Source organism: Solemya velesiana gill symbiont (assembly GCF_002020805.1).
Lineage (GTDB): Bacteria > Pseudomonadota > Gammaproteobacteria > Chromatiales > Chromatiaceae > Sedimenticola_A.
Map to the genome: position 1 here is coordinate 1 of NZ_MPRJ01000012.1, position 43781 is coordinate 43781.

Sequence of the window (43781 nt, forward strand, 5' to 3'; positions counted from 1 at the left end):
AACTGGAAAAAGAAAGTAATCTCAGGCCATAATCCGGCTATCTAGGCGGGTCAATATTAGATGCAAAACCTGGGTCAGTTTTAACTGCAAATCAACACGCCATGACAGGAAAATCTGGGAAATACAAATACTACCGATGTGCAACTAAAACGAGCAGCGGTGTAAAGCTGTGTGGATGCCCGACTATCCCGAAGGAGCAACTAGAAGAGGCTATTTTGGAGAAAGTCCGGGAGAAAGTTCTTACTAGTGACAGAATTCTTTCTGAACTAAGTAAATTGAGAGAACAATTGACAAAGAGTACCGAATCAGAGGCTAAGAGAATTCGGGCTTTACAGAGTGACGTTGCGAGATCAAAAGAGCGCATAAGTATTCTTTATGAGCAGGTAGGGTCAGGCAAGATAGACTTGGATAGTACCCTTAGTGATCACATTAAATCTGAACAATCTAGAATCTCATCATTGACCAGTGAGATAAATGTTCTGAAAAAACGTCAAAGCCTCCCTATTAAAAATTTTGGAGAGCGACATGTTAACGCCTTCGTAAAAGCGGCACAGGAAGGCATATTCAGCCCAAGTGCGTCGCATGCAAGGGCATATTTGCGAGCGATTGTTAGTGAAATTAGAGTAACAAGAACGGATGTTACTGTACGAGGTAATGACTTCGACTTGGTTTCAACGGTATCTAGGTGGAAGCTGGGCACCCCTATTTCAGGAGTGCCCAGACACTTCATAGAATGGCGCGCCCGAAGGGATTCGAACCCCTGGCCTCTGCCTCCGGAGGGCAGCGCTCTATCCAGCTGAGCTACGGGCGCAATAAATCGATTGTTTACAGCAGCTTATGGGGTCTCGGCCGCAAAACGAATTTGCTCGTGGCCCCGCTGTGTTGAAGACCGCGTAGTTTAACGTGGCCGCCGGGTGGCGTCTACGCAGGGATTCGATTTTTTTGGGGAATATCTGTATACTTCGCGCAGTTTTTTAGAGAATTCTGATATACGGAGGGTTTTCAGGGTGAGCCTCAAGCTTGTTTCCTATATTCGTACTATCGCGGTAGCCGGTGCGGCTGCTTTGGTTGTTTCTGCTCAGGCACTGGCTGAGGTGCGCCCCGAAGTGGTTGAGCGCATCAAGCCGGTCGGCACGGTTGTGGTTGAAGGTGAAGAGAAGGCTGCTGCGCCGGCACCGGCTGCTGAAGCGCCCGCTGCACCTGCTCCGGCTGCAGCTCCCGCGGGTGGTGATGCCCAGGCGATCGCCCAGGCCAAGGGTTGCCTGGCCTGCCACCAGGTTGCAGTGAAGGTTGTGGGCCCTTCCTACACGGACGTTGCTGCCAAGTACAAGAGCGATGCCAATGCCGTGGATACCCTGGTTGCCAAGGTGAAGGCCGGTGGTGTTGGTACCTGGGGCCAGATCCCCATGCCTCCCCAGGCACACGTGCCCGAGGCTGATATCCGCACTGTCGTAGAGTGGATCATGACGATGTAAGCGAAGCTTCAGCTAAGCTAGAAAACGCCCGGCGGGAAACCACCGGGCGTTTTTTTGGCCAGGACGGCCTTATGTCGCGAAGGGCATGGATGCCCGAGAGCGACTTATGTACAGGATGTACGGACAGGAAATTGCTCCTGTATTTACTGCACTTCCGCCATCCATGGCGGTCGTATGCCGCGGGTGTAGGGATGCACACGACTGCATGGATGCAGGAGTTAGAGCGAAGCAGGATGCCCGAGCCGAGGAACGGCTGGCCAGCTGCCTATTCCGGTTCCTTCTGTTTCTCCTTCATAAGACGGTAGGCATCCCTCAGGGCCTGGTCGCGTTGTTCGAGCGCGGTTCTGATTTCTGGCTGGTCATCTAGAAGATCTTCGAGTTGGGCTCTCTCCAGGATGAAGAGCCTGCAGGGTGTCGTGGTGATAACCCCTGTATCAGTCGTACCGTGGCCCATGAGTGCCCGTTCACCGAAGAATTCACCGGCCATCAGGGTACCCAGGTTATGGGTTACGCCTTCTGTTTCGCGGGTGAACTGGATGACGCCACGGCTGATGAGGTACAGGGCATCACTCACCTTGCCCTGGCGAATCAGGTATTTGTTCTCACTGAGGGTGATGGGTCGCGTGAGTGCTACGATCAGTTTCAGGTTTGCCTCCTCCATCTCGGCAAACAGCGGAACCTTTTTAAGCAGCACAAGCGGGTCGTCCTGAAGTTGCTGAACTGGTTGTCCCCTGAGCGCGGCGATCTGTCTCGATACGTCAGCCGCCATGGATTCGGCGATACCCTTGGGTAGCATTCCACGCTCGGCCTGCTCTTCCGTGGCTTCCAATTCAGCCAGCAGGATCAGCCGCTTGCCGAACCGCTCCTGCATAAGGGTGGCGAATTCCGGAAATTGTTCGCTGACCTGCTGCAACTGCTTGGCCGATAGCTTGTTCCAGTTCCTGTACTTTTCGCGTACCTCGTCGACTACGCTGGCCGGTATGGATTGCAGCTTGGCCACTTCATCCAGGGAGGCGAGTACATGGCCGCTGCCCTGGTAGTGTCCCCACACCTGTTCATAGTCCTTGACGATACGCGACAAGCGCATGTGCTCGGCTATCGGGCCAAGCCACTGTGCGTATTCGGTCAGGCGGTAGAAGCCCTGCTCCAGCATGCGGCGGAAGCGGTGGGAGTGGACATGCTGAAAGGCGCCAGTATAGCGCAGGGCGTCGATCTGCATATTGAGTACCAGCAGCAGTTCGCGAAAGGATCCTTCACTCAGGTGCCCCTTCTCGTACATTTCGGTGTAGACCGCCTTCTCTTCGATGAGGGCGCGCAGGTAGCGCAGGCTGGTCTCCTGGGCCTGGGACATCTCGCTGTCCCTGAGTTCCTGGATGGAGCGGCGCGCCTCTTCGATGGCCCGCTCGCATTCGAGAGCCAGGCGGTGGGCGATGCGGCTGGAGAAGATGCCACCTTTCTGCAATTCGGGCAGGCGCTCGATTGCGCGCTGCTTCGATATCAGGTCCCGCTCCAGGAATGAAACCTGGTCGGCCAGTGGTGGGGTGTCCAGTCCCAATCTGTGCATCAGCGGTTCGATGCTCAGTCCCTGGACAAGCAGGGTGAACAGTACGGCACCCATGACCAGGGCGACGAAAAGTTCAGACTGTTCGAATGCCGGCAGGCTGAGCACGATGGCCAGGGCGATGGCGCCACGCAGGCCGCCCCAGAACATGACGAATTTGTAAGTGTTGCTGATGGGGTGTGAGCCGGGCAGTCGCCCGACCAGGGGGATCAGGCTGAACATGATGGCGGCGCGGGCCAGTATCATTCCCAGCAGTACCCAGATCAGCAGGTCCCAGGACCCCAGCAGGGCAGAGAGGTCCACCTTCAAGCCCACCAGCAGGAACAGCAGGGCGTTGGCGATAAACGCCATCAGCTCCCAGAAGTGTTCCAGGTAGACCCGTACCGAGGTGGAGATGCGGATGCGGCCCCAGGTGCCCAGTGTCAGTCCGGCGGCCACTGTCGCCATTACGCCGCTCACATGCAGAACCTCTTCGGCGAGCAGGAAGGAGAGATAGGCGAGGGCCGTTGTCAGACCGATCTCCACGAATGGCTCCGATTCTACCCAGCCGATAATTTTACTGGCCATGTAACCGAGGGCGGTGCCGACGAGGATGCCGCCCACGAACAGGATGAAGAAATCCGCCACTCCCTGGGTCAGCGCCTCGCCACTGACCATGCCGGTGGCCAGAATGCCCACCAGGATCTTGGCGATCACGATGGAGGTGGCATCGTTGAGCAGGCTCTCACCCTCAACCAGGATGGTCAGGCGCTGGGGGGCGCCGATCTGCCGGAACAGGGCGACCACGGCTACCGGGTCAGTGGCGCTGAGAATGGCTCCCAGCAGCAAGGCGGCTGTGAACGGGATGCCGGTTGCCAGCCACACGAGGCCTCCAATCAGCCCGGTGGAGATCAGCAGCCCCGGTACGGCCAGGGTGAGCACGGGTGCCAGGTTATGGCGCAGCTGGCGTGCATCCAGGTTGTAGCTCGATTCGAAGATCAGGGTGGGCAGGAAGACGAAGAGGATAAGATCCGGCGAGATGGTCAGCTGATCGAGAATCTCCAGTTGATCCGGGTAGTAATTGTGCAGTTCCGCCAGCCCAATACCCACCAGAACCAATACCACGGTGAACGGCAGACGGGTCCGCTTGGCGAAGACCAGAATGGCAAGGGCGACCAGCAAAAGGGAGAAAACCGCCCAGATCACTTCGGCAACTTGAGAGGTGTGTTCCATCCAGCCCCTCCAGGTTATCTGTTGTTATAACCCTAGTATAGAAGTGATGGCCCACTCGGGTGGATCAGCTCCCAAGCAGGGCGCGCATGTTGGCCAGGTGGGCGTTGCCGCGCTCCTGCTTCTCCTCTTTGGAGAGGTCGCTGTTGCGTCCCTCCCATTGCAGGTCCTCTTCGGGCAGTTCTTCCAGGAAGCGGCTGGGTTCGCAGGCGGTGATCTCGCCGAATTTGCGGCGTTTCTGGGTGTAACTGATGGTGAGGGTGCGCTGGGCCCGGGTGATGCCAACGTAGGCAAGTCGGCGCTCCTCCTCGATATTCTCCTCCTCGATGCTCACCTTGTGGGGCAGCAGCTCTTCCTCCATGCCTACCAGGAAGACATGGGGGAACTCGAGCCCCTTGGAGGCGTGCAGGGTCATCAGGTGGACCTCGTCCTTGCCGCTCTCTTCGTCCTGCCGTTCGAGGATATCCTGCAGGGTGAGGTGGGTGACGATCTCCGCCAGGCTCTCTCCCACGTGATCCCCCTTGTGCAGTCGGTCCAGCCACTCAACGAGTTCCAAGACGTTCTCCCAGCGTCGTTCCGCCACCTTGTCGCTCGAGGCCTTCTCGTAGAGCCAGTCTTCGTAATTCAGTTCCTTGAGCATGCCCCGTACGGTCTCTACCGGCTGGTCCTGCTCGGCCCGGCGATGGAAGTGTTCAACCCAGTGGGCGAATTCCCGAACACGCTCTAAACCACGCCCGGAGAGGGTCTGCTCCAGGCCCAGCTCACTGCAGGCCGCGAGCATGCCGATGTGGCGCTCGGTGGCGTAGGTGCCCAGTTTTTCCAGGGTGGTCGGGCCGATCTCCCGGCGCGGGACGTTGCAGATGCGCAGAAAGGCGGCGTCGTCATCCGGATTGGCCAGCAGCCGCAGGTAGGCCATCACGTCCTTTACCTCGGAGCGGCTGAAAAATGAAGTACCGCCGCTGAGGAAGTAGGGGATGTTGTTCTGGCGCAGGGCGGTCTCGAACAGTTTGGCCTGGTGGTTTCCCCGGTAGAGAATGGCGTAGTCGCCGTGAGTGGTGCTCTTTGTGAACTTGTGGTGGATGATCTCCGAGATCACCTTCTCCGCTTCGTGCTGCTCGTTCTTGCAGCTCATGATGCGTATGGGATCTCCGGGTCCCAATTCGCTCCAGAGCCGTTTCTCGAGCACGTGGGGATTGTTGTCGATCAGCTGGTTGGCTGCCTTCAGGATACGGCCGGTAGAACGGTAGTTTTGCTCAAGCTTGATGATATGCAGGCGGGGGAAGTCCTCTTTCAGGCGCGCCAGGTTTTCCGGGCGGGCACCCCGCCAGGCGTAGATGGATTGGTCATCGTCACCCACTACGGTGAGGGCCTGTCGTATGCCCACCAACTGCTTTACCAGTTCGTACTGACTGAGATTTGTGTCCTGGTACTCGTCTACCAGAAGGTACCGGATACGGTTTTGCCAGCGCTCCAATGCCTCTAGCGACTGCTGAAAGAGCTGTACCGGTAGCAGGATCAGGTCGTCGAAATCCACTGCATTGTAAGCTTTCAACGAGCGCTGGTAGTTGGCGTAGACCAGTGCCGCACGCTGTTCCAGGTCGTCCTCTGCCCGGGCGAGTGCCTGCTCCGGAGTGAGCATGTCGTTCTTCCAGTCAGAGATGCGCCAGCGGTAGCTGGAAACTGCAGCATCGTCACCTGCACCCTTGTGCAGCAGATCCTTGAGCAGGCTCTCGGTGTCCTGGTCGTCGAAAATGCTGAAGCCCGGCTTGAAGCCCAGGGTCTTGTGCTCCCGGCGCATGATGTTGAGGCCCAGGGTGTGGAAGGTGGAGATGCTCAACCCCTTGGTGCCCTGTCCCTTGAGCAGGCTGCCCACGCGCTCCTTCATCTCCCGGGCCGCCTTGTTGGTGAAGGTAACGGCAGTGATGTGACGCGGCTCCAGTCCAACCTTGTTGATGAGATGGGCTATCTTTCGGGTGATAACGCGCGTTTTCCCTGACCCGGCGCCGGCCAGTACCAGCAGCGGTGCGTCAATGAAGGACATGGCATCATTCTGCCGGGGATTCAGGTCTGACATTAAGGGATAAAAAAGGGATCAAAACAGGATTACAACAGTCTGTTATTATGCGGAAGTAGAACAATAATTACAGTCTGGAATAACTGAGATAAAAGTGATATGTCCGGAAACGATGCTTTAGACAATATACCTGTCAGTGGGCAGTTGGAACGTGAATCCTGGAAGGTGTTCCAGATCATGGCCGAATTCGTGGAGGGTTTCGAACGCCTGGCCCCGATCTGGCCCGCGGTGAGCATCTTCGGCTCGGCGCGAACCCCCCGGGACGATCCCAATTACCTGAAGGCGGAGGAGATCTCACGCCTGCTGTCGGACAGCGGTTTCGCAGTGATCAGTGGTGGTGGGCCCGGTATTATGGAGGCTGTTAACAAAGGCGGCTACCTGGGAAGGGCGCCCAGCATCGGGCTTAATATCATGCTGCCCCACGAACAGGCAGCCAACGAGCACCAGGATATTGAACTCAATTTCAGGCACTTTTTCTCCCGCAAGGTGATGTTTGTAAAGTATGCATCCGCCTACGTCGTGCTGCCCGGCGGATTCGGCACCCTGGATGAACTGGCGGAAATCCTGACCCTGGTGCAGACCGGTAAGACCCGGAAGATCCCGATCATTATGGTCAACCGTGAATTCTGGCAAGGTTTACTGGAGTGGTTTCGGTCTACACTTGTAGAAGAGGGCACGATCGATCCGGAAGACCTGGACCTGATACAGGTATGCGATGAGCCCCAGGATGTGGTGGATGCCATCTTTGCTCACTACGAGACCCGTGGGTTCGAGCCTTCCACGGAAGAGAAGGAGATACTGCTGGAACTCTAACGGTTGTTATGGGCAGGCAGATCATTCGAGTAGATATAAAAAAAATTAAGGAATAGGTATGAAAAAACTGGCGTTGTCATTTTCCCTTTTGCTGGCCGCCTCCTCTGCCCTGGCTGATGAGGCGGACCCGGTCCCCGAGCCTCCGGAGATCCCACCCCAGGTCGAAAGTGGTGAGGTGCTGGAACCCGAGGTGACCATTATCGAGTCCGACAAGGGGAAAATTCACCAGTACAGCGTCAATGGCCGGGTTTACATGGTGAAGATCGTGCCTGTTTCAGGTGCTCCCTATTACCTGCTCGACAGTGATGGTGACGGTGAACTGGATGTGCGCAGCGATCACCCTACCGATATTGCCATTCCCCAGTGGGTGCTGTTCAGCTGGTAGACGCCTGCGAAGTTTCTCAACAGTCTGTTTTCGGGGTGCATGTAATCAAATTGTAATAGTGGTTCTGGTGTAATAGCCGCCAATATGACATTGGATAAATTGCGACAACCCTAGCGATGGCAGCGAAACTACTTGTAGTTGAAGACGAACCGGCAGTCCGCGAGATGATCAGTTTCGTGCTGAAGCAGAGCGATTACGACACGCTGGAAGCGGAGGACGCGGAAGAGGCCAGGGCGCATCTTGCTGAACAGGTGCCTGACCTGATTCTTATGGATTGGATGCTGCCTGGGATGAGCGGCGTAGAGTTCACACGGGAACTTAAGCAGGATGCCGCAACCCGTGATATTCCCGTGATCATGCTGACTGCCCGTGGCGAAGAGGATGACAAGGTGCGTGGGCTGGAGTGTGGTGCCGAGGACTATGTCACCAAGCCGTTTTCACCCCGTGAGCTGGCTGCCCGTATCAAGGCCATCCTGCGCCGGGTCGCCCCCCATGCCACCGAAGAGATGGTGGAAGTCGGCGGCCTGCAACTGGATCCCACCTCCTACCGGGTCAGTGTCGGTAGCCAGGAGGTCGATCTCGGGCCTACAGAGTTTCGCCTGCTGCACTTCTTCATGACCCACATGGACAAGGTCTACAGCCGGTCCCGGCTGCTTGACCGGGTGTGGGGTAGCAACGTGTTCATAGAAGAGCGTACCGTGGATGTTCATATCAGGCGCCTGCGCAAGGCGCTGGAACCCTATGGCGTGGATGGCCTGGTCCAGACCGTGCGGGGTGCAGGCTACCGCTTTTCCGAGCGACAAGTGGCACGATGAACCTGAGCAAGGCCTGGCAGCAGGAGCTTGCCGGCATTGCTTTGGCAGGGGTGTTCCTGGGACTGGCAGGTGCAGGGATTGGACACTACACCGCCCTTATCATTGCGGCGCTTCTCCTGTATCTTGCGTGGCACTTTGTTCAGCTTACCCGTCTGACCCTCTGGCTGCGCAGTCCCAAACGCCACGCCCGGCCTTATTCTGTTGGTCTGTGGCGGGCCATTATCGAACTGGTGGAAGAGCTGCGGGTGCGGGGAAAAAAGCGCAAGCGCAAGCTCGGCCGCATGCTCAGTGGATTCCGGGAGTCAACCAGTGCCCTCCCGGATGCCACGGTGGTCCTGGATGACCGGGGCGGGGTCGAATGGTGGAACAGTGTCGCCGGCCGGGTACTGGGGCTGGAGCGCAAGCGGGACAAGGGGCTGGGCATCTCTGAGCTGATCAGCGACCCGGTCTTTCAGACCTACCTTGCATGCGGTGATTACAGCCGTCCCCTGCAGATGCCGGCGCCGGTGGATGACAGTGTCAACCTGGAGGTGCGGATCGTCCCCTACGGCAAGGGCAAGCGCCTGCTTCAGGCCCGTGATATTACCCGTCTCTCCCAGTTGGAAACGGTACGCAGGGATTTCGTGGCCAATGTCTCCCACGAGATGCGTACCCCCCTGACCGTGGTCCACGGCTATCTCGAATCAATGAACGACAGCGGCGACCAGGCACTCTCCCCCTGGAGCTATGTGTTGGGCCAGATGCAGCAGCAGACGGTGCGCATGCAGCGCATCGTTGAGGATCTGTTGCTGCTCTCGCGCCTGGAGAGTCACAACAACATAGAGGAACAGGAAGTTGTCGATATGTCTGCGCTGATGTCCGTCCTGAAAGAGGGTGCAGAGGGGTTGAGTGCACAGAATCACGAGGTCGCAGTGACCGTCGAGCCCGGTCTGAATCTCTACGGCAGCGTAACTGAACTCGAGAGTGCTTTCTCCAACCTGGTGTTCAACGCCGTGCGCTATACCCCGACAGGGGGGAGAGTCACCTTGAACTGGGAATGCGGTGATGAGGGAGAGCCGTGCTTCTCTGTCACCGATAACGGTATCGGTATCGCCCCGGAACATATCCCCCGACTGACTGAGCGTTTCTACCGCGTGGATGTCGGACGCTCCCGGCAGAGCGGTGGTACAGGATTGGGTCTGGCCATCGTCAAGCATGTCTTGACCCGGCATCAGGGCAGGCTCCAAGTGAAGAGTGAGCCTGGAAAAGGAAGCACGTTCAGTTGCAGTTTTCCCGACTCCCGGGCCTGCTGGGAAAGCCTGGAGAATGAGAAAAAACCGCTAACTTCCCGCAGTTTGTAGTGTTGTAATGCAACTGAAACATTAATCCAACGCCGCTGTAACAAACCGCCTACATAATCCCTCCAACAATTATTCCTGTTGACCCTATTGGAGGTTTTCCGTGTCTATCAAGCGTACCGTTCTTGCTGCGGCGCTGGCTGTTGCTGCTACCTCTGCAACCGCTGCTTCCCGTGATTACATCTCTGTCGTTGGTTCTTCCACCGTTTATCCTTTCGCTACCGTTGTAGCTGAGACTTTCGGTAAGACCACCCAGTTCAAGACTCCCAAGATCGAGTCTACCGGTTCCGGTGGCGGTCTGAAGCTGTTCTGCTCCGGCGTTGGCGTTGAGCACCCCGATATCACCAACGCTTCCCGTCGCATCAAGAAGTCCGAGGTTGAAAAGTGCGCCAGCAACGGTGTGAACGACATCATCGAGGTTAAGGTTGGTTACGACGGCATCGTGATGGCCAACGCCAAGAACGCTCCGCTGTTCAAGATCAGCCGCAAGGACATCTTCCTGGTCCTGGCCAAGGATGTTCCCAATCCCAAGGCTGCAGGCAAGACCATGCCTAACCCCTACATGACCTGGAAGGATGTAAACTCCAGCCTGCCCAACACCAGGATCGAGGTTCTGGGTCCTCCTCCCACCTCTGGTACCCGTGACGCTTTCGTCGAGCTGGGAATGGAAGGTGGCTGCAAGAAGATCGACTGGATCAAGGCCATGAAGAAGACTGACAAGAAGGCCTACAAGAAGCTGTGCCACACCATCCGTGAAGACGGTCACTTCATCGAGGCGGGCGAGAACGACAACCTGATCGTTCAGAAGCTGGAAGCTAACCCCGCTGCCCTGGGTATCTTCGGTTTCAGCTTCCTGGACCAGAACACCGACAAGGTCAAGGGTTCCGAGGTCGACGGTGTAGAGCCCGCTTTCGAAGCTATCGCCGACGGTTCCTACCCTGTATCCCGTCCCCTGTTCTTCTACGTCAAGAAGGCGCACATCGGCAAGGTTCCCGGTATCAAAGAGTACCTGGCTGAGTTCACTGCCGAGAAGGCCTGGGGCGACGAAGGCTACCTGACTGACAAGGGTCTGATCCCCATGCCTGCAGCAGAGCGCAAGAGCTTCGCAGATGCTGTCAAGACCATGAAGAACCTGGAGATGTAATTCCCGGTTTGGAATTGAGTAGTACCTGAAAAGGCGGCCGGTTCAGCTGGCTGCCTTTTTGCGCAGGGAAGCGACCTTCCTCGAGTGTATGGATGCACAGAAGCGGGGATAGCTGCAAGGAAGTGCATACGCCGCGTGTGACGGACCTGTTGTTAGCGGCACCTTTTTCAGGATTGAGACATCAATGCCTAATACAGTACTGATTCTTGTGCTTCTCGGACTGATGGCCGTTGCCTATCAACTGGCCCGCAAGCGCTCCCTTGGCGTGGTTGGTGGTGGCGCTGGCGTTCGTAAGCTGCATTCGCTGCCGAGTTACTACGGGTTCTATGCCGCGATCTGGTGCGGACTCCCTGCACTGATCGTGTTCGGCCTCTGGAATGCTTTTCAGTCCACTATCATTACCGACCTCATGGTGGCCGACCTGCCTGCCGAAGTGCGCAGTCTTGGACAGGCTGAACTCGGATTGGTCGTCAACGATATCCGTAACTTGGCCGAGGGGAATATCACCTCGGGCGAGGTGAGCCCGGAAATGAGGGCGGCGGCAGACCATTACCTGAGCCTGGAGCAGACAAGTGCAGCGGCGCTTGCAGTAGTGGTTCTCTCCCTTGCGGTTCTGGGTACAGGGCTGGCCTGGCGTCTTGTGTCCCCCAAGTTCAGGGCCCGCAACCAGGTGGAATTCGTGGTCAAGGGACTGCTGATTATCAGTTCCACCATTGCAATATTCACAACAATCGGAATTGTCCTTTCTGTACTGTTCGAAGCGATCCGCTTCTTCGAGATGATTCCGTTCACCGAATTTGTCTTCGGTCTCGACTGGAGCCCCCAGATGGCGATCCGCGAGGACCAGGTGGGTTCCTCCGGTGCATTTGGCGCCATTCCCCTGTTTGCAGGCACACTGCTGATCTCCTTTATCGCCATGGTGGTGGCGGTGCAGATTGGCCTGATGTCCGCCATTTTTCTGTCGGAGTATGCCGGTAAGAAAATGCGTGCTTTTGCCAAGCCAGTACTGGAAGTGCTGGCCGGTATCCCCACCGTTGTCTACGGTTTCTTCGCGGCACTGACCGTAGCGCCGTTCATACGTGACAACGGCTCATTGATTGGCCTGGATGTCTCATCGGAGAGTGCGCTGGCAGCGGGGCTTGTAATGGGCATCATGATCATCCCGTTCATCTCCTCCCTCTCCGATGACGTGATCAATGCAGTGCCCCAGGCCATGCGAGACGCGTCCTACGGTGTGGGTGCCACCCAGTCAGAGACCATTCGCCAGGTGATCATACCTGCTGCACTGCCCGGTATCGTCGGCGGCGTGCTGCTGGCGGTCTCCCGTGCCATCGGTGAGACCATGATCGTGGTGATGGCGGCGGGCCTGTCGGCCAACATGACCGCAAATCCCCTGCAGAGCGTGACCACGGTGACGGTACAGATCGTTACCCTGCTGGTGGGTGACCAGGAGTTCGACAGCCCCAAGACCCTGGCGGCGTTTGCCCTGGGTCTGATGCTGTTTGTCGTCACCCTTGCCCTTAACGTGATCGCACTGCACGTGGTGCGCAAATATCGTGAACAGTATGAGTAATCAAAATCAAACCGAGAAGAGGGCCATTGACCTGGTCAATGCGTCCCTGAAAAAACGCTACGCAAAAGAGCGTCGCTTCCGCCATGTCGGTCAAGCTGCGGTGATCATGGGTCTGCTGTTCGTCTCCTTTCTGTTCATCAGTATCATCGGTAATGGATATACCGCCTTCGAACATACCTTTGTTCGCTTGAATATCGAATTCAGCGAGCAGGAGATCGATCCGGAGGGCAAGCGTGATCCACAGGCCCTATCCACCGCGAATTATGCGGGCCTGGTCAAAGCCGCCATGCGTGCCGAATTTCCCGATGTGAAGGCACGTAAAGACAAGCGTGCGCTCTATAAGCTGATCAGTAGCGGCGCTTCCCTGGCGTTGCGTGAGATGGTGTTGGCCAACCCCGAGATTATCGGCACCAAAAAAGAGGTATGGCTTGTTGCCGATGACGACATCGATATGCTGATCAAGGGGCACATAGATCGCAATGTGCCTGAGTCGGATCGCAGGGTCAGCGACAAGGTGATTGGCTGGGTCGAACAGTTCGAATCGAAGGGGGCTGTCGAAAAGCAGTTCAATACCACCTTCTTTACCAATGGTGATTCCCGTGAGCCGGAGCTTGCCGGTATCGGTGGCGCCGTGATGGGGTCGCTCTACATGCTGTTGGTGACCCTGGCCTTGTCATTCCCAATCGGTGTGGCCGCGGCAGTCTACCTGGAGGAGTTCGCACCCCAGAACAGGTGGACTGATCTCATCGAGGTGAACATCAATAACCTGGCGGCTGTGCCCTCTATCGTCTTCGGCCTGCTGGGCCTGGCGATGTTCATCAACTTCTTTGGGCTGCCTCGTTCGGCACCCCTTGTAGGTGGTCTGGTGCTTACCCTTATGACCCTGCCGACCATCATTATCGCCAGCCGTGCGGCGCTGAAGTCGGTGCCACCATCCATTCGTGAGGCTGCTCTTGGTATCGGCGCATCCAAGATGCAGATGGTGTTTAACCATGTCCTGCCCCTGGCCATGCCGGGCATGCTGACGGGCACCATTATCGGTATGGCCCAGGCCCTGGGTGAGTCAGCGCCGCTGCTGATGATCGGCATGGTGGCCTTTATCGTGGATATTCCAGGTGGGCCTTTCGACCCCGCCACGGTGCTTCCGGTGCAGGTCTACCTATGGGCGGACAGTCCGGAACGCGCCTTTGTAGAGCGAACTTCGGCAGCCATCATGGTGCTGCTCGGTTTCCTCTTCATAATGAATTTTCTGGCGATCATTCTGCGCAGACGGTTTGAGCGTCGTTGGTAATGCAGGAGATAGATGATGGACACTGCAACAGCTGTTGATGAAATGGGAGGCGATATGAGCCAGACGGTAGCCACCGAGGGTGCCTTCGATCATGAGAAGGCGAGCCAGGCCTTTGTCGGTAAAGTGGGAGAGATCGCCGTGGACAATCCACGAATGACCGCCCGCAAGGTCAATGTCTATTACGGCGAGAAGCACGCCATCCAGGATGTGAACCTGGATATCGGCAAAAATGAAGTGATCTCCATGATCGGCCCTTCCGGTTGTGGCAAGTCTACTTTCTTGCGCTGTCTCAATCGCATGAACGACACTATTGATATCTGTCGTGTTGCCGGCGAGATCAAGCTGGACGGCCAGGATGTCTACGATAAGAAACTGGACGTGGTGCCCCTGCGGGCCCAGGTGGGTATGGTGTTCCAGAAGCCCAACCCTTTTCCAAAATCGATCTACGATAACATCGCCTACGGCCCCAAGATCCATGGCCTGGTCAGTAACAAGGCGGACCTGGACGAGGTGGTGGAGTCTTCCCTGCGTCGTGCCGGCCTGTGGAGCGAGGTGAAGGATTACCTGGATCAGCCAGGTACAGGTCTTTCCGGTGGTCAGCAGCAGCGCCTTTGTATTGCACGCACCATTGCAGTTTCCCCCGAGGTGATCCTGATGGACGAGCCCTGCTCGGCGCTGGATCCCATCGCCACAGCCAAGATCGAGGAGTTGATCGATGAGTTGCGAGAGAACTACACCATCGCCATTGTCACCCACTCCATGCAGCAGGCGGCCCGTGTCTCACAGCGCACGGCCTACTTTCACCTGGGCAAGCTGATCGAGGTGGGTAACACGGATGATATCTTTACCAATCCCAGTCACAAGCTGACCGAGGATTACATCACCGGTCGCTTTGGTTGATAGGACGACAGATATGAGTATGAATGAGATGATGGGCGGCCACATTGTCAACCGCTTCAACGACGAAATGAGCCAGCTTCATGGCCTGGTACTGAAACTGAGCGAACTGGCTCGCAGCCAGATGCACGATGCGGTCAAGACGCTGGATGACGAGGATTGCGAGGCGGCCCAGGTAGTCATTGAGCGAGACAAGAAACTCAACGATCTCGATATCGAGGCGGATGACGAGATCATCCGCCTGATCGCCAAGCGCCAACCGATGGCCAAGGACCTGCGCGACATCATTGCCGTGGGAAAAATCGTCTCCGACCTGGAACGTATCGGTGACCAGGCACGATGGGTTGCGCGCATGACTATCCATTTCTACGATGGCGACAAACTGCCGCCCAATCACCACCTGCTGGATGATATTCCCAGGATGGCCGAGATGGTGGATGAGATGATTATTAAGGCCATGGGCGCTTTCGAAAACCTCGACCTGGAGCAGGCCCTGGATGTTATCCAGCTGAACCTGGAACTGGAGAACGAGTTCAAGTCCGCCCTGCGCCGGCTCTCAACCTACCTGATGGATGATGCGCGTCACGTCGGTCACGTTACGGAGGTGGTGCTGGGTCTGAGGGCCATCGAGCGGGCCGGTGGCTATGCCAAGAATATCGCCGGCTACGTGGTGTTCCTGGTGAAGGGCACTGATGTGCGTCATGAAAGTCTTGAGCAGGTTGCCGCTGAAGTGCGTGCAGAGGCTTGGTAAACCGGTTCGCGGGATGGATTGGGAAGAGTAAAGCCGGCATCCTTCCGGCTGCTGTGCAGGGCCAGTTTTTTCTCCCGCTCCATCTCGCAACAGTTAAAAATACAAACCGCCATTGTTCTCTGGAATAATGGCGGTTTTCTTATGCCGTCTGAACTATCCAGCAATGTCAGTCTATACCTCGTTATCTCAACGACAGCTCAATGCCTTTCTAAAAAGCTATGATCTTGGCGCGCTGGTTTCGTACCAGGGTATCGCCGAGGGGATGGAGAATACGAATTACTTTGTTACGACAACCGACGGTGAATATGTCCTGACGCTGTTCGAGTCCAAGCAGGCCGGGGAGCTTGCCTATTTTCTCGACCTGATCGGCTTCCTTGCAGCTGTAGGTGTGCCCTGTGCAGAGCCGGTTGAGAACAGGGAGGCTTTGTTGCTGGATGCGTTAAATGGAAAACCCGCCGTTCTCTTTCAGCGCCTGCCGGGAGAGTGGGGCAGGCGCTGGGCCGTATACACAGAGCAGGTTCGGGATTTACGCAAAGTCGCGAGAATAACCATAGATTGGCCTGGATGCGAACAACGGCATCCCGCCTGTTGTCGAAGCTGGAAGCCGATGAGCAGCGGTTGCTTAATGATGAATTGGCCTGCCAGGAGCAGCAGCAGACAGTATTGCCAGATGGTGTTATCCACGCTGATCTGTTCAGAGACAATGTATTGTTCGGTGAAGGTCGCCTGATGGGGATGATCGATTTTTACACTGCCAGCAATGGACCGCTGATTTTCGATCTTGCCGTAACGGTTAATGACTGGTGTGTTGATGAGTCGGGTGAAATTGACCCGTCGAGATACAAGGCGCTGTTGCAGGGATATGCGTCGGAACGGACTCTTTCCGCACAGGAGCTGGAAGCCTGGCCGATAATGCTGAGAAGGGCGGCATTGCGCTTTTGGCTGTCAAGGCTGGTGGAACTGCATTTTCCGCGTCCCGGTGAGATGGCGCTGATCAAGGATCCTGGTGAATTCAGACGTATCCTGGAGTTGAGGGTCGCCGGATCGCCATCTCTCCGGATCGCCATCTCTAACGATTGAGTGAATTATCCTTTGAATGTCAGTTGGATTTCCGGTAGTGATAATCAAGCGTTTACCTAAAGAATTTGTGGAGGTTCGCTGGTCTGGGTTGTTGGTGGGCTGGATAGGCGGATCTGTTCGACCAGGTGCGTTTTGATAACCGCTTCGAGTTCAGTATGTGGCGCGCGGAACATGATACCGATGTTGTCCTTGTCGGCGTGGATCACTAGGCCTTGGATCTGCTGTTTTCGATCGCCTATACGAAGCTCCAGTTCCACCAGGTTACCGCCGGGAATGGTCAGATAGCCGGTCTTCAGTCCCAGGCCGTGGGAGGTGATGTTGCAGGCATGGGCGGAGAAGTTTCTGCCCCTGTAGATTAGCTGCACGGTGAGGTTAGTCTCTATGCGCTGATGATAGCGTCTATCTATACTCATCTCTTTCCTCTTTTTCCATTGTCTTCGAGGCGAAGGGTAACCCGCTGTGATTTCAGCGGTTTGTCGGATATGTGAAAGAAAGATGACGGGAGGGGTTGTGCTTGTAGGGCTTAAAATGAGCACAATTTATGGTGGCGAGCACCCGCACGGCATCAAGGCGCACCACCCGCAGTAGCGATCAATTGCTGTTTAGCTCATTTCCCCGTGGGAGTCGCGACCTCGCGGCGATTAGGATTTCAACCGGAGAGAGCGGCGAGCAGTTTTCGCAGCGCCTGACCCCGGTGGCTCAGGCTGTTTTTCTGGTCGGCACTCAATTGTGCAGAGGTACAGCCCTGGTCGGGAACGAGAAACAGGGGGTCGTAGCCGAAACCGTTCTCACCTTGTGGTTGACGCAGTATGAGGCCCTCCCAGGTGCCCTGGCAGATGATCGGTGTAGGATCCTCGGCATGGCGCATGTAGACCATGACGCACTGGAATCGGGCGGTACGCTCGGGGTCTGCAACATCTTCAAGGGCTTCCAGTAGCTTCCGGTTGTTGGCAGTGTCGTCAGAGCCTGCTCCTGCATAGCGTGCGGAATAGATGCCCGGCGCCCCCTTCAGGGCGTCGACCTCGATACCGGAGTCGTCAGCGATGGCCGGTAGGCCGCTGTGGCGAGCGGCATTGCGCGCCTTGAGGATGGCATTCCCAACGAAGGTCAGGCCAGTCTCTTCCGCCTCGGGGATGTCGTACTCCTTCTGGGGAACCACCACGATCTGCTGCTCGGCAAGCAGCTGGTTGATTTCGCGGATCTTGCCTGGGTTGTTGCTGGCCAGCACGATGTGCTCGCCCCGATGGGTCTGGGTCATGGTGACTCTCTCAGAAGGTTTTCGGTTAATCCGATTCTACCTTCTCGTAGCGATTATGCACAAAGCGCATCATCGATTTTGTTGGAGGCCGGAATCGGTGGGAATGGGGGGCGGGTCTGTGTACAATCAAGCTCTTTTTGTATTTCTGTAAAGTTGAAAATGCTCGAAGTTGTCGAACTGGAGTGCATGCGGGGCGACCGAAGACTGTTCACGGGCCTCAGTTTCAAACTGGAGCCGGGCGAGCTGTTGCATCTGCACGGTCGCAACGGCAGCGGCAAGACCACCCTGATGCGCACGGTTTGCGGCCTTATACGCCCTTCTGCGGGGGAGATCCTCTGGGATGGTGAGGGTATCTGGGACCAGGGCGACGATTTTAATCGCGACCTAGTCTACATCGGGCATAAGAACGGCATCAAGGACGATCTCAACGGTATCGAGAATCTACGGATCTGCAGTGTTCTGGATGGCGTTCAGATCAACGAGTCCCAGGCCTGGGACGCCCTGGAGAAGATGGGGCTGCGCGGACACGAGGACCTCCCCGCCAGGGTTCTCTCCCAGGGCCAGAAACGCCGGGTGACGCTCGCGCGGCTGCTGACTCACGACGCCAAGTTATGGGTCCTGGATGAGCCCTTCACCGCCCTCGACAAGGCGGCAGTGGAGTTTCTGCAGTCGGTGATACGCGATCATGTGGCAAACGGTGGAATGGTGATACTGACAACACACCAGGAGGTGAACCTGACACGGGGGCACCCCAAGCAGCTGCAGCTGGGCTGGAAGGGGGAAGGCGATGTTTGAAGTCTATCGCGCGATTCTGATGCGGGACCTGACCCTGGCATTGCGCAGGCGGTCGGATGTCTTCATCACCCTGTTCTTTTTCGTTGTTGTGGTCAGCCTGTTTCCCCTCGGCATCGGTCCGGAGATGGATACCCTGCGCATGATTGCGCCAGGTGTGGTCTGGGTGGCGGCCCTGCTATCATCCATGCTTGCCCTGGAGAGGCTGTTCACCGTTGACTTCGATGACGGTGCCCTGGAGCAGATGCTGCTGGCCCCCCAGCCCATGTTCATACTGGTGCTGGGCAAGGTGACAGCCCATTGGCTGATCACCGGCATACCCCTGGTATTGATGTCACCGCTGATGGGTTTGCAGTACGATCTATCCGGGAATGCCCTGCTGGTGTTGCTGGTCTCCCTGTTGCTGGGAACCCCGGCCCTGAGCCTGATCGGTGCCATCGGTGCGGCTCTGACCCTGGGGCTGCGCGGCGGTGGTGTGCTGGTGTCGCTGCTGGTGCTTCCGCTCTCCATACCCGTCTTGATTTTTGGGGCAGGTGCTGTGGAGGCGAGTGTTTCGGGCCTGGGTGAGCAAGGCCACCTTTATATGATGGGTGCGATACTTGTGCTGGCGCTGCTGTTTGCTCCCCTGGCCACGTTAGCGGCCTTGCGGATTTCGGCGGAATAAGAAAAATTAACGGTTTCCGATTGTTGTCCTGGGTCAAAGCACAGGAATCGAAAATGGGTATTATTATTGCTTTTTGATGAATGTTTGATGTTTTGCGGGAACAAAATCCCTCAACTGCACTCAAATATCCGAAATAGAAGTCTGATAAGTAGATGAGCTCACGAATTCTAAACTGGTTTAAGTTCTCCTCTCCTGCAACCTTTTACCCCCTGGCTGGGCGGATCGGTGTCTGGTCCATGGTCATCGCCGTGGTGCTGATCGTGGTGGGGCTCTACATGAGCTTTTTCGTAGCGCCTACCGATTACAAGCAGGGCGAGGGCTATCGCATCATATACGTTCACGTGCCTGCGGCCTGGATGTCGATGTTCATTTACCTGGTAATGGCCTTCTGGTCGGTGCTGGGAATTATCTACAACACCCGCCTGTCGGCCATGATGACCAGCGCCCTCGCGCCTACCGGCGCCATGTTTGCCTTCCTTTCGCTCTGGACCGGTGCATTCTGGGGCAAGCCGATGTGGGGTACCTGGTGGGTGTGGGATGCACGCCTGACCTCGGCGCTGATCCTCTTCTTCCTCTACCTGGGGTATATCGCTCTGCAGGGGGCTATCGACGATACCCGTCGTTCAGACCGGGCGGGCGCTCTGCTGGTGCTGGTCGGCGTGGTCAACATTCCGATCATCTACTTCTCCGTCAAGTGGTGGAATACCCTGCACCAGGGCGCCACCATCAAGATGTCCGGTGAGGCCAGCATGGACCCCGTTATGCTCTGGACCATGCTGATCATGACTTTCGGCTTCTGGGCCTACGCCATTGCCACGGCGATGTCCCGGGTACGCAGTATCATCCTGGAACGGGAGCGTGAAACGACCTGGGTCAGCGAACTGCCGGAGGTGCGGGGATGAGTGTCGCCGAATTTTTCGATATGGGCGGATATGCCCTCTATGTATGGGGTTCCTTTGGTGCTACCGCCTTGCTGATGATTGCCGAACCCATTATTCTGCGTAGCCGTCGCCGCTCTGTGCTGAAGCGTGTGGCACGCATAATCCGAATGAAAGCCGAGGATGCTCGATGAAAGCCAGACACAAGCGATTTGGATTTATTGTCGTAGGACTGGCGGGGCTTGGCCTGGCCGCATGGCTTACGCTCAATGCCCTGGACAATAATCTCTCCTACTTCTTCTCGCCTACCGAAGTCACCGAGAACGAGGGGCCGAAGGACCACATCCGTCTCGGTGGCCTGGTGGAGCCCGGCAGCCTGGAGCGTGGAAAAGAGTTGACCGTGCGCTTTGCGGTTAGTGACAACGCGCACAAGGTGAATGTCGAGTACACGGGAATTCTGCCCGATCTCTTTGCGGAGGGCCAGGGCGTGATTGCCCAGGGCAAGATGAATGCAAATGGTGTGTTCGTGGCCGACGAAGTACTGGCCAAGCATGACGAGAACTACATGCCTCCAGAAGTGGCCGAGGCCCTGGAGAAAGGGCACAACCAGGCAGTGGGGGCCAAGAACTGATGATACCGGAGATAGGTCATTTCACCCTGATCCTGGCGCTGTGCATGGCGCTGGTGCAGGGTACCCTGCCGTTGATCGGTGCTCACAAGGGTATCGCCTCCTGGGTTGCGTTGGCGAAACCTGCCGCAAGAGCCCACCTGCTGTTTCTCCTGGTGGCCTACGGCTGCCTGACCTACGCTTTCTTGGTACACGACTTTTCGGTGGCCTACGTGGCCACCAACTCCAACACCAAGCTGCCCACCCTCTACCTGATTTCGGGCGTTTGGGGTGCCCATGAGGGCTCGTTGCTGTTCTGGGCCGTGACCCTGGCGCTGTGGACCGGTGCGGTAACCGTTTTCAGCCGCAGCGTGTCCGAGGTGATGGTGGCCCGGGTGGTGGGTGTGATGGGCCTGGTGAGTGTGGGCTTCCTGATGTTCATGCTCTTCACCTCCAGCCCCTTCGAACGTTTGCCCAATCCGCCGGTGGAAGGTCGTGATCTCAACCCGCTGCTGCAGGACCCGGGGCTGGCCATCCATCCTCCCATGCTCTACATGGGCTACGTGGGCTTCTCGGTGGCCTTTGCTTTCGCAATTGCCGCCATGCTGGGCGGTCGACTTGACGCCGCATGGGCCCGCTGGTCCCGTCCCTGGACCAACGTGGCCTGGGTATTCCTGACACTGGGTATCGCGCTTGGCAGCTGGTGGGCCTACTACGAGCTGGGCTGGGGCGGCTGGTGGTTCTGGGATCCGGTGGAGAACGCCTCGTTCATGCCCTGGATCGTTGGGACTGCCCTGATGCACTCCCTGGCAGTGACCGAAAAGCGGGGCGCCTTCAAGGCCTGGACCGTTTTGCTGGCCATCTTTGCATTCTCCCTGAGCCTGCTGGGTACCTTCCTAGTACGTTCGGGTGTGCTGACCTCGGTTCATGCCTTCGCAACAGACCCCGAGCGCGGTGTATTCATCCTGCTCTTCCTCTGCATAGTCATCGGCGGCTCCCTGCTGCTCTACTCCTGGCGTGCAACACAGATCCGAAGCAGCGTGAGTTTTGGCCTGGTTTCCCGGGAGACGGGATTGCTGCTGAATAACGTTATCCTGGTGGTGACTGCCTGCAGCGTTTTGCTGGGCACTCTCTATCCACTGATTCTCGATGCCCTGGGGCAGGGCAAGATCTCGGTGGGTCCTCCCTACTTCAACAGCGTATTCATCCCCCTGACCGTGCCCCTGGCGATCCTGGTGGGTGTGGGTGCATTGGCGCGCTGGAAGCAGGATGATCCTGCCGAGTTGTTCAGGAAGGTGCGTCTCCACATGGTGACGAGCCTGGTTCTTGGACTGGCACTGCCGGCGATATTCGCACCCTTCTACTCCTGGGCGGCTGCCCTGAGCCTGGTGCTGGCATTCTGGGTGATATTCACCAGCGGCCAGTGGCTGGTGGAGCGTGCAACCGCCGGGCGCAGCCTCTGGCAGGTGATGCGTACCACCCCCCGGGGCGGTTGGGGCATGCTCTTCGGTCATGTCGGCATTGCAGTATTCATCATTGGCGTTGCGCTCACCTCTATCTACAGCAGCGAGAAGGATGTGCGCCTGGAGCCGGGTGAGACCTACAGCCTGGGTGGTCATGACTTCCTGCTGAAGCAGGTCAGCAATGTTCGCGGACCCAATTACGTAGCGGCCCGGGGTACCGTGGAGATCAGCAAGGACGGAGAGCACCTGGTGACCCTCTATCCCGAGAAGCGCAATTACCTCACCAGCCAGATGCCCATGACCGAGGCGGGCATCGATGCCGGACTGTTCCGCGACCTGTTCGTGGCCCTGGGCGAACCCCTGGGTGATAAGGGTGCCTGGGCGGTGCGTCTCTACCATAAACCTTTCGTACGCTGGATCTGGCTTGGCGCAATTTTCATGTCCCTTGGTGGCCTGCTTGCCGCCAGCGACCGCCGTTACTTCAGGCTGGCACGCAAGGCGCGGCAGGCCGCGGCTGACAACCAGGCGACCGTGGGGGCTGCATGAAAGCGCGTTATCTGATTCCACTGGGTATTTTCCTGGTTATCGTCGCTTTCCTGGGTGTTGGGCTGCAGCTCAACCCGCGGGAAGTGCCCTCGGTGTTGATCGACAAGAAAGCGCCGGAGTTCTCCCTTCCTGATCTGTTCGATCCAACCAAGACCGTTGACTCCTCTTCCATGAAGGGCAAGGTGTGGTTGCTTAACGTATGGGGCACCTGGTGTCCCGAGTGCTGGCGTGAGCATGACTTCCTGATCTACCTGAGCAAGTACGAGGGTGTGGCTATCGTCGGTATCGACTGGCGGGATGATCTCGACGAGGCGAGGGCGATGCTGGCGAACAAGGGCAATCCGTTTGTTGCCGTGGGTGTTGATCCCGAGAGCCGGGCGGTGATGGACTGGGGTGTCTACGGTGCACCGGAAACCTTCCTGATCGACAAGCAGGGAGTGATCCGCTGGAAACATACGGGTTCTATCACCCCTGATCTGTGGCGCGAGACCCTTAAACCTTTGATGGCAAAGCTGGAGGAAGGGTGATGAGACGTTTCTTGCTGTCGATAATGTTGGCACTTCCACTGCAGGTTTTCGCTGCCATCGATGCCTATCACTTCGACGACCCTGAGAAGGAGGCACGCTTCCAGGTCCTCATTGAGGAGCTGCGTTGCCTGGTCTGTCAGAACCAGAACCTGGCCGACTCCAATGCCGAGCTGGCCCAGGACATGCGCAAGCTGACCTATGAGATGGTACAGCGCGGGTCCAGCAACGAAGAGATCGTGACCTACATGGTGCAGCGCTACGGCGACTTCGTGATGTACCGCCCGCCGGTGCAGTCGAATACCCTGATGCTTTGGGTCGGGCCCTTTATCATCATGGGTATCGGGCTGGTAATACTGATAGTCTTCGTGCGCAGTCGGGCCTCTGCCCCTGCCGAGGATATTCCCGAGGCCGACCTGGAGCGTGCCGAGCGCCTTCTGAATCAAAATAAAGACGACCAAGCATGATTATTTTCTGGATTATCGCGGCGCTCCTGATACTGGTCGCCATCTTATTCATCGCCCCCTCGCTGCTGCGCAGCCACCAGACCCTCACTCAGAACCGCAACCAGCAGAACGTGGTGATCGCTCAGGAGCGGCTGTCGGAGATCGAAACCGACCTGGCAAACGGTGTGATCAGCCAGGAGCAGTTCGAGAAGACCAAGCTTGAACTGGAGCAGGCCCTGCTTCTGGATCTCTCGGATGATGAGAAGACAGAGTCCGTTGAGGCGCCCAAGGGACCGGGTCGGATGGCAATGGCCGGCCTGGCGGTCACGGTGCCGGCAATGGCTGTGGGACTCTACCTCTTCCTCGGGACACCACAGTTGCTTGAGGAGGGGGGTGCCAATGCCACGGTCAGCAACGAGGTGGCCGGTCACGACGGGGATACGCCCTCCATAGACGAGATGATTAACTCCCGGGTGCAGCGCCTGGAGAGCAATCCTGAAGATGCCGAGGGCTGGTTCATGCTGGGCCGCACCCGGATGGCGATGGGGGAATACTCCAAAGCGGTTCAGGCCTTCGAAAACGTTTACAAGCTGGTGGGTGACCAGACGGTGATTCTGTTGGCCCTAGCAGACGCCCAGGCCATGCTCCAGCAGAGAGGTATGAGTGGCAGGCCTACGGAACTGATCCGCAAGGCTGTGCAGCTCAGTCCCGAGGACACCACCGCCCTCTGGCTGGCGGGCCTGGTGGAACAGCAGGCCGGCAACTATGAGCTGGCCCTGAAGTATTTAAAGCGCTTGGAGACCAAGCTGAGTGATGATCCAGGCTCCCTGGCGAAGATCAAGGACCTGATTGCAGAGGTTTCACAAAAACTGGGCAGGGAACCCGTTCAGGACGCTGCGTCTGCCCCGGCTGCTGCAGTCTCCTCGGTCAAGGTTCGTATAGCGCTGGCGCCGGAATTCCAGTCCGAGGTGAATCCCGAGGAATCGATATTTGTCTATGCCAAGGCACTGCAGGGACCACGCATGCCCCTGGCTGCCGCAAGGCACCAGGTGAAGGACCTTCCCCTGGAGCTGGAACTGGATGACTCAACCGCCATGATGCCCGAGATGCGGATCTCCAAATTCTCCGAGGTGACCGTGGGTGCGCGGATTTCCCGCTCAGGCAACGCCATTGCCCAGAGCGGCGATCTTGTGGGTGAGATTTCACCGGTAAACGTGGCGGCCAGTGGTGTTACGGAGATCGTGATAAACAGCCGGATGCCCTAAAGCCCATATCTCAGAGATGTGTTCTGCCTGGAGTGTAGGGGATGTCGCCCGAATGACTGGGCTCCTCCTGCAAGAAGGGTTGAGGCGGGGCTAGTGCTGGATGAAGAATTGTTCCATGCCCTCTGCCGCCACCTGGGGCTCGTTGATCTTGCTCACTTCCAGGGCGCCCCTGCGACGGTCATCTTCAGCGGAGAATACCTCTTTGTGTGATGTTCTTTCCACGAATTGACGGGCGGCGACCAGCTTATTGCGCAGGCGCTGCCCTTTCACGTGCTTGATAAACCACTCGGCACCGGCGTCGGGCCGGATGACGATGAGGCCGTGATGCTCCTCCACGCCCTTGGCATCGCGAATGACCATGATGTCGACACTTTTCAACTCCGGTTGGGTGGTGAAGGGGATTTTTAGCTTTTTCTTCATGACTCCCCCTACAAACTTGCGCAACTCGTGGCGCGTAGTTGCATTGGGAATTCGAGGAATAATTATTTTCATATGCGAATCTCCATCTTCTTCATCTAAAAAGATAGCCTAAAAATCCGCAAACTGGTGGAATCTGGCCGTTCGATACCCGGTAGAGGGCAGGACCAGTCAGCCTGCCCAGGATGGCGCCAGAATTAAGGATGGGCTGTCATGGGAGGTCAAAGAGCAGGAACTCCGCTCCGGCACCCCGGTTGGCAACCAATATCGGTTCATCTGTAATCTGTGCCCCATCGCCGGACTGAAGTGTTTCGCCGTTGAGTTGCATGCTGCCCATGGCCAGGTGAAGGTAGAGGTTGCGTCCGGTTCCTGGTTCGTAGTGGATATCTTCATTTCCATCGAGAAGCGTAGAGTAGATCGAGGCGTCCTGTTGTATGGTGACGGAGCCTTCGCGGCCGTCAGGGGAGGCGATCAGTCTCAGCTTTCCACGTTTTTCGTTTTCATCGAAGCGCGTCTGCTCGTAACCCGGTGCAATGCCAAGAGTGTCTGGCTGAATCCAGATCTGCAGCAGGTGTGTGGTCTCCTCCGATGAGTGGTTGTATTCGCTGTGGGTGACACCGCTTCCGGCGCTCATGCGCTGCACCTCTCCCGGGCGGATTACCCCCTGGTTGCCCATGCTGTCCCGATGCTCCAGGGCGCCATCATGGATGTAGGTAACGATCTCCATGTCCTGGTGGTCATGGGGAGGAAAGCCCTTGCTGGGCGCTATGCGGTCCTGGTTGATGACCCGCAGCGCTGACACACCCATATGTTCGGGATCGTAATACTGGCCAAATGAGAAGCTGTGGTAAGCGTCCAGCCAGCCGTGGTTGGCATGGCCCCGCTCTTCGCTACGGCGCAGGGTAATCATCTCGCTCTCCCATTCAAATAGTTTGAATATTCAAAAGAAGGTTAGAAGTGAAACCTGCTTGGTGATAGCGAAGATATCTGTAGAGTTTAAACAGGATTTTTGAATATCTTCGTGGTGAGCACCCGCAGGGCATGCAGGCGCGTCTCCCGCAGACTCATGACGGAGTGAGCTCGTCAGTTTTATGTGGGAGGGGCGCACCGCCCCGAAAAAAAGAAGTGCGTTCAGGGCGGTCGTCAAAGCCTGTCGGGATTAACTATGAAGCCAGGGCCTCGCGCTGGGCCTGCATGATCTCCTGGATACCCTTTTCAGCCAGATCAAGCATGTTTTGGAGCTCATCCTTGCGGAAGGCGTGGCCTTCAGCGGTGCCCTGTACTTCGATGAAAGCGCCAGCATCGTTCATCACTACATTCATATCGGTCTCGGCACTGGAATCCTCGGCATAGTCCAGGTCAAGCACGGAGGTGCCTTCGTAGATGCCGACGGAGACTGAAGCGACCTGGCCATGGAGGGGTTCTTTCTCCAGTTTCTCGGTATGTATCAGTCCCTTGATTGCATCGCACAGGGCGACGTAGGCACCTGAAATGGAGGCGGTACGGGTTCCCCCGTCGGCCTGGATGACATCGCAGTCCAGGGTAATGGTGCGCTCACCCAGGGCGTTGAGATCGACAGCCGCTCGCAGGCTGCGTCCGATCAGGCGCTGAATCTCCATGGTGCGTCCGCCCTGCTTGCCGCGAGAGGCTTCGCGACCCATACGGCTGCCGGTGGAGCGGGGCAACATGCCGTATTCGGCAGTGACCCAACCCTGGTTGGCGTCTTTAAGCCAGCGTGGGGTGCGTTCCTCTACGGTGGCGGTGCAGATCACCTTGGTTTCGCCAAACTCTACAAGTACCGACCCTTCTGCATGCTTGGTGTAGTTGCGGGTGAATTGGATTTTGCGCATTTGATCAGGGTTACGACCACTGGGTCTCATATAGGTACTCCATTGAAGAAAATACGGATAGTGTTAACTGGTTCCAGGGTGCAGAGCTTACCAAATTAGCCCTGGCAAGGCTCAGGCCCGCCGAATTTTCCCGGCGGCCCACTAGTCTTTGCTGTCGAGTTCCGTCTGAAAGCTGTCAATGGCGTCCTGCAGGTTTGCAATCGCCTCGCCGAGTTCATCTTTTTTGCTTTTCGGTTTCTCCGGCGGGGCCGGTTTTTTGTCGCTCGCTGGTACGTTTTTGCCCAGTCGCATGGTCAGCAGGGTCACGTTGTCACTGTCGGGAAAAGCCTTCTGTGCCGCCTCATCGGCTAATGCCTTGGTAGCCTCGGCAAGGGACGTCTCGTCAAACAGGGCTTCGCTCATCAGGTCCTGGTCGATGCTGCCCCAGAGTCCGTCGCTGCACAGTAGAATGACATCGCCGGGTTCGACACTGTGCTTGCCAATCTCCACTTCGGGTTGATTGATGTTGCCGCCCAGGCAGCGGGTGACGTAGTTGCGTTGAGGGTGTGACTCCACTTCATGCTTGGAAATGACGCCCTGCTGGCGCAAGCGTTCCACGTAGGAGTGATCAACTGTTCTGGTTACCAGGCGCCCTCCCCGGAAAATATAGAGTCGGCTGTCGCCTGCATGAGCCCAATAGGCCATGTTGTCCTGTACCAGGGCAATGACGGCAGTGGTCCGTGGATCGATGGGCGGATCGTTTTTCAGGCCGAAGGTGACGATATCTTCGTGGGCTTTCTGCATGATCCGGATCAAAAAGCTGCCGGGGCTTAAGATGGGGCGGGGTGTCTTTTTGAAGTAGTTTCTGCAGGTGTCGGTGACAATCTGGGCCGCAGTCTCTCCCCGGGGGTGGCCCCCCATGCCGTCTGCCACGGCGAGCAGTACCGATTCGCCACTCTCCACGTGCACACAACGATCCTGGTTGATCTTTCGATCCCCGGTCAGGCTCATCTCAGCCAATTCGTGCTTATGGCGGCTCATACGTCATTCTCCTTGGCCTGCTCTTTGTTTTGTTCCGGCTCGGATGAGTTGGTCTCAAAGGGGCGTCCCTTGTATTCCACAAGGGCATCCAGCATGGTTCCCGCATCCTGGGGTCGCAGCAGGGGATCCACCTCCATTGCCCAATCGATGACCTCCAGCAAATGGGCGGGGTAGCGTCGTTTGAACATTTCGGTTGCGGGCTTCATTTGATCTTTTGCGTGTCGTTCAATGGCCGAGGGTGGTGGTTTGCCCTCGATACAGGCACGCATGGTGGCACCCATGGCATAGACGTCGCTCCAGGGGCCGACATAGCCGGATGAGTAATACTGCTCTACCGGTGCGAATCCCGGGGTGACAACCTGGGCACTCTGTCTGCTGCGGGTGGTTGGGAATTGGTGTACCGCGCCGAAATCCAGCAGCAAAGGGTCCCCGCCGGGACGCAGGTGTATGTTGCTTGGCTTGATGTCGAGATGGAGTTTTCCCTGGGAATGGATCAGGTTCAGGGCGTCCAGCACTGCCGGGAACACGGTCATGATGAACGTTGTGCTCAGGTATCCCTTGCGCTTTTTGATATAGGAGCCGAGATTTTTTCCGTGTTCGTAGTCCATCACCAGGTAGGAGGTGTTGTTGGCCAGGAAGAAAGTGCGCACATTCACGATGTTTGGATGGCGAAGCGTGGCCAGGGCTTTTACCTCCTGGTAGAAGAGTTTGCGTCCGCTGTTGAATGATTCGCGCAGGCTATCTTCACGAATCTGTACCTGCATGTGTTCATCGCGCACGGCAAGCTTCTTTGGCAGGTGCTCCTTGATGACTACCTGGTCCTGTGTGTCTTCGTCCGCCGCAAGATAGATAAGGCTGAAACCGCCACTGCCGATCACCTTGATGATCGAGTAGCAGTCGATAACGGTTCCTGGAGGCAGGCTGTCTCTGGAATACTCCATACCTTAGAAAATCGAAGACTCCGGGTGCAACGGTGTGATTTGCACATTATGATACACCAAAACAACAACGGGACCGGTTTGATACAGGGATTCGGCATCTGCAATCCGGTCTTTTTCCAGCAACGAAGCAGGTAATACACAATGACATGTAGCATGACCTCCTATGCGCGCAAGGGCGAGAGCAGTGATTTAGGTGAACTGACCTGGGAAATCAGGTCGGTAAATCATCGTTATCTTGAGGTCTCCGTCCGCCTGCCCGAAGAGTTCAGGGTCCTGGAGCCGCTGGTGAGAGAGCGCATGGGCAAGCGCCTGAGCAGGGGCAAGGTGGACTGCGCCATGCGTTTCACGCCCTCAAAGGGCGGGGAAGCAGGTGTGGTGGTCAACGAGCGTCTGGCCCAGCAGATCATTGAGGCGGCGGGCCAGGTGGGGCGCCTGTTGCATGAAGCGGTTCCGCCCAGAACCATGGATGTCATGCGGTGGCCCGGTGTACTGGAGGTTGAGGAACGTGATTTCACCCCGGCCCAGAAGCACGCCACCGAGTTGCTCGATGCGGCCATCGATGACCTGGTGGCGGCGCGGAAGCGAGAGGGCGATCGCCTGGCGGAACTCATCGCTCAACGCTGCGAGGCGATGCGCGAGCAGGTTGTGAAGGTGCGTGAGTTGATGCCCAACGTGCTGACCAGTGTGCGCGAGCGCCTGCGAGCCAGGCTGGCCGAGGTGAGCGAGGAGTTGGACAGCGGCAGGTTGGAGCAGGAGATGGCCCTGCTTGCCCAGCGCCTGGACGTGGATGAGGAGATGGACCGGTTATGGACCCATCTCGATGAAGTTGATGCCGTGCTGAAGCGTGATGAACCGGTGGGTCGTCGGCTCGATTTCCTGATGCAGGAACTCAACCGTGAAGCCAACACCCTCGCTTCGAAGTCCAATGACGTGGAGACCACCCGGATCGCCGTGGAGCTCAAGGTGCTCATCGAGCAGATGCGCGAGCAGGTCCAGAATATTGAGTAGTGGTTTTTCTGCATGTCGGTAACGGGCCGGCATGCTCGAAGAGAGAGCAAAGTATGAGCGGTACACTGTTTATTGTCTCTGCACCCTCCGGGGCAGGCAAAACAAGCCTCCTGAAGGCACTGGTGGAGAGCGAGGGGGGGGTGCAGGTCTCCGTCTCCCATACCACCCGGCAGATGCGCCCCGGTGAGGTCGATGGGGTTGACTACCATTTCGTCGATGTCGACAGTTTCTCCCAGATGATCGGTGAGGGTGCGTTCCTCGAGAACGCCCAGGTCTTCGACAACTTCTACGGCACGTCCGAGGCGGCTATCCGCGCACAGCTGGAACAGGGGATGGATGTTATTCTGGAGATCGACTGGCAGGGGGCGCGGCAGGTGCGTGAGCGCATTCCCGGAGCAATTTCGATTTTCATTTTGCCGTCTACCCAGCAGGCCCTGCGCCAGCGCCTGGGCGGGCGCGGCCAGGACAGTGATGAGATCATCGAGCGGCGTATGCGCGATGCCAAGTCAGAGATGTCTCACTACGGCGAGTACGACTACCTGATCGTGAACGACCTGTTCAAGCAGGCCCTGGGTGAGTTGCGTGCAGTGGTCACCAGTCAGCGGTTTCGCCTCGGGGAGCAGTCGAAAAAACTGGAAAAACAGCTGAAAGCCCTTCTTTCGTAAGGAAAATAGACTTGGCTTCCGTGGGGTGATTGGGTTATATTTGCACGTTCCGGCGAAGTGCCGGTATTTGTGTTTTCTTTGTTCTCCTCGTTGGATGTCGGCGAGGTCTTAAACTCCCGGAGTAAATGGAATGGCGCGCGTTACTGTCGAAGACTGCCTTGATCACGTAGACAACCGTTTTGACCTGGTTCTGCTGGCTACCAAGCGGGCCCGTCAGCTGGTTAACGGCGTGGATCCGCTGCTGCCCTGGGAGAACGACAAGCCCACCGTCATGGCACTGCGCGAGATTGCTGATGGCCTGGTGGACGACAACACGGTTGCACCCAAGCAGGAGGAGGTCGAGATCGATCTCGAGGCCGAAGATATGCAGATGCAGGGAGCAACCATCGAAGCCCAGCCCCCCGTAGAATAAGGGATGGCCGGCAAGGTTTTCCGACCCTGCTACCCGCTGGCTGTGTCACAAACTGACGCGGTCAGCGCCTACTGAGAGGTGGTCATGGCAAATGGTTCGGCCCACCTCAACAAACAAGACTCAGGCAAACCCCGCTTTCTGATAAGCGATCTCTGCGCTTATCTCGAATCCTATCTCAAGCCCGATCAGATCCAGGAGGTCTACCGGGCCTACCTGGTCAGTGCTGAAGCCCACGAGGGGCAGAAGCGCATGACAGGCGAACCCTACGTCTATCATCCCCTGGCGGTGGCACGCATCCTCGCCGACATGCAGATGGACTACAAGTGCCTGATGGCGGCCATTCTGCATGACGTGATCGAAGACACCTCCATCAACAAGGAGCGCCTTGCCGAGGAGTTCGACGAGGAGATCGCCGAGCTGGTGGACGGGGTCAGCAAGCTGACCCAGATCGATTTCCGCACCAAGGCTGAAGCACAGGCCGCCAACGTGCGCAAGATGCTGCTGGCCATGACCAAGGATATACGCATTATCCTGATCAAGCTGGCCGACCGGCTGCACAATATGCGCACCCTGGGTGTGATGCGCCCGGAGAAGTCCCGCCGCATAGCCCTTGAAACCCTGGAAATTTACGCTCCCATCGCTAACCGGCTGGGCATTCACAGTATCAAGACTGAGCTCGAGGAACTGGGTTTTATTGCCCATTGGCCCATGCGTTATGGCATCCTCAAGGCCGCAGTGAAGAAGGCCCGGGGCAACCGCAAGGAGGTCCTGGGTAACATCGAGACCGCTATTCTCCAGCGCCTGGAACAGGAGGGGCTCGGTGGTAGAGTCGAGGGGCGCGAGAAGCATCTCTATAGCATCTACAAGAAGATGCGGGACAAGAACCTCACCTTCTCGGAAGTGGTGGATGTCTACGCCTTCCGGATCATCGTCGACCGCCTGGATACCTGCTACCGGGTGCTGGGGGCGGTACACAATCTTTACAAGCCGGTGCCGGGACGGTTCAAGGACTACATCGCCATACCCAAGGCCAACGGTTACCAGTCTCTGCACACGGTGCTGTTTGGCCCCCATGGCATTCCCGTCGAGATCCAGATCCGTACAGAAGAGATGCACCGCATGGCGGAATCCGGTATCGCGGCCCATTGGCAGTACAAGGCAGGCGGCGATCAGAGCAGCCTGGCCCAGGCCGGGGCGTCGGATTGGCTGAAGAACTTGTTGGAACTGCAGAAGGGGGCAGGCGACTCCATGGAGTTCCTGGAGCACGTCAAGGTCGACCTGTTTCCCGACGAGGTGTACGTGTTTACACCGCGAGGTCAGATCATGGTGTTGGCCAAGGGGGCGACCGTTATCGACTTCGCCTACGCGGTACATACCGACGTAGGCAACCAGTGTGTCGCTGCGCGGGTGGACCGCCGCATGGTGCCGCTACGTACACGGCTGTTCAACGGCGCCACGGTGGAGGTGATTACCTCGCCGGGTGCGACGCCCAATGCGGCCTGGCTGAACTTCGTGGTGACCAGTAAGGCCCGGGCCAATATCCGCAGTTATCTCAAAAACCTCAAGCACCAGGAGGCTGCAGAGCTCGGTGGGCGCCTGCTCGAGAAACAGCTCACCCTGCTTGATAAAAACCTCAACCAGGTCGATCCAGCTCGTCTGCAGGCGCTTTTGGACGAATTCAAACTGAAGACTCTCGACGAGTTGCTCGAGGAGATCGGGCTCGGCAATCGCATGCCCCTGCTGGTAGCACGGCGTCTCACCGATGCAGAGCCGGAAGAGGTAAAGGAGAGCGAGACGAGCAGCAAGTCTTTGAGCTCGATTCCACTGGCGATCAAGGGCACAGAGGGCATGGTGGTCAAATTTGCCAACTGCTGCCGACCCATTCCCGGGGATGAGATCGTTTCCACCTTCAGTCCTGGCAAGGGTGTTGTGGTGCATATGCAGGGCTGTCGCAACATGGGTGATTTCCGTAAGACCGGCGATACCTGGCTGGACGTTGAGTGGGCGGATGATCCGTCCGGTGACTACTCCACCGAAGTGAAGGTCGAGGTAGGCAACAAGCGCGGTGTGCTGGCTACCGTGGCGGCAGCCATCTCAGAGATGGGTTCAAACATCGAACATGTGAGCATGGAGGAGCGCGACGGTTTGACCTCCACCCTGATATTCATCATGACGGTTCGGGACAGAAAACACCTTGCCAACATCATGCGCCGCCTGCGTTCCCTCCCTGCGGTGCTGAAGATAGTCCGTAAAACAGGCTAGGGCAACAGGCCCTAATATTTGTCAGGAGCAACAATAATGGCCCGTGAAATAATCCGCACAGACAAGGCCCCCCAGGCTATAGGAACTTACTCCCAGGCGGTAAAGGTCGGCAGCACTGTCTACATGTCAGGCCAGATCCCCCTGGTACCGGAGACCATGGAGATGGTGGAAGGTGACATCGAGAGTCAGATCCGCAGGGTATTCGACAACCTGCAGGCAGTTGCCCGCGCTGCCGGTGGCGACCTCAAGGATGTCGCCAAGCTCAATATCTTTCTGACCGATCTTTCTAACTTCGCTACCGTCAACCAGGTGATGGCCGAGTATTTTCAGGAGCCCTATCCGGCGCGTGCCGCTATCGGTGTCGCCTCGCTGCCCAAGGATGCCCAGGTGGAGATGGATGCTGTCATGAAGCTCGAGTAGCGGTTACTCTCCCTGCACGGTCACCGTAATCTTGCGGTGATGAGCATGGGTGCGGTGCTCCCACAGGTAGATTCCCTGCCAGGTGCCCAGGGCACCCCGCCCACCGGTCACCGGGATGGATGGTCAGGTCCATCTTGGTCAGGATCGAACGGATATGGGTCGGCATGTCGTCAGGGCCCTCCATGCTGTGTTGGTACATGGGGTCGCCGTCAGGCACCAGCCTGGCCATGAAGGTTTCCAGGTCGTGCCGCACCGAAGGGTCGGCATTTTTGCACAGGGTCAGTGACGCGCTGGTATGGTGAATGAATATATGGCACAGGCCGGAGCTGTTGATGGCCTGCTGGACTTCCCGGGTAATCTCCGAGGTTCCCCGTCCACGGGTCTGGAATGAAAGTGTTGTCTGATGGCTTTTCATTACACGGGTCTCAGGTCGACACTTCGCCGATCTTTTCGCGTACAGAGTCCAGTTTGCCCTTGAGCCGGTTCTCCTTGCCTTTCCTGATATCCAGTTTTAGGGAGGAGTAGACCCTGTCGCAACCTGCCTCATCAAGCACGGCGTATGCCTTCTGCACAATGGCCATCGCCTCTTCCAGTGTCTCACTCTCGATAATGGTTCCCATAGGTGTGAGTTGGTAGCTCGCACCGCTGTCACGAATCATTTTGATCACCTGGCTGACATAGGCGCTGACGCTTTCACCCTTGTCGGTTGGGAACATGGAAAACTCGAGAAGCACGGACATTGGGATTATCCTCAAAATGAAAGCTGCATGATAAGAGCAGAAAAGCGTGTATTCAAATGAACGGTGGCTGGAAGCTTACCGGGGTCATGAAACCTTGATTCTCACCACGTTCATCACTTCGAACGGCATGCCGGCCACTGTTTCTGTTGCGGGATAATAGGTCAGATTTACACGCTGACCGGTCGTATTTTTATACATTTTGTTTCGCTTGTACTTGAAGGGTACGTCGCAGCCTTCGATCATGATGGCGTTGACGATTCAGTCTCCAGCCTCCCGTTGCACGTGGGAAGTCACTTTGCACATCTCTGAATGAACGAGGTTTGGATGCTTCTTGACTAGTTTCCCGGGATCAGATGTCATTTCGATTGCTGCTCATGTTTCAAGGTTGGCGCCGGCTGCTTCCATTTCGGTCAGCAGTTTCTTCAATTTAACCTCTGGATTCAACTCCGGATCCGTTATGTGTGACAGGTAGGCTGCCGCGGAGGCATCTATCTCTTCCCCTGTCGCCTGTACCGCACCATGGAAGATAAAAGCCGGGAGATAGACCATGCCGATAAGGTTGGCGGTCTGCTGAAGGGGTTTTAGGAGTTCGCTCATGGCGTAGTTGTTGTAGCCCCCGGCCTGGTAGGCATCCGCTGGCCCGCCGGCAGAGATGGCGGAGATCCACTCCTTTCCTTTCAGGGCAGTGCCACCGGGCCCGTAGGCCCAGGCGTAGGTAAGAACATCGTCGAGCCACTTTTTCATCAGCGGGGGAGTCGAGTACCAGAAGAAAGGATGCTGGAATACGATGCGGTCATGCTCCAGCAGGAGTTTCTGCTCTCTTTCGATATCGATGTTCCAGTCTCCGTAGTGGCTGTACTGCCTGTTGACCGTGATATCGCCGTGCTTGTCCAGCTCACTGATCCATCGGCTATTGACCCTGGATTGATCCTCCAGGTGGGGGTGGAAAGCATTCACCAGGATTTTCATGATATTGAACCTCCCGTTATGTAAAGCTGATGGCGAGACAAATGCTTTTTTACTTTCCTTGCAGGGTCTCTTTGGCTTCTTCGGCTTCCTTGAGGCCATGCATGAGTTCAGGTATCGCTTTCAATATTTGTATGATGCCGAAAATCGCAATGCCATGATGTGCGCCGATGGATGGCTCTCCAAGGGTCTCTATAATCTCGTTGCCTGCGGTTGCAAGCAGGATCAGGCCGCTAAGAATATTGAGGAATGGGCTTTGGGTGATTCGCTTTAGCATAGTCATCCTTTCTCGATCCTTATGGTTTTTTACGGGCCACCACCATAATCTCAATCTCGTCAAGATCGATGGTTCTTCTGCCCCAGTTACCGGCGGTACCTCCCCAGATATCAGTGACGGTAAGGCCGGCCATGGAGCAGAGCAGGGTGAGTTCCGTCGGGACGCCCCCACGCTCCCTGGTGCTGATGGGTGGCTCCCCTTCGGCAGGTGGATATTCGGCAGCCTCAACCAGCGTCAATGGATCGAAGCGACCCGCTTCGACGTCCTGGTATCTGCGTATCATGGCTGCAGCATTGAGGACTGTAAGTATCACCGTGGCACCAGGCTTCAGGCTACGGGAGATGTTCTGCAGTATATTCAGTGGCTGATCTATGGGGTCGTCTGCTTTTCCAAGCAGGCCGAAAGCACCTTCACAGAGGCAGACGGCGGCATTAAACTGATCGGCAAGTCTGAAGCGTGTGGCATCGGGGTGGATCCATTCCACCTCCACCCCCGCCCTGGTTGCGGCTTCCACGGCCTTGGCGAGCATGCCGGAAGAGAGATCCAGCCCTGTCACCTTGTAACCACGCTTCGCCAGCTCAATGGCGTGACGGCCGGTACCGCATCCGATATCGAGAATGGATTGGCCCTCTGTCAGGGCAAGTTCTTCAAGCAGGAAATCGACCGCTGACCGCCATGGAAGGCTGGAAGCCGAGGCGGTTAGTCCCCGGTAGCCGTGAGGCCGCACTGCTTACCCGTCGTGTGCGCAGCGCGCCAGAGGGGAAGCAAAGTAGGCATCCGAACACGGGATGTCCCGAAATCTTTCACGAGGTCGAAGACTCGCTTGTTCATTGAGGGTGTTCCTGGTAAAGATATTCTCTTCGTAATATGGGGCATGAACATCAAAGAATTCTTCCCATGTGGATCTTTCCGGCATGCTGATCTCCGTCACCAGGGTGCTGCTTGGGGTTTATGCAGGATATGAAGAAGATATAGCAGCATTATGAAGTCGTTGCCGGTGTTGGCATAAGTCGCATCTTGTTCTATAGTTGTTCTACTTTTTATTCCTGAATGTAGCGATTGCGTCCTCCAGTGAGCCGACTTGAATAGTATCAAACAACAACAAGGGCTTGACCAGGTGCCGGTGACAGCCTTGAAGGGGGTAGGGTCGCGCAATGCCGACAAGCTGGCAAAGATCGGTGTGCAGACGGTACAGGACGTGCTGTTTCATCTGCCATTTAGATACCAGGATCGTACCCGGATTACACCCATAGGTGCTTTGCGGCACGGTGACCAGGTTGTGGTGGAAGGCGAAGTGGAAGCTTCTGATATCCGTTTCGGAAAGCGCCGTTCTCTGCTGGTGCGCATCTCCGATGGCACCGGTGCCATTATCCTGCGCTTTTTCCATTTCAGCAGTGCCCAGAAGGCGGGTCTATCCCGCGGCGTGCGTCTGCGCTGTTTCGGTGAAGTGCGCAACGGACCGGGTGGTTACGAGATGGTACATCCGGAGTATCAGCGGATAGGGGAGTTCGATGACACCGGAATGGAGGAGAGCCTCACGCCGGTCTACCCGACAACCGAGGGAATGCACCAACTCACCTGGCGGGGGATGAGCGAAAAGGCTTTGGCGTTGCTTGATACCGACCCGGATGCCCTGCCCGAGTGGCTGCCTGACGAACTATTGAGTCAGTTCAGCCTGCCGGATCTTGGGCGTGCCATTCGCTATCTGCACCGCCCGCCCCCAGATGCCGCTCAGAATGTCCTGCTGAAGGGAAAGCATCCCGCCCAGCGTCGATTGGCATTTGAAGAGTTGCTGGCCCACCAGTTGAGTCTGCGGCTGTTGCGCGAAAAGAAGAATCGCGATGAGGCCCCACCTCTTGAGGCTAGCGGGTCATATACCCGGAAACTGCTTGCAACCCTTCCATTCGAACTGACCCGGGCCCAAGGTCGCGTGATGGGGGAGATACAGAATGACCTCTCCCAGGGGCATCCCATGATGCGGCTGGTGCAGGGTGATGTGGGTTCCGGCAAAACAGTGGTCGCGGCCCTGGCAGCACTGCAGGCGGTGGAGGGGGAACACCAGGTGGTGCTGATGGCGCCTACGGAGTTGCTGGCTGAGCAGCACCTGCGCAGCTTCCAGGCCTGGCTGGAACTCCTTGGGTTGGACGTGGCCTGGCTAACCGGTCGTCACAAGGGCAAGGCCCGGGAGAGGGTGCTATCGGATATTGCCAGTGGTGTCAGCAAGGTGGTAGTGGGTACTCACGCACTGTTCCAGGAGGATGTGGTATTCGACGCCCTGGGCTTGGTGATCATCGATGAACAGCACCGTTTTGGCGTGCACCAGCGGATGGCCCTGCGTGAGAAGGGTGCCCGGAGTGGTCGTATCCCCCATCAACTGATCATGACGGCAACCCCCATTCCCCGTACCCTGGCCATGAGCGCCTATGCTGACCTGGATGTGTCGGTTATCGATGAGCTTCCCCCCGGCAGAACACCGGTAACCACGGTGGTGATCTCGGACAATCGGCGGGATGCCGTGATCGATCGTGTGCGGGCTGCATGCAAGGCCGGACGCCAGGCTTACTGGGTCTGTACCCTGATTGAGGAGTCGGAAGTGCTGCAGTGCCAGGCGGCCGAAGATACCGCGGCTCTGCTCACAGAAGCGCTCTCCGAGTTGCGGGTGGGGCTGGTGCATGGCCGGCTGAAAGCTGCCGAGAAAGAGGCGGTGATGTCTGCCTTCAAGGCAGGTGACCTGGATCTGCTGGTGGCGACCACGGTTATCGAGGTGGGGGTGGATGTGCCCAATGCCAGTCTTATGATTATCGAGAACCCTGAGCGGCTGGGCCTGGCGCAGTTGCATCAGCTGCGGGGACGGGTAGGCCGTGGTACACAGGAGAGTCACTGCGTGTTGATGTATTACGCTCCGCTTTCTGATAACGCCCAGGAGCGCCTGGCGGTGATGCGCGAAACCAATGACGGGTTTGTGGTTGCCCAGAAAGACCTGGAGTTGCGCGGGCCAGGTGAGGTGCTGGGTACCCGGCAAACCGGTGAGATGCAGTTTCGTATCGCTGACCTGATGCGCGATCAGCCGATTCTCGAGCAGGTGCAGAAGGCCGCCATGATGATGCTGGAGCGGTATCCCGAGCGCGTGCCTTCCTTGGTGCGTCGCTGGGTTGGGCACCGGGAGCACTATATCAATGCCTGAATTTATTCAGCAATGGATGATTTAGGTTCAACAACGGCATCCGTATTTGCGATAATAAGCCTTTTGAGCCGGAAACCCTGTCGTTGAAACACACACTTCCAGTCTATGCGAATTTGGAGCCCGCCTGGGCCGATTGGCGGCGATTACGCCATGCCCAGGTGCCTGGCAGTGTCTATCATTGGCTGAAGGATACCGGTTCACTGACTGCCCGGCTCAAAGGGGCATGCCACGGCGGCTTCAGGGTCAGGGTGCTGAGTCAAGGCTGGGGAAAGCCGCTCTACAGCGAGCGGCGACTGCTCGGGATGCGCCTGGGTGAGCAGGCCATTGTGCGCGAGGTGGAATTGCTTTGTGGGGGTGCTCCATGGGTATTCGCCCGGACGTTGATACCTGCCAGCAGCCTGCGCGGCCCGGCCCGGCGACTGACCATGCTGGGTGACCGGCCCCTGGGGGAGGTGCTGTTCTCCGATCCCCACATGCACAGGGGTGCTACGGAAGTTGCGCGTCTTCAGCCCCGTCATCCCCTGTTTCACGTGGCTACGGCGAGTTTGAAAGAGCAGCCGGGCGAAATCTGGGGCCGACGCACCCTGTTTCACCTCTCCCGGCAGCCGCTGTTGGTAAACGAGATTTTCCTGCCTGGACTGCCTGGGGTTTGTGTATGAAGGCTGAAGAGAATAGCGCTCCTGTCAGTATGGTTGAACGCTTGAAGCGTTATGGCGCCCTGATTCGTTTCGACCGCCCCATCGGTACGCTGCTGCTGATGTGGCCTGCGCTCTGGGCACTGTGGCTCGCAGGCAAGGGAAGTCCGAGTTGGGATGTGGTGGTGATCTTTGCGCTGGGTACCTTCCTGATGCGCTCGGCGGGTTGCGCGATCAACGATTATGCCGATCGCCATATCGACGGGCACGTGAAGCGCACCAGTAACCGGCCAATCGCAACAGGGCTGGTCTCGCCCAGAGAGGCGTTGGCCGTGTTTGCCTTTTTGTCACTTGCCGCTTTTGGCCTGGTGTTGCTGCTCAACTGGCAGACTGTCGTACTCTCATTCGTGGCCCTTGCCCTGGCGGCGATCTATCCTTTCATGAAACGTTATACCCATCTGCCTCAGCTGGTGCTCGGTATGGCCTTCGCATGGGCTGTACCCATGGCCTACATGGCGCTGACGGAAAATGTCCCTCCCAACGCCTGGCTGCTCTACATTGCTGCCGTGATCTGGGCACTGGTCTACGATACCCAGTACGCCATGGTGGACCGAGAGGATGATCTGAAGATCGGTGTGAAATCCACGGCAATCCTGTTCGGTGAATACGACATCGTGATGATTCTCCTGCTGCAGCTCTCCATGCTGGGGCTGATGGTGTTGATCGGCGTGAAGGAGGAGTTGAGTCTCTTCTATTACCTTGGATTGGCCGCTGCCACGCTGCTCGCGGTTTACCAGCAGATACTGATCCGTAAACGTGAGCCGGCGGGTTGTTTCAAAGCGTTTCTCAACAACAACTACTTCGGCATGGTGATCTTTGCCGGATTGTTGGCCCACTACCTGGTAACGCTTAACCCTTCATGAGATTTCCGGGATGGGGCTTTATTACTCCAGAACCCGGATGTTTCTCTCCGCACAGATTGTCTTGAGCCTCTCCGGCCAGACACTGACGCTCACCTCGCCAAGGTGCGCGGTTCGAAGCAGGTACATGTAGGTCCTCGACTGCCCTATGCCGCCCCCGATGCTCAACGGAATCCTGTCGTTGAGTATGGCCTGGTGATAGGGGAGCTGCAGAAACGACTCCTGTCCCGACATCTTCAGTTGAACCTTCAGCGTCTCCCTGGTCACTCGTATACCCATGGAGGTGAGTTCATGGCGTCTTTGGGTGACCGGGTTCCAGACCAGGATGTCGCCGTTCAGGCCATGGTAGCGCTCTTCGTCAGGGCCAGGGGTTTCGGTCACCCAGTCGTCGTAATCGGCAGCGCGAAGTTCATGGGGATAGCCGTCTTTCAGCGGTCATCCGATTCCGATAATGAATATGGCCTGGGCAACCTCTTGAAGATAGCGGGTCTCACGCTCTTTTCGCGGAAGATCGGGGTATCGTGCCAGCAACTCTTCGGCGTGGATGAACTCAAGTTGCTTCGGAAAGTCCGGGTAGCGTGGATCGTCAAGTGCCGGATAGCAGGTCTGGGCAGATTTGCCGGCACGGTATATCACCCCCCAAATTTTGCTGACTGTCTCCTTGAGGTAATCGAGATTGCGTTGTTCCGGGGTAATGGCCAGTTCCCAATCCCATTGGTCCACGTAGGCGCTGTGATCGTGGTCCAGGAAATAGTCTTTGCGTACCGCCTTCATGTCGGTGCAGATTCCCTCCCCGGGTGCACATTGGAACTGTGCCAGGGCCATTCGCTTCCACTTGGTGGCGGCCTGCACCACCTGTGCCGTTATGGGACGATCCAGGCCCAGGCCGCACGGGAACTCCACCGGGGTGCGTGAACCATCGCGATCCAGATAGTCGTTGACGCCGCTCTCACGGTCCACGATGAGGGGGACCTGGACCATCTGCAGGTTGAGGCTTCTGCACAGCTCCTGCTCGATCTGCTGCTTGATGGAGAAAAGTGCAGCCATGCGCTCTCTTGTCTCCAGTAGCGGTATGTAGTCCCTGGGCAGGCTTCTGGCTACATCTTCATAGTTGCCGATACCCGGGCCGGCCAGGTCGTTCACTTTATCAATCATGGCCGTTTCTTCCTCAGTTCTTTGCAACTCGCCATGCTCTGAGAATAGGAGAAAAAGCGAGTTGTTGCGGTTGTGGGGATGAGCTCTGGGCTACCCGAATGAAAAGTGGCCCAATAGTTGCAACTTGAGTTGCGTGCGTGGCCGTTGCGGTCTCGATGAGATATTGGATGTCTGTTTTTTGACGCGTAGTGACTGATTGGGTCGCCAAAAAGCACAAAGCAAGCATTGGGTGTGTCAATTTTCTAACCAGTTGCTTGCGGAATACCATGAAGCGGAAGGTTTTCAATACCTCGATGCCGTTCTTTTTCGGCATGTTCATATCGAGGATCACGAGATCATGCTTATTCTCGCTATTTGCCAGTACATCCAGGACCTGTTCGCCGTCATCGACGATTTCGACCACATGTCCTGCGCGCTCAAGAATGCCTCGGATGACTTTCTGGTTAACTATGTTGTCTTCAGCAACCAGGATGTTGAGAATGCGGGCGCTGGCATGGCGCTGGCATGGCGCTGGCATGGCGCTGGCATGGCGCTGGTAATGTTGTGCCAGGGTGACCACGTTCTCTTCGGATTCGTGCTCACTGCGTGCGGCGTGTAGGGCATTGAACAGCAGTGTCTTGTCCAGAGGATGGGTGAGTATCGAGGAGTAGATTCCTTCGAGGTCCCGTTCCTGGTCAGAGCCAGGGTTTTTCGATGTCGCAACTACCAGGGAGAGATGTTTCAGGGCATCGTCGTTTCTTACCATCCCTGCAAACTGCTTCGGCGACATATCGAGCAGACCTTCGCCTGCGAGAATGATGCTGTATGGTGCACCATGTTCGCTCGCATCAATCATCAGTGAAAACGCCCTGGCAGAGGTACTGACCCAGTCAAACTCAACCTGCCAGTCCCTCAGGGCACGGCGTACCGGTGCTACTTGCTTCTCGTCCATCAGCACCAGCACGCGAGTGTTTTCCAGGGATAGTGCCGACGCTTCGTCCTCGTCTTTCTTCTGCACGGTCAGTGGCAGCTCAAACCAGAAAACCGAACCCTGCCCCGGTTCACTGGTAACACCGATCTTTCCACCCATCAGCTCTACCAACTGCTTGGCAATGGTGGTGCCCAGTCCGGTACCACCGTACTTGCGGATTGTGGATGTGTCTGCCTGTGTGAAATCATCGAAAATGATGCCCAGCTTGTCTGCGGGTATGCCGATGCCGGTATCTTCCACCTCGAAACGGATGACCGGTTTGTAGGATGTGCCGTCTACTGCCCTGGCGCGCAAGGTTACGGAGCCGCTTTCGGTGAACTTGATAGCGTTTCCTGCCAGGTTGACCAGTACCTGGCGTAGGTGAAGCGAGTCGCCGCGCAGAAGGAAAGGGGTGCTAGGATCAATTTGGCTGGCAACTGTCACGCCCTTTTTCTGGCCGGACATATCCAGCATCTGGACGGTGCTGTTGATCAGGGCATGCAGATCGAAGTCTGACTGTTCTATGGAGATCTTGCCCGCTTCGATTTTGGATATATCGAGCACGTTGTTGATCAGGCCAAGCAGGGTGTGGGCTGAAATATCGACAGTGCGCACCAGGTCATGTTGTTCCTCGTCCAGGCGTGTCTCTTGGAGCAAGTCGACCATGCCGATAACACCGTTCAACGGTGTTATCAGTTCGTGACTCATGTTGGCCACTTGGCCTGGCTGGCATGGTTCGCCTTCATGATGGCTTCGTACAGTTTTCTAAGCAGGATTGCGATATAGGCGGGCAGCAGTATAAGGAGAATGATCAGGCTGATGCCGATCTCCTCGTGTTCCATCCACCACGCGCTGGTCAGCAGCACAGCGGTGAATCCGGCAATGCTGAAGGCCGTTGAAATGTAAACGTAGCCCTCGCCATAGCGGAAGCCGTTGCCAACGATAACCCAGAGATAGATGGCGAACAGGGGGGTGCCATCGCTGACCGCCATGGAAGGCTGAAAGCCGAGGCAGTTAGTCCCCGGTAGCCGTGAGGCCGCACTGCTTGCCCGTCGTGTGCGCAGCACGCTAGAGGGGAAGCAAAGTAGGCATCCGAACACGGCGTGTAGTCA

The 43781-nt window shown here is 57.1% G+C and carries 42 protein-coding genes, 1 tRNA gene and 5 pseudogenes; 29 read left to right on the forward strand and 19 right to left on the reverse strand.

Features of this window, described 5'->3' with window-relative positions; all coding sequences use genetic code 11:
• Positions 1–101: 101 nt before the first annotated feature.
• A pseudogene (locus BOW53_RS13810) lies at positions 102–218 on the forward strand (recombinase zinc ribbon domain-containing protein); the annotation flags it as partial.
• A 516-nt stretch (positions 219–734) separates the two neighbouring features.
• On the opposite strand, the gene BOW53_RS02815 reads toward BOW53_RS13810, so the two are convergent.
• Positions 735–811: transfer RNA gene (locus tag BOW53_RS02815), tRNA-Arg, on the reverse strand.
• 196 nt (positions 812–1007) lie between these two features.
• Here BOW53_RS02815 and BOW53_RS02820 point away from each other — a divergent pair.
• Positions 1008–1475, forward strand: a complete 468-nt coding sequence (locus tag BOW53_RS02820) for a c-type cytochrome (protein WP_245831974.1) — start codon at positions 1008–1010, stop codon at positions 1473–1475.
• A gap of 265 nt (positions 1476–1740) precedes the next feature.
• Here BOW53_RS02820 and BOW53_RS02825 read toward each other — a convergent pair whose 3' ends face one another.
• Together BOW53_RS02825 and rep are read right to left on the reverse strand one after the other, a co-directional pair.
• Positions 1741–4248: a cation:proton antiporter gene (locus BOW53_RS02825; RefSeq protein WP_078486005.1), complete on the reverse strand. Its 2508-nt coding sequence runs from the start codon at positions 4246–4248 to the stop codon at positions 1741–1743.
• Positions 4249–4312: 64 nt separating this feature from the next.
• The gene (gene rep / locus BOW53_RS02830; RefSeq protein ID WP_078486006.1) at positions 4313–6319 is read right to left on the reverse strand and encodes a DNA helicase Rep; all 2007 of its coding nucleotides are present in this window, start codon (positions 6317–6319) and stop codon (positions 4313–4315) included.
• 99 nt (positions 6320–6418) lie between these two features.
• On the opposite strand from rep, the gene BOW53_RS02835 reads away from it, so the two are divergent.
• The 10 genes and pseudogenes from BOW53_RS02835 (at position 6419) to BOW53_RS02880 (ending at position 16405) form a co-directional block, all read left to right on the forward strand.
• Positions 6419–7132 (forward strand): LOG family protein, encoded by a 714-nt coding sequence (locus BOW53_RS02835; protein ID WP_078486007.1) that lies wholly within the window; start codon positions 6419–6421, stop codon positions 7130–7132.
• Between the two features lie 58 nt (positions 7133–7190).
• A complete protein-coding gene (locus tag BOW53_RS02840) occupies positions 7191–7517 on the forward strand; it encodes a DUF2782 domain-containing protein (RefSeq protein ID WP_078486008.1) in 327 nt (108 codons plus the stop codon).
• 116 nt (positions 7518–7633) lie between these two features.
• Positions 7634–8332, forward strand: coding sequence for a phosphate regulon transcriptional regulator PhoB (gene phoB / locus BOW53_RS02845; protein ID WP_078486009.1), 699 nt, complete (start codon positions 7634–7636; stop codon positions 8330–8332).
• Entirely contained in the window at positions 8329–9672 is a 1344-nt protein-coding gene (phoR, locus tag BOW53_RS02850) for a phosphate regulon sensor histidine kinase PhoR (RefSeq protein WP_078486010.1), read from the forward strand. The genes phoB and phoR overlap by 4 nt, the downstream gene beginning before the upstream one ends.
• A 106-nt stretch (positions 9673–9778) precedes the next feature.
• Complete coding sequence (locus BOW53_RS02855) at positions 9779–10813, forward strand: PstS family phosphate ABC transporter substrate-binding protein (RefSeq protein WP_078486045.1); 1035 nt, start codon at positions 9779–9781, stop codon at positions 10811–10813.
• A gap of 184 nt (positions 10814–10997) precedes the next feature.
• Entirely contained in the window at positions 10998–12386 is a 1389-nt protein-coding gene (gene pstC, locus BOW53_RS02860; protein ID WP_078486011.1) for a phosphate ABC transporter permease subunit PstC, read from the forward strand.
• On the forward strand, positions 12379–13677 hold the full coding sequence (gene pstA, locus BOW53_RS02865) for a phosphate ABC transporter permease PstA (RefSeq protein WP_078486012.1): 1299 nt from the start codon (positions 12379–12381) through the stop codon (positions 13675–13677). The genes pstC and pstA overlap by 8 nt, the downstream gene beginning before the upstream one ends.
• 15 nt (positions 13678–13692) lie before the next feature.
• Positions 13693–14577: a phosphate ABC transporter ATP-binding protein PstB gene (gene pstB / locus BOW53_RS02870; protein WP_078486013.1), complete on the forward strand. Its 885-nt coding sequence runs from the start codon at positions 13693–13695 to the stop codon at positions 14575–14577.
• Between the two features lie 13 nt (positions 14578–14590).
• Positions 14591–15325 (forward strand): phosphate signaling complex protein PhoU, encoded by a 735-nt coding sequence (phoU, locus tag BOW53_RS02875; protein WP_078486014.1) that lies wholly within the window; start codon positions 14591–14593, stop codon positions 15323–15325.
• A gap of 262 nt (positions 15326–15587) precedes the next feature.
• Positions 15588–16405: pseudogene (locus BOW53_RS02880) on the forward strand (homoserine kinase).
• A 56-nt stretch (positions 16406–16461) separates the two neighbouring features.
• On the opposite strand, the gene BOW53_RS02885 reads toward BOW53_RS02880, so the two are convergent.
• Entirely contained in the window at positions 16462–16818 is a 357-nt protein-coding gene (locus BOW53_RS02885) for a PilZ domain-containing protein (RefSeq protein WP_078486015.1), read from the reverse strand.
• Positions 16819–17054: 236 nt separating this feature from the next.
• Positions 17055–17663, reverse strand: a complete 609-nt coding sequence (gene rdgB / locus BOW53_RS02890) for an RdgB/HAM1 family non-canonical purine NTP pyrophosphatase (RefSeq protein ID WP_078486016.1) — start codon at positions 17661–17663, stop codon at positions 17055–17057.
• Between the two features lie 159 nt (positions 17664–17822).
• Here rdgB and ccmA point away from each other — a divergent pair, with 159 nt between their 5' ends.
• The 9 genes from ccmA (at position 17823) to ccmI (ending at position 24848) form a co-directional block, all read left to right on the forward strand.
• Positions 17823–18458 carry a cytochrome c biogenesis heme-transporting ATPase CcmA gene (gene ccmA, locus BOW53_RS02895; RefSeq protein WP_078486017.1) on the forward strand — a complete coding sequence of 212 codons (636 nt, stop codon included), beginning with the start codon at positions 17823–17825 and terminating at the stop codon, positions 18456–18458.
• Complete coding sequence (ccmB, locus tag BOW53_RS02900; protein ID WP_078486018.1) at positions 18451–19119, forward strand: heme exporter protein CcmB; 669 nt, start codon at positions 18451–18453, stop codon at positions 19117–19119. Before ccmA ends, ccmB begins: the two co-directional genes overlap by 8 nt.
• Before the next feature lie 152 nt (positions 19120–19271).
• Positions 19272–20021 (forward strand): heme ABC transporter permease CcmC, encoded by a 750-nt coding sequence (gene ccmC, locus BOW53_RS02905; protein ID WP_078486019.1) that lies wholly within the window; start codon positions 19272–19274, stop codon positions 20019–20021.
• Complete coding sequence (gene ccmD, locus BOW53_RS02910; RefSeq protein ID WP_078486020.1) at positions 20018–20191, forward strand: heme exporter protein CcmD; 174 nt, start codon at positions 20018–20020, stop codon at positions 20189–20191. The genes ccmC and ccmD overlap by 4 nt, the downstream gene beginning before the upstream one ends.
• Positions 20188–20628, forward strand: coding sequence for a cytochrome c maturation protein CcmE (gene ccmE / locus BOW53_RS02915; protein WP_078486021.1), 441 nt, complete (start codon positions 20188–20190; stop codon positions 20626–20628). Before ccmD ends, ccmE begins: the two co-directional genes overlap by 4 nt.
• Positions 20628–22613: a heme lyase CcmF/NrfE family subunit gene (locus tag BOW53_RS02920; RefSeq protein WP_078486022.1), complete on the forward strand. Its 1986-nt coding sequence runs from the start codon at positions 20628–20630 to the stop codon at positions 22611–22613. The genes ccmE and BOW53_RS02920 overlap by 1 nt, the downstream gene beginning before the upstream one ends.
• Positions 22610–23140 carry a DsbE family thiol:disulfide interchange protein gene (locus BOW53_RS02925; protein ID WP_078486023.1) on the forward strand — a complete coding sequence of 177 codons (531 nt, stop codon included), beginning with the start codon at positions 22610–22612 and terminating at the stop codon, positions 23138–23140. Before BOW53_RS02920 ends, BOW53_RS02925 begins: the two co-directional genes overlap by 4 nt.
• Positions 23140–23604, forward strand: coding sequence for a cytochrome c-type biogenesis protein (locus tag BOW53_RS02930; protein WP_245831975.1), 465 nt, complete (start codon positions 23140–23142; stop codon positions 23602–23604). The genes BOW53_RS02925 and BOW53_RS02930 overlap by 1 nt, the downstream gene beginning before the upstream one ends.
• The gene (gene ccmI / locus BOW53_RS02935) at positions 23601–24848 is read left to right on the forward strand and encodes a c-type cytochrome biogenesis protein CcmI (RefSeq protein ID WP_078486025.1); all 1248 of its coding nucleotides are present in this window, start codon (positions 23601–23603) and stop codon (positions 24846–24848) included. The genes BOW53_RS02930 and ccmI overlap by 4 nt, the downstream gene beginning before the upstream one ends.
• A 90-nt stretch (positions 24849–24938) precedes the next feature.
• Here ccmI and BOW53_RS02940 read toward each other — a convergent pair whose 3' ends face one another.
• The 5 genes from BOW53_RS02940 to BOW53_RS02960 form a co-directional block, all read right to left on the reverse strand.
• Positions 24939–25340, reverse strand: coding sequence for a hypothetical protein (locus tag BOW53_RS02940; protein WP_135606972.1), 402 nt, complete (start codon positions 25338–25340; stop codon positions 24939–24941).
• A gap of 136 nt (positions 25341–25476) precedes the next feature.
• A complete protein-coding gene (locus BOW53_RS02945; protein WP_078486027.1) occupies positions 25477–26175 on the reverse strand; it encodes a pirin family protein in 699 nt (232 codons plus the stop codon).
• A 253-nt stretch (positions 26176–26428) separates the two neighbouring features.
• Positions 26429–27145, reverse strand: coding sequence for a ribonuclease PH (gene rph, locus BOW53_RS02950; protein ID WP_078486028.1), 717 nt, complete (start codon positions 27143–27145; stop codon positions 26429–26431).
• A 111-nt stretch (positions 27146–27256) separates the two neighbouring features.
• Positions 27257–28135 (reverse strand): PP2C family protein-serine/threonine phosphatase, encoded by an 879-nt coding sequence (locus BOW53_RS02955; RefSeq protein ID WP_078486029.1) that lies wholly within the window; start codon positions 28133–28135, stop codon positions 27257–27259.
• Positions 28132–29076 carry a serine/threonine protein kinase gene (locus tag BOW53_RS02960; protein ID WP_078486030.1) on the reverse strand — a complete coding sequence of 315 codons (945 nt, stop codon included), beginning with the start codon at positions 29074–29076 and terminating at the stop codon, positions 28132–28134. Before BOW53_RS02960 ends, BOW53_RS02955 begins: the two co-directional genes overlap by 4 nt.
• A gap of 141 nt (positions 29077–29217) precedes the next feature.
• Here BOW53_RS02960 and BOW53_RS02965 point away from each other — a divergent pair, with 141 nt between their 5' ends.
• The 5 genes from BOW53_RS02965 to BOW53_RS02985 all read left to right on the forward strand — a co-directional run bounded on the left by BOW53_RS02965 (position 29218) and on the right by BOW53_RS02985 (position 33843).
• The gene (locus BOW53_RS02965; RefSeq protein WP_078486031.1) at positions 29218–30084 is read left to right on the forward strand and encodes a YicC/YloC family endoribonuclease; all 867 of its coding nucleotides are present in this window, start codon (positions 29218–29220) and stop codon (positions 30082–30084) included.
• A gap of 53 nt (positions 30085–30137) precedes the next feature.
• Positions 30138–30749 (forward strand): guanylate kinase, encoded by a 612-nt coding sequence (gene gmk, locus BOW53_RS02970; protein ID WP_078486032.1) that lies wholly within the window; start codon positions 30138–30140, stop codon positions 30747–30749.
• Positions 30750–30879: 130 nt separating this feature from the next.
• On the forward strand, positions 30880–31161 hold the full coding sequence (rpoZ, locus tag BOW53_RS02975) for a DNA-directed RNA polymerase subunit omega (protein ID WP_078486033.1): 282 nt from the start codon (positions 30880–30882) through the stop codon (positions 31159–31161).
• 84 nt (positions 31162–31245) lie between these two features.
• Entirely contained in the window at positions 31246–33423 is a 2178-nt protein-coding gene (spoT, locus tag BOW53_RS02980; RefSeq protein WP_078486034.1) for a bifunctional GTP diphosphokinase/guanosine-3',5'-bis pyrophosphate 3'-pyrophosphohydrolase, read from the forward strand.
• Positions 33424–33459: 36 nt separating this feature from the next.
• Positions 33460–33843: a RidA family protein gene (locus tag BOW53_RS02985; protein ID WP_078486035.1), complete on the forward strand. Its 384-nt coding sequence runs from the start codon at positions 33460–33462 to the stop codon at positions 33841–33843.
• 3 nt (positions 33844–33846) lie between these two features.
• Here the strand turns inward: BOW53_RS02985 and BOW53_RS02990 are convergent.
• The 6 genes and pseudogenes from BOW53_RS02990 to BOW53_RS03015 form a co-directional block, all read right to left on the reverse strand.
• Positions 33847–34258 (reverse strand): annotated as a pseudogene (locus BOW53_RS02990) (secondary thiamine-phosphate synthase enzyme YjbQ).
• A 10-nt stretch (positions 34259–34268) separates the two neighbouring features.
• On the reverse strand, positions 34269–34583 hold the full coding sequence (locus BOW53_RS02995) for an MTH1187 family thiamine-binding protein (RefSeq protein WP_078486036.1): 315 nt from the start codon (positions 34581–34583) through the stop codon (positions 34269–34271).
• 84 nt (positions 34584–34667) lie between these two features.
• Positions 34668–34943 (reverse strand): annotated as a pseudogene (locus BOW53_RS03000) (hypothetical protein).
• A gap of 12 nt (positions 34944–34955) precedes the next feature.
• Positions 34956–35552, reverse strand: a complete 597-nt coding sequence (locus BOW53_RS03005) for an NAD(P)H-dependent oxidoreductase (RefSeq protein WP_078486037.1) — start codon at positions 35550–35552, stop codon at positions 34956–34958.
• 49 nt (positions 35553–35601) lie between these two features.
• Positions 35602–35826, reverse strand: a complete 225-nt coding sequence (locus BOW53_RS03010) for a hypothetical protein (RefSeq protein ID WP_135606973.1) — start codon at positions 35824–35826, stop codon at positions 35602–35604.
• 19 nt (positions 35827–35845) lie between these two features.
• Positions 35846–36553, reverse strand: a complete 708-nt coding sequence (locus BOW53_RS03015; RefSeq protein WP_078486039.1) for a class I SAM-dependent methyltransferase — start codon at positions 36551–36553, stop codon at positions 35846–35848.
• Positions 36554–36916: 363 nt separating this feature from the next.
• Between BOW53_RS03015 and recG the strand changes: the two genes are divergently transcribed.
• From recG to ubiA, 3 genes are all read left to right on the forward strand, one after another.
• Positions 36917–39010: an ATP-dependent DNA helicase RecG gene (gene recG, locus BOW53_RS03025; RefSeq protein WP_078486046.1), complete on the forward strand. Its 2094-nt coding sequence runs from the start codon at positions 36917–36919 to the stop codon at positions 39008–39010.
• Positions 39011–39093: 83 nt separating this feature from the next.
• Positions 39094–39669: a chorismate--pyruvate lyase family protein gene (locus BOW53_RS03030; protein ID WP_245831976.1), complete on the forward strand. Its 576-nt coding sequence runs from the start codon at positions 39094–39096 to the stop codon at positions 39667–39669.
• Positions 39666–40568, forward strand: coding sequence for a 4-hydroxybenzoate octaprenyltransferase (gene ubiA / locus BOW53_RS03035; RefSeq protein ID WP_078486041.1), 903 nt, complete (start codon positions 39666–39668; stop codon positions 40566–40568). Before BOW53_RS03030 ends, ubiA begins: the two co-directional genes overlap by 4 nt.
• 21 nt (positions 40569–40589) lie before the next feature.
• On the opposite strand, the pseudogene BOW53_RS13475 reads toward ubiA, so the two are convergent.
• The 3 genes and pseudogenes from BOW53_RS13475 to BOW53_RS03050 all read right to left on the reverse strand — a co-directional run bounded on the left by BOW53_RS13475 (position 40590) and on the right by BOW53_RS03050 (position 43736).
• Positions 40590–41720, reverse strand: a pseudogene (locus BOW53_RS13475) (aspartate--ammonia ligase).
• Positions 41721–41733: 13 nt separating this feature from the next.
• Positions 41734–43377, reverse strand: coding sequence for an ATP-binding protein (locus BOW53_RS03045; protein WP_245831977.1), 1644 nt, complete (start codon positions 43375–43377; stop codon positions 41734–41736).
• A complete protein-coding gene (locus tag BOW53_RS03050) occupies positions 43374–43736 on the reverse strand; it encodes a hypothetical protein (RefSeq protein WP_172838741.1) in 363 nt (120 codons plus the stop codon). Before BOW53_RS03050 ends, BOW53_RS03045 begins: the two co-directional genes overlap by 4 nt.
• Between the last annotated feature and the right edge of the window lie 45 nt (positions 43737–43781).

What these genes read in the sequence shown, in the direction of transcription:
- BOW53_RS02825 (WP_078486005.1), bottom strand. Translation starts at nt 4,248, where the DNA reads ATGGAACACACCTCTCAAGTTGCCGAAGTGATCTGGGCGGTTTTCTCC.
- rep (WP_078486006.1), bottom strand. Translation starts at nt 6,319, where the DNA reads ATGTCAGACCTGAATCCCCGGCAGAATGATGCCATGTCCTTCATTGAC.
- BOW53_RS02835 (WP_078486007.1), top strand. Translation starts at nt 6,419, where the DNA reads ATGTCCGGAAACGATGCTTTAGACAATATACCTGTCAGTGGGCAGTTG.
- BOW53_RS02840 (WP_078486008.1), top strand. Translation starts at nt 7,191, where the DNA reads ATGAAAAAACTGGCGTTGTCATTTTCCCTTTTGCTGGCCGCCTCCTCT.
- phoB (WP_078486009.1), top strand. Translation starts at nt 7,634, where the DNA reads ATGGCAGCGAAACTACTTGTAGTTGAAGACGAACCGGCAGTCCGCGAG.
- phoR (WP_078486010.1), top strand. Translation starts at nt 8,329, where the DNA reads ATGAACCTGAGCAAGGCCTGGCAGCAGGAGCTTGCCGGCATTGCTTTG.
- pstC (WP_078486011.1), top strand. Translation starts at nt 10,998, where the DNA reads ATGCCTAATACAGTACTGATTCTTGTGCTTCTCGGACTGATGGCCGTT.
- pstA (WP_078486012.1), top strand. Translation starts at nt 12,379, where the DNA reads ATGAGTAATCAAAATCAAACCGAGAAGAGGGCCATTGACCTGGTCAAT.
- pstB (WP_078486013.1), top strand. Translation starts at nt 13,693, where the DNA reads ATGGACACTGCAACAGCTGTTGATGAAATGGGAGGCGATATGAGCCAG.
- phoU (WP_078486014.1), top strand. Translation starts at nt 14,591, where the DNA reads ATGAGTATGAATGAGATGATGGGCGGCCACATTGTCAACCGCTTCAAC.
- BOW53_RS02885 (WP_078486015.1), bottom strand. Translation starts at nt 16,818, where the DNA reads ATGAGTATAGATAGACGCTATCATCAGCGCATAGAGACTAACCTCACC.
- rdgB (WP_078486016.1), bottom strand. Translation starts at nt 17,663, where the DNA reads ATGACCCAGACCCATCGGGGCGAGCACATCGTGCTGGCCAGCAACAAC.
- ccmA (WP_078486017.1), top strand. Translation starts at nt 17,823, where the DNA reads ATGCTCGAAGTTGTCGAACTGGAGTGCATGCGGGGCGACCGAAGACTG.
- ccmB (WP_078486018.1), top strand. Translation starts at nt 18,451, where the DNA reads ATGTTTGAAGTCTATCGCGCGATTCTGATGCGGGACCTGACCCTGGCA.
- ccmC (WP_078486019.1), top strand. Translation starts at nt 19,272, where the DNA reads ATGAGCTCACGAATTCTAAACTGGTTTAAGTTCTCCTCTCCTGCAACC.
- ccmD (WP_078486020.1), top strand. Translation starts at nt 20,018, where the DNA reads ATGAGTGTCGCCGAATTTTTCGATATGGGCGGATATGCCCTCTATGTA.
- ccmE (WP_078486021.1), top strand. Translation starts at nt 20,188, where the DNA reads ATGAAAGCCAGACACAAGCGATTTGGATTTATTGTCGTAGGACTGGCG.
- BOW53_RS02920 (WP_078486022.1), top strand. Translation starts at nt 20,628, where the DNA reads ATGATACCGGAGATAGGTCATTTCACCCTGATCCTGGCGCTGTGCATG.
- BOW53_RS02925 (WP_078486023.1), top strand. Translation starts at nt 22,610, where the DNA reads ATGAAAGCGCGTTATCTGATTCCACTGGGTATTTTCCTGGTTATCGTC.
- BOW53_RS02930 (WP_245831975.1), top strand. Translation starts at nt 23,140, where the DNA reads ATGAGACGTTTCTTGCTGTCGATAATGTTGGCACTTCCACTGCAGGTT.
- ccmI (WP_078486025.1), top strand. Translation starts at nt 23,601, where the DNA reads ATGATTATTTTCTGGATTATCGCGGCGCTCCTGATACTGGTCGCCATC.
- BOW53_RS02940 (WP_135606972.1), bottom strand. Translation starts at nt 25,340, where the DNA reads ATGAAAATAATTATTCCTCGAATTCCCAATGCAACTACGCGCCACGAG.
- BOW53_RS02945 (WP_078486027.1), bottom strand. Translation starts at nt 26,175, where the DNA reads ATGATTACCCTGCGCCGTAGCGAAGAGCGGGGCCATGCCAACCACGGC.
- rph (WP_078486028.1), bottom strand. Translation starts at nt 27,145, where the DNA reads ATGAGACCCAGTGGTCGTAACCCTGATCAAATGCGCAAAATCCAATTC.
- BOW53_RS02955 (WP_078486029.1), bottom strand. Translation starts at nt 28,135, where the DNA reads ATGAGCCGCCATAAGCACGAATTGGCTGAGATGAGCCTGACCGGGGAT.
- BOW53_RS02960 (WP_078486030.1), bottom strand. Translation starts at nt 29,076, where the DNA reads ATGGAGTATTCCAGAGACAGCCTGCCTCCAGGAACCGTTATCGACTGC.
- BOW53_RS02965 (WP_078486031.1), top strand. Translation starts at nt 29,218, where the DNA reads ATGACATGTAGCATGACCTCCTATGCGCGCAAGGGCGAGAGCAGTGAT.
- gmk (WP_078486032.1), top strand. Translation starts at nt 30,138, where the DNA reads ATGAGCGGTACACTGTTTATTGTCTCTGCACCCTCCGGGGCAGGCAAA.
- rpoZ (WP_078486033.1), top strand. Translation starts at nt 30,880, where the DNA reads ATGGCGCGCGTTACTGTCGAAGACTGCCTTGATCACGTAGACAACCGT.
- spoT (WP_078486034.1), top strand. Translation starts at nt 31,246, where the DNA reads ATGGCAAATGGTTCGGCCCACCTCAACAAACAAGACTCAGGCAAACCC.
- BOW53_RS02985 (WP_078486035.1), top strand. Translation starts at nt 33,460, where the DNA reads ATGGCCCGTGAAATAATCCGCACAGACAAGGCCCCCCAGGCTATAGGA.
- BOW53_RS02995 (WP_078486036.1), bottom strand. Translation starts at nt 34,583, where the DNA reads ATGTCCGTGCTTCTCGAGTTTTCCATGTTCCCAACCGACAAGGGTGAA.
- BOW53_RS03005 (WP_078486037.1), bottom strand. Translation starts at nt 35,552, where the DNA reads ATGAAAATCCTGGTGAATGCTTTCCACCCCCACCTGGAGGATCAATCC.
- BOW53_RS03010 (WP_135606973.1), bottom strand. Translation starts at nt 35,826, where the DNA reads ATGCTAAAGCGAATCACCCAAAGCCCATTCCTCAATATTCTTAGCGGC.
- ubiA (WP_078486041.1), top strand. Translation starts at nt 39,666, where the DNA reads ATGAAGGCTGAAGAGAATAGCGCTCCTGTCAGTATGGTTGAACGCTTG.
- BOW53_RS03045 (WP_245831977.1), bottom strand. Translation starts at nt 43,377, where the DNA reads ATGAGTCACGAACTGATAACACCGTTGAACGGTGTTATCGGCATGGTC.